Origin of the sequence: Actinokineospora auranticolor, assembly GCF_002934265.1 — a bacterium.
Classification (GTDB): Bacteria; Actinomycetota; Actinomycetes; order Mycobacteriales; family Pseudonocardiaceae; genus Actinokineospora; species Actinokineospora auranticolor.
Window position 1 is genome coordinate 1 of sequence record NZ_PTIX01000003.1, and the last position, 55894, is coordinate 55894.

The window sequence follows — 55894 nt, forward strand, 5'->3', positions numbered from 1 at the left end:
ACTCACAACATCGGATGTCATCACTCACAGTGCCCATCCCGCCGGACCTTCGGCCCGGCGTGTCGGGCCGGAAACACCGATTTTGAAACAGTCCCTCAAGAACCCCTATATTTAATTCTACGCGCTGGGGCGGGCGGTAGGAATGGGTCGGGGTTGGCCTGTGGATAAGTGCGGTGCATGTGGACAAACGGGTTCGGCGTGGATTTGATCTTGCTGGGCTGGGCTGGGCTGGGCGAGGTTGGACGGGCTGGCTGGCTGGGTTGGGTTGGGACGAGTCGGGTTGGGGCGGACGAGGTGGGTTGGGTCGTGTTGGGCCGGGGTGAGTGAGGACGGTTCGGGGTGGAGCGACGTCAGTGGGGTGTGGATGGACATGGGTGTCGATGGGCGCGACTTGGGGAGGGTGGGCGGGACTGTGCGTGACCGAATGGGTGCGAGAAGTGTTCGGGTTTGGGTTATCGGGGGTGGGCGATTACCCAGGGCAGCGTAAAGATGGGACGACCGGATGGCTGATGGTTCGGCATGACAAGGGCCGTAAAGTTCCGGACGTGAACCCGTTGCGTTCGTTGATTCTGGCTGCCGCTCGGAACGGCAGCATCCGTCGTGTGGTGGCGACGGCTCCCGTAAGCCGGGACGTCGTTCGCCGCTTCGTGGCGGGGGAGACCACTTCCGACGCAGTCGCCGTGACCCGGCGGCTGGTCGAGGATGGGCTCACCGTCACGCTGGACTACCTCGGTGAGGACACCACCGACTCGGCCCAAGCCGAGCACACCGTCCAGTCCTACCTCGAACTCCTCGACCGGCTGCACGCCGAGGGCCTGGCCGACCGGGCCGAGGTGAGCGTCAAGCTCTCCGCGGTCGGGCAGATGCTCGACGAGGACCTGGCCCTCGAGAACGCGCGGCGGATTTGTCGGGCGGCGGAGGCGGCGGGGACGACGGTGACCCTCGACATGGAGGACCACACCACCACCGACTCGACGTTGCGGATCCTCGGGGAGTTGCGCAAGACGTGGCCTTGGGTGGGGGCGGTGATCCAGTCGTACCTGCACCGCACCCTGGACGACGCCGAGCGGCTCGCGGCCGAGGGGTCGCGGGTGCGGCTGTGCAAGGGGGCCTACAAGGAACCCGAGTCGGTGGCCTACCCGGAGATGACCGAGGTGGACAAGAGCTACGTGCGTTGTGCCAACGCACTACTTGCCGGTGACGGGTATCCCATGTTCGCGACCCACGACCCTCGGTTGGTGCGGATCATCGCGGAGCGCGCGGAGGCGCACGGGCGCAAGCCCGGGAGTTTCGAGCACCAAATGCTTTACGGGATCCGACCCGAGGAACAACTCCGGTTGGCCCAGCAAGGGCACACCGTACGGGTGTACGTCCCCTACGGCGAGGAGTGGTACGGCTACCTGATGCGCAGGATGGCCGAGCGCCCGGCGAACACCACCTTCTTCCTCCGGGCACTGTTGACTCGCAGTTGACCTGGCCCCGATCTGTGGCACAGCGCAAAATCGCTCACCCGGGCGTGGCAGGCTAACGCCCATGAGTAGTGCTGCTGGGCACGGCGACGTCCGGGCGGGCGGGCAGGCGCCCACGGGCGGCGCGTTCGCCGCCGCCGTGCGGGTTCGGCCGCTGGGCGACGGGACGTTCACCGCCGACCTCCCGGCCTCCTGGACGGTCGGCGGTCGCCCGCACGGGGGATTCCTGATGGCGTTGCTGGCCAAGGCGGCGGTGGCCACGCACAGCGGGGCGGGCGCGCCGCTGGTCGACCCGCTGTCGGTGAGCGCGCAGTTCCTGCGGCCACCGGGGGTGGGGCCGGTGCTGCTGCGCACCGACGTGCGCAAATCGGGTCGTCGGACGACGGTGGTGGCCGTGCACCTCGAGCAGAGCGGGCACAGCTGCGTCGAGGGCGTGGTCACCACCGGCCGCCTGCCGCGGGAGCGGGCGGCCTGGGCGGACCTGCCCAACCAACCCGCCGAGCCGCCCGGCAACGCCATCGACCTGGCGGCCGTGCCGTCGGCGTCGGTGTTCAAGCTGAGCGAGGTCTGCGACGTCCGCCTCGACCCCAACGGCGCGGGGTTCCTGCACGGCCACATCGGCGACCCGCTGCGGTTGCGGCTGTGGGCGCGGCCGCGCGGCGAGCACGCCGACCCGCTGTTCGCGTTGGTGGCCGGGGACATCTCGATGCCCGTGACGTTCAACCTCGGCAGGCTCGGGTGGTCCCCGACGGTCCAGCTGACCGCGCACCTGCGGTCCCGCCCGTCCCCGGGCTGGCTGCGCATCCAGGTGGAGTCCAAAGCGGTGCACGGCGTCTGGTTCGACTCCGACGCCACGGTCGTCGACGCCACCGGCAGGCTGGTCTGCCAGGCCCGCCAGTTGGCCCTCTCGGCCATCGGATGACCGAGCCCACCGACCCGGCCGACCGGGGCGAGTCCGAGGTCGACCCGAGCGGCTTGGCGGACAAGGGGAACGGCTCGGCGAGCCGGGGCGGGCCCGCCGACCGCGGCGACGAGCCGGGCCCGGCGGGTGAATCCGATGACGACTGGCTCACGCGCGGGTCCGGTGGGCCGGTCGACCGGACCCGGGCCAGGAAGCGGCTGCTGGTGATCGCGGCGGCGTTGGCGGTGGCGGTCGGTGGGGTGTGGGCGGTCGCGCTTTCCTTCGACGATCCCGAGATCGAGGTGTGCAGCACGGCGCCGGACAAGGTGGACCCCGCCTACGACACCCTGGTGCACCTCATTGCCGGGGCTGAGTGCCCAGCGCCCGCAGGCGGTCGACCGTAGCCCGCTGGTCGTCGCGCGCGGTCCGCTCGTGCAGGTCGTCCAAGGTGGTCAGGCCCCACGACGCGCGGACCTCGTCGATCTGCACGGCGGCCAGGCCCGGGTGCGCGGCGAGCGCCTGCTTGGCCGACGCCAGCGGGTCGAAGGCCGCGACCAACGCCTCCTCCGCTCGCGCGCGGGTGTCCTGTTCGGCGGTGAAGACCTCCATCAGCGTCGCGTAGTGGTACAGGCGCAGGGCCGTCTGCCAGCGGAGGCGGCCCAGGTCGTCGGTGTCCATGCTGGACGGTAGTTCGCCGCGCACGACCTCCAGCAGCTGCTCCGGTTCGGCGCGCAGGGCGCGGACCTTGCGCAGGAATTCCGTTGTCCCGGCGGTGGGTGCGAAGCGGCTCATGGTGGTCTGGACCGCGTGGGCCTGGCGGTCGAGGTCCTCCGCCACCAGCTCCCGGCACACCTGGTCCAGCGTCGGCGGGTCCGTCCGGCCCGCGGCCAGTTCCACCATCGCGCGGGTCACCCGGCGGACCTCGCGGGGCAGGCCGCCGCCGAGGCAGTGGGCCAGGCGCGCGAACGGCTCGGGGAGGCCGACCACCCAGCTGTCGAGCAGCCGCACGGTGTCGGCCGGGGACAGCGGGTCCACGCGGACGATCTCCTGGAAGGCGCTGTCGAACGCGTCGCGGACGCCGAGGCCGCGGCGCTCGAAGGCGGCCAGCGCGTCGTCGGACACCGACACCACGAACTGGGTGTTCGGCGCGGAGAACAGGCCCTTGATCTCGTTGAGGAACCGCTCCGCCGCCTCCGCCGAGGCGATCTTGTCCAGTTCGTCGATGGTGATCAGCACCCGGTTGCCCGGCTCGGACCAGCCGTACTGGGCGGTGAACCGGTGGAAGGCGTCGGTGATCTCCGGGTAGGTCAGCGGCTTCTCGGCGAGCTGGCGGCTGCGGGTGATCGACGCGTCCGACCCGCCGATCGCCAGCTTCCCCGACCACCCGGTCGTGTGGGTCTGCAGGTACCGGATCTGCACCAGCTGCGCCCGCGCCAGCGCGGTGAACCCGGCGCGGGCCCGCGGGTAGCCGAGCAGCCAGCGCACCGCCGCGGCGAGGCCCCGCAGTGCCGCGGTCGTGGACTCGACCACGAGCGCCAGCAGCGCGATCGCGGTCACCGTCGCCAGCGCGGCCGCGGGCACCACGGCCCAGTCGAACGAGCGCACGCGCGTGTACAGGCCCGCTGTCAGCACACCCGGCCACCCGGCCAGGGGCACGGTCGCGAGGTACGTGAGCCCGGCCAGCACCAGCGTGAGCACCCCGTCCCGGGCCAGCGCGTGCCGCTTCCCGGGCCAGTACGCGCGCCGGAGCCGGTCGGCCGGGGGCTCGCGGTTGATCGCCTCCTGGCACACCCTGGCGAACAGGTGCAGCACGAACTCGCGCGCGTCGTACTGCACCGGCGCCGACACGGACACCTTCAGCGGCGGGTGGCTCGGGCTGCCCTGCCCGGCGAAGTTCTCGATCAGCGTCGTCTTGCCCACCCCGCGCGGTCCGGCCAGCCCGATCGCGCCGTCCCGGAGCCGCCGCGCGGCCTCCTGGAAGCGCACGACAGCCCCCGTGACGGTCAGGCTGGACGCCCGGTCGTCGCGCAGGCCGGGCGCGGCGTCCGAGGGCAGGGCGAGGAGGGTGCGGCGCGCGGGCTGGAGGCGGTCGTTGAGCCGCCGCCGCAGCAGTTGGGTGACCCGGGTGTCCAGGTCGGTGGCGACCTCCGTGTCGATCAGCGGCTCCGGGGCGGTCAGCACGCGGTCCAGCCAGCGGGTCGACGGGCGGCGGCGCAGGCTCGCGATGCCCTGGACGAACTGCGCGCAGCGCAGCTGCGCGGCCTGGGTGATGGCCAGCCGCTCCTGCTCGGCGGCGGCGCGCAGCACCTGCTCGGGCAGGTCCGCCTCCACCAGGCCCGCGGCGATGTCCGGCGAGCGCAGGGTCCGCTCGACCGCGGCGTCGAAGGCCGCGTTCAGCAGGTCCGCCGTCCGGCCGCGGTCACCCGCTCGGAGGGCGGCGATGAGACTCGTGTCCGCGGTCATGCACGCTCCGTGTCCTCGCTGGTACCCACGCCAACCTACGACCACCGAGATCGTTTCCCGCCCACCCGGCGTTAAGCGACCCGTTCGGCGGGAAAACTGGGAACGCCGGCTAGCCTGATCGCCATGACTCAGGCGAACGCGCGGCCGGTGATCGCGGTCCTCGGCGCGGGCAAGATCGGCGAGGCGCTGCTGTCGGGGCTGCTGCACGGCGGCAGGCAGGCCGACGAGCTGCTGTTCACCGAGCGCTCGGCGAGCCGGTCGGCCCAGCTCACCGAGACCTACGGGATCGCTTCCGCCGGCGTGCCTGCCGCGGCCAAGAAAGCCGACGTGCTGGTGGTGGCGGTCAAGCCGCAGGACATCGAGCCGCTGCTCGACGAGCTGGCCCCGGCGGTGCGCGGGGATACCCTGATCGTGTCGTTGTGCGCGGGTCTGCCGACTGCGCTGTTCGAGCGCAGGCTGCCCGCCGGCACGCCGGTCGTGCGGGTCATGCCGAACACGCCGATGCTGGTCGGCGAGGCCATGAGCGCGATCTCCCCGGGCAAGCACGCCTCCGGCGCGCACCTGGCCACCGTCGAGGAGCTGCTGGCGGTCGTCGGCAAGGTCGTGCGGGTGCCCGAGTCGCAGCAGGACGCGGTCACCGCGCTGTCGGGCTCCGGCCCCGCGTACTTCTTCTTCCTGGTCGAGGCCATGATCGACGCGGGCATCCTGCTCGGCCTGCCGCGCGCCGTGGCCGAGAAGCTGATCATCCAGTCGGCCGTGGGCGCGGCCACCATGCTGGCCGAGACCGGTGAGCACCCGGTGATCCTGCGCGAGGCCGTGACCTCGCCCGCGGGCACCACCATCATGGCCATCCGGGAGCTGGAGAACCACGGGGTGCGGGCCGCGCTGCTGGCCGCGATCGAGGCCGCGCGGGACCGCTCGCGCGAGCTCGGCCGGGTGCACGAGGCAGATTGATCCGAAAGTGACGTCGCACTAGTCACACGTGTCCCGCTACTCTCGATCGGTACACGTGCGTGTCAATCCGCCGGTGGGGAAGCCGACGGCGCGACGCGTGGTTAAGGACGCGGTGGATCATGCCAGCGAGCAGGCGCGAATCCGATCCGCCCGGCCTCCCGCAGGTGCAATTCCTGACGGTGGCCGAGGTGGCGGCCCTCATGCGGGTCTCGAAGATGACGGTTTACCGGCTGGTGCACAACGGCGAGTTGCCCGCCGTGCGGGTGGGCAAGTCGTTCCGCGTGCCCGAGAAGGCCGTGCACGACTATCTGCAGAACGCCTACTTCGACGCGGGCTGAGCGCCCGCCGTCAGGCGCTGGATGAGGGCCAGGTACTCTGGACAGCCGTTGTGCCTGGTGTCTTGGCGTACGCCCATAACCGGTCTGTCGTGACTGCGACGCGACCGGGGGTTCCCCGCCGCACCGGAGCGCCGGGACACCGGAACGACTGAAGACGAAGGACACCTATGGGCTCGGTCATCAAGAAGCGTCGCAAGCGCATGTCGAAGAAGAAGCACCGCAAGCTGCTGCGCAAGACTCGCGTCCAGCGCCGCAAGCTCAAGAAGTAGCGGTTCGCGTCTTGCGGCGTCCACATCCCGAACACCGGGTGTGGGCGCCGTGGCGTTTCGCGGGCGTGACAACCCGTGCGACCTGGGTCAACTCCGTGTTGCCCAGGTCCGCGCCGGGGTGGACCACGGGTACCGTCGGTGGCCCCAGCGCCTACCCCCAGGGGTCCCCATGACGCCACGAGTGTCCCCATGACGCCGCGAGTAGTGCTGGTCACCGGAGTCGGCGGCTACCTCGGCGGGCACTTGGCCGCCCGGTTGGCGGCCAACCCGGCCGTGCACCGCGTGCTCGGCGTGGACACCGTGCCGCCGCACCCCGGGGTCCGGGAGGCGGTGCGCGAGTTGGCGCGGGTCGAGTTCGTCCGCGCCGACATCCGCAACCCGCTGATCGCCAAGGTCATCACCGAGGCCGAGGTCGACACGGTGGTGCACGCCGCGCTGACCGCGAACCCGCCGGGGCCGACCCGGCGCTCGGCGGTCAAGGAGCTCAACGTGCTGGGCGCCATGCAGCTGCTGGCGGCCTGCCAGCGGGCGCCGTCGGTGCGCGCGCTGGTGGTGAAGTCGACGGCCGCCGTCTACGGCGCCGGGGCACGCCACCCCGCCGTGCTGACCGAGGACACCCCGCCGCACGGGATCGCCGCGAACGGCTACGCCAAGGACGCCGTCGAGGTCGAGGACTACGTCCGCGGCTTCGCCCGCAGGCGCCCGGACGTGGCCGTGACCGTGCTCCGGCTGGCCAACCTGATCGGCCCGGACGTCGACACGGTCCTCACCCGCTACTTCGCCCTGCCCGTGGTGCCCACGGTCCTGGGCTACGACGCCCGCATCCAGCTGCTGCACTCCGCCGACGCCCTGGCGGTCCTGGAGCGCGCCGCCACGCGCACCGCGCCGGGGGTGTTCAACGCGGGCGCGGACGGCGTGCTGATGCTGTCCCAGGCCATTCGCCGGGCGGGCAGGCTGGCGTTCCCCGTGCCGCGCGCGGCCATCCCGACCGCGGGCCGCTTCCTGCGCGGTGCCCGCCTGGTCGACTTCTCCGAGGACCACCTGCGCTACCTCAACCACGGCCGCGTGCTGGACACGACGAGGTTGCGCGCGGAGTTCGGGTTCACCCCGAGGTGGACGACCCGTCAGGCCTTCGACGACTACGTGCACGGCAGCGGCTTACGCCCGGTGATCAGCCCGGGCCTGATCGGGGGGCTCGAACGCGGGCTCGTGGGTACTCGGTGAAGGTGGTGGACGGAATGCGGGAAGCCCGCGTGATCCCCTTGGACCGGTCTCGCCGGAGTCCGGCCGCGGAGGCGCCGGACGGCCCTCCCGTGGCGCCGACGCCACTGCGCAAGGACCCGGCGCCCACCCCGCCCACCGGGTTGCGCCAAGCGTTCGAGTTCGCCCGCCGCAGGCTCACCGGCGAGTACCAGGTCGACCGGTTCGGCTTCGACCCCGAGCTGACCGAGGCGCTGCTGCTGCCCCCGCTCCGCGCCCTCTACCGCCGGTGGTTCCGGGTGCGGGTGACCGGCGCGGAGAACATCCCGGCCGAGGGCGGCGCGTTGGTCGTGTCCAACCACTCGGGCACCCTGCCCCTCGACGCGCTGATGACCGCCGTGGCCGTGCGCGACAACCGCGACCGCTACCTGCGGATGCTCGGCGCGGACCTGGTGTTCCAGGTCCCGCTGCTGGGCGCGCTGGCGCGCAAGTCCGGGCAGACGCTGGCCTGCAACCCCGACGCCGAGCACCTGCTGCGGTCGGGGGAGTTGGTCGGGGTGTGGCCGGAGGGCTTCAAGGGCATCGGCAAGCCGTTCTCCGCGCGCTACAAGCTCCAGCGCTTCGGCCGGGGTGGGTTCGTCTCCGCCGCGCTGCGCACCGGCGCGCCGATCGTCCCGTGCTCGATCGTCGGCGCGGAGGAGATCTACCCGAAGATCGCCGACCTCAAGCCGCTGGCCCGGCTGCTCGGGCTGCCGTACTTCCCGGTGACCCCCTTCTTCCCGCTGCTGGGCCCGCTCGGCGCGATCCCGCTGCCGTCCAAGTGGCACATCCACTTCGGCGAGCCGATCCCCACCGACACCTACGAGCCGCGGGCCGAGGACGACCCGATGCTGGTCTTCACGCTGACCGACCAGGTGCGGGAAACCATCCAACAGACCCTCTACAAGCTGCTCGACCAGCGCACCAACCCGTTCTTCGACTGAGGGTCAAGCGGACAGCGGCAGCGTGCTCAGCCCCCGGATCACCGAGGTGGGGCGCCAGCGGGGTGTGCTCGTCGTGCGCAGCCGGGGGAGCGCCTCGGCCAGCGCGGTCAGCGCGACCTCGCCCTCCAGCCGGGCCAGCGGCGCGCCGAGGCAGTAGTGGATCCCGCTGGAGAACGCGAGGTGGTCACCCGCGACCCGGCCGATGTCGAACTCGTCCGGCCGCTCGAAGACCGCCGGGTCCCGCCCCGCCGCGCCGACCAGCACGACCGTCAGCGTGTCCTGCGGGATCCGCACCCCGGCGAGCTCGACGTCCTCGTGCGGGAACCGGGCGGTCATCTGGACCGGTGACTCGTAGCGCAGCACTTCCTCGATGGCCTGCCCGGCCAGGGCGTGGTCGCCGCGCAGCCGGTCCCACTGGTCGGGGTGGCGGGCGAAGGACCACACCGCGTTGCCGATCAGGTTGGTGGTCGTCTCGAACCCGGCCACCAGCAGCAGCTCGCACGTGGTCGCCAGGTCCAGCTCGGTCACCGACCCCGCGGCGACCAGGGCGCTGATGACGTCGTCGCCGGGTTCGGACCGGCGCAGCGCGATCAGCCGGGTGAACAGCGCGCGCAGTTCCCGGTTGGCCGTGCGCAGCGCGCGGGCGTGGTCGACCGACTTGATCCCGTCCAGCGACGCGCCGAGCACCCGGCCGTACCGGGCGAAGGTGTCGGCGTCGACGTCGGGGATCCCCAGCAGCTCGCTGATCACCGTGATCGGCAGCGGCGCGGCGAAGTCGGCCATGAGGTCGAAGTCGCCCTTGGCCAAGGCCCGCGCCAGCAGCCGCTCGGTCGCCCGGACGACGCCCGCGCGGTAGCCGCTGATCTTGGACGGGCTGAACGCCGGGCGGGCCAGGGCGCGCAGCCGGGTGTGCTCCGGCGGGTCGAGTTCGAGGAAGGACGGCGCCGTCTCGATCTCCCCCGGGAGCGGCGACGCGGCGAACGGCGGCGGTTGGCTGCCGTCGGCGGTGCGGACGCCGAATGTCCTGTCGCGCAAGACTTTCGAACACAACTCGTGTGTCGCGATGGCGGTCATGCCGACGCGGCTGCGGTGCACACCGCCACTCGCGCGGATCGCGGCGTAGACCCCGTACCGCTCGTCGCGCCACGGCGCGGACACCACGCGGGCCAGCAGGTCCCCGCGCCACGCCAGAACCCGGAGGCCCGCGCGCTCGACCGCCAGTCGCGTGCCCAACTTCAGTTCGGCTCTCATCCCCGTGCCCCGATCCCGCCGAGCAGGGTGTCGTGGGCCAGTGCGGGAGCGTCCAGCGGTGCCAGCCTGCCCTCCGCCACGCCCTCCCAGGCCGTGTAGGCGACGGCGTAGAGCGAGGACACCGCCCACCACGGCGCGACCCCGGCGCGCAGCAGCCCGGCCGCTGCGGCGCGGGTCATGAGGTCGGTCAGCGGCTCGTCGACGCGCGCCCAGCGGGCCATCAGCTCCGGTTCGGCGTCCAACGACGGCTGGCGCAGCAGGAACTCCAGCCGCGGCCCCAGCGGCACCAGCGCGTCCACCAGCGCCCGCAGCGCCGCCGCCGGGTCGCGGCCATCCGGGACGGCGTCGGCGATGGCGCCCTCGATGATGTCCAGCGAGTCCTCGGCGACGGCGACCAGCAGGTGCTGGCGGGTCGGGTAGCGCTTGTGCAGCGTGGTCCGGCCGATGCCCGCCGCCGCGGCGACCTGTGCCAGGGCGGCCGCAGCGTCCCGGACCAGGACCTCGGCCGCGATGTCCAGCAGCGGTCGCGTGGCGAGCGCGACCGTACGGTTGCGAACACTCATGTTCACGACCGTACAGGAAAGTTCGGCTAGTGGATCAGATCACGCGCTTGCGGTAGGCCAGTCCCGCAGCCACCGCGCCCGCGACCGCCCCGGCACCGAGGACCGACGGGACGCCGATCTTGGCGGCCTTGCGGCCGGTGCGGAAGTCGCGGATCTCCCAGCCGCGCTTGCGGGCGACCTCCCGCAGGCCGCTGTCCGGGTTGACCGCGACCGCGGTGCCCGCCACCGACAGCATCGGCACGTCGTTGGACGAGTCGGAGTACGCGGTGCAGCGGCGCAGGTCCAACCCCTCGCGGGCGGCCAGCGAGCGCACCGCGTGCGCCTTGGCCGGGCCGTGCAGCATCTCGCCGACGAGCCTGCCGGTGAACACCCCGTCGGTGCTCTCCGCGACCGTCCCGAGCGCGCCGGTGAGCCCGAGGCGGCGGGCGATGATCGTGGCGAGCTCCACCGGGGTGGCGGTGACCAGCCACACCCGCTGGCCCGCGTCCAGGTGCATCTGCGCCAGCGCGCGGGTGCCGGGCCAGATCTTGTCGGCCATCAGCTCGTCGTAGATCTCCTCGCCCAGCGCGGTCAGCTCGGCCACCGTGTGACCGGCCACAAAGGACAGCGCCTGTTCCCGGCTGCTGCGGATGCCCTCGGCGGTCTCCTTGCCACCGACCCGGAACATCACCTGCTGCAGCGCGAACTTCACCAGGTCGGAGTTGGAGAAGAACTTGCGCGCGGCCAAGCCCCTGGCGAAGTGGAAGATCGACGCGCCCATCATGATGGTGTTGTCCACGTCGAAGAACGCCGCCGCGGTCAGGTCGACCGGTACCGGCGCGCTGGACCGTTCCATCGCGACGGAAGCCGCCTCGGCACTCGCCTCGCCCGCGAGCGCCGCGAGGCGTTCGAGTTCGGGGTTCTTGCCCCCTCGCCGCACGGACACCTCACGCCTCCCCGCTGGTCTTCCCCGTCAGGCCACCAGCGTAGCGATCCCCCGGCCGGTCGCGCCGGGACCTCAACCGATCTCGATCGAGCCGACCAGACCGGGCACCAGCGGCGGCACCGAGATGGTGGGCAGCGGAAGCGGCAACGGCACCGTCAGCCCAGGGGCCTTGGTGCCGGTGCCGGGAGCCGTCGTGGTGGGCCCGCCGAGGATCGGGGGGAGTTGGATCAGGGGTGGTGGCGAGGTCGAGGTCACCGGCGGGGTCGCGGGCCGGGTGCTGCGCACGTCGGGTGGCGGCGTGCCGGTGGTCGGCGGTGCCTCGGTGGGCGCCGTGGTCGTCGGCTGACCCGGTGCCGGTCGCCCGCCCGCGTCCGAGCCGGTGGTCGGGGGCGCGATGCGGGGCGCGTCGGGGCGCACGTCGCAGGTCGCGGTGGCGGGCATCGCGCCGATCTCGTCGAGGTCGCCGGAGACGACCTGGTAGCAGGGCAGCCGGGTGATCAGCTTGCCCGCCCGGTCCTCGATCCGGTCGAGCAGCGCCAGCGAGGCGGTCAGCCGGTTGTCGGCGGCCCCGGGCAGCCGGGGGCGCAGCGCGGCCAGCCGGGCGCCCTGCTGGTCGGCCCAGGCGCGCAGCGGCTCGAGCTGGGCGCCGTCGCCCGCCGTCGCGATGCCGGTGAGGGCGCGCGCACCGGCGGTGGCGTCGCTGTCGAAGTCGCCCAGCGCGGCCAGGTAGCCCTCGGACGGCGCGGACCGCGGGTCGGTGCTGCGCAGCGCCAGGGTCTCGATCTCGCTGACCCGCGCGGCGGCGAACTCCAGGTGCTTGAACGCCTTGTCCTCGGCGCCGAAGGTCAACCCGAGCGAGGCGGCCTCGCCGGTGCGCTTGATGCCGTAGAGGGCGTCACCGGGCAGCGCGTCGCGGGCCAGCAGCAGGCTCGTGCCCGCCAGCGCGAACACCAGCGCCAGCGCGGCCGTGGCCGCCACCGCGAACCGGCTGCGCACACCCGAACCCGCGCGCGCGGCCCCAGGCCGCGTGGATTCGGCCGAACCGCCGCGCCTGCCGCGCGGCGCGCGGCCCGCGTTCCGGGGCGGGCGGGTCGGTTGCGCGGTGGGCTGCGAGTCGGCTTGTGCGCGGGCGGGCCGCGGGCGGGGTGCGGGCGCGGGGCGGGTCAGCGGGGATTCGAGTCCCGGCGCGGTTTCCGCCGCCGCGGTGTCCAGCGCGGGTTCCGCGGCCAGTCCGGCCAGCACCTTGGCGCGCATGCGGTCGCGGGAGCCGTCGTCGGGGGCGGTGCAGGAGCCCAGGCCCGCGAGGAGTTCGAGGATCGCGCGGTCGTCTTCGGTGAAATCGGGCCCCAGGTCGTCGAGCGCGTCCATGTCCCCGGCCTCGTCGAGCAGTCCGGGGTGCGACCGGCCCGCGCGGGGTCTCTCCGCGCGTTCGCCGTGGGGTCCGGACGACCCCGATCCGCTGTCCACCATCCCGCTCCGACTCCTGTGGGTCTCGCTGTGGATGAAACGACTCCACCTGTCCCCGGGTTACGGCCCGACCGCGTGGCACATATCGATGCACCCCATCGGGTCAACGCAGCTCGGTGGGCAGAAGTTGCGCCAGCCTGCGCACGGCCCGGTGTTGCAGTGCCTTCACCGCGCCCTCGTTCCGGTTCATGATCGCCGCCGTTTCCGCGACGGACAACCCCTGCAGGAACCGCAGCACGATGCATTCCCGCTGGTCGTCTCCGAGTTGGTCGACGCAGCCGAGCAGCGCTTCCCGGGTCGCCTTGGTCATGACCTGCTGTTCCGGACCGGCTTCGACCCGTTCCGAGTCGCGGATTTCCCCGGTGGTGACCTCGAGTCGGAATCTCGACGACTTCACGTGGTCGAGCACGAGGTTGCGCGCGATTGTGACGAACCACGCGCCAACGTCACGGCCTTGGTAAGTGACTGACGTAATGCGGCGTAAGGCACGTAAAAATGTTTCGCTGGTGACGTCCTCGGCCAGTTCCCGGTCGCCGACGCGGAAGAGCACGTACCGGAACACGATGTCGACGTAGCGGTCGTAGAGCTTGCCGAAGGCGACCGTGTCGCCTTCCTGGGCGGCGCGCACCAGTCCCCACGACTCGCTGTGGGCGGCGTCCGGTTCCTCGCCCCCCGGCGTGGCCCCGTCACCTGCGGAACGGGTGCCTGCAGCGCCCTGTCGCGCAGCGTCGGATCGCGTCTGGCGGGTCATCGGGCAGCCGCACACTCCCTCGTTGCCGGCGGTCGCCCCACCGCCGTGCAATTCCTCAGCAGCTTACGTGTGGTTACTTTTAGGTAGGTAACGGCCGGTGGTCCAGGATCGAAGCGAAGTGGTCAGTTAACCGTGTGATCGGTGATCCATGCCACACTGCTGGCCTGGACGCGCGCGGGTGTGTCGCGGTTGCGCGCCGTGGCGGGTTCGTTGCGGAAACCGGACAAGTGCGTGCTCCAGGGCTATCCGTGGCCGGGGTGCGTCGATTGGGGAGGTCATGGCGATGGCGGGTTCGGCCGGTGCCGGGGCAGTCGACCGGGGTGCCGCGCCCGCGGTGCCCGGCGGCAACCTCGCCGATCTGGTGGTCGGCGCGAGCGAGACCGCGCCTGCCCGTCCCGGCCTGGTCGACGCCGCCGGTTCGGGTTCGCTCACCTGGCGGCGCGTGGCCGCCGCGGTGGACCGCTACGCGGGCGTGCTGACCGGGCTGGGGGTGGCGCGGGGAGACCGGGTCGCGGTGGTGCTGTCCAACAGCCTCCAGTCTTGTGTCGCGTTGTTCGCCGTGCTGCGGGCGGGTGCGATCACCGTGCCGGTCGGGACCGACGCCGCGCCGCAGGAGGTCGAACGGGTACTTGACCACAGTGGTGTGTGTTTCGCTCTCGGGCTATCCAGAGTTACCGCGAATCCCCCTAAGAAGATCATCTCGTTGCCGGATCCGGACCTGGGGGTCGATTCCGACGATGACGGGGTGCCCCGGGTCCCCGCGGTCGGCGGCGGCGAGGACACGGCGCTGATCTGCTACACCTCGGGCACCTCGGGGTCCCCGCGCGGCGTGCTGCTGTCGCACCGGGCGCTGCTGGCCAACGCCGCGCAGTGCGCCGCGCTGCGACCTGCCCCGGTCACCGCTACCGACCGGGTGCTGCTCGCGGTCCCGCTCTCCCACGCCTACGGGCTCTCCGCGCTGTGGCAGGTCGCCGCCGCGGGCGCGACCGGCGTGCTGCTGCCGCGCTTCGGCGTCGACCGCGCGCTCGACGCCTGCCGCGACCACCGGCTCACCACCGTGATCGGCGTCCCCGCGATGTACCAGGCGCTGGTCACCGCGGGCCGCGACCGGCTCGGCGCGGCCCTGGCCACCGCCCGGCTGCTCACCTCCGGCGCCGCCCCGCTGGACCCGCGCACGCTGGCGGCGGTCCGCGCGGCGACCGGCCTGGCCATCCACGAGGGCTACGGCCTCACCGAGACCGGCCCGGTGCTCACCTCCACCCTGGTCGGCGGTGTGGCCAAGCCCGGCGCCGTCGGCCGGGCCATCCCCGGCGTCGAGCTGCGCCTGGTCGACGCCGACGGTCGTCCGGTGGCCACCGCGGACGACCCCGACGACCCCGACGGGTCGGACGAGTCGGTGGTCGGGGAGTTCACCGACGACTCCGAGACCGGCCTGGTCGCCGCGCGCGGGGCCAACCTGTTCAGCGGCTACTGGCCCGACGGCCGCGGCGGCCCCGACGCCGACGGCTGGTTCCGCACCGGCGACGTCGGCTACTTCGACGCCGACGGCGACCTCCGGCTGGTCGACCGCGCCCACGACCTGATCATCGTCAACGGCTTCAACGTCTACCCGCGCGAGGTCGAGCAGGTGGTCGCGGAACTGCCCGGGGTGGCCGAGGTCGCCGCGGTCGGCGTGCCGGACGAGCGCACCGGCGAGCGGGTCAAGGTCGTCGTCGTGGCGCGCGAGGGCGCCGAGCTGACCGAGCAGGCGCTGCTGGCGCACTGCGCGGCGCACCTGGCCCGGTTCAAGGTGCCGGGCGTGGTGGAGTTCGCCGCGGCCCTGCCGCACACGGTCACCGGCAAGCTCCGGCGCGCGGGGCTGCGCGGTAGCGTCACGACGTGACCAGGGTGACCGTTGTGACCAGGCAGGGCTGCCACGCCTGCGAGGTGGCCGAGGCCGACGTGGCGCGGATCTGCGGCGACCTCGGGCTGGCGTGGGGCACCGAGGACGTCGACGCCGACCCGGAGCTGCGCGCGGAGTACGGCGACCGGGTCCCGGTGATCCTGGTCGACGGCGCGGAGCACGGCTACTGGCGGGTCGAGGAAGACCGCCTGCGCGCCGCGCTGGGCTGACCCCGATCGGGGTCCCCCGCATTCCCGGGGCACTCCACGGCCGCTTCCGCTACGAACGGACGGTGTGGACACCCTCGCGGAACCCGACACCACCCCCGCGCCCACCAGGCTGGACCGCCGCGTCGCCGCGCTGATCGGGGTGCTGGCCGTCGCCGCCGCCCTGGCCGCCGGTCACCTGGTCGCCGGTGTGGTGGGCCCCAACGCCTCGCCGTTCCTCGCGGTCGGCAACAGCGCCATCGACCTGACACCGTCCTGGCTCAAGGACTTCGCCGTCCGCACCTTCGGCAGCCACGACAAGCAGGTGCTGCTCGGCGGTATGGCGCTCACCCTGCTGCTCGTCGCCATCGCGGCGGGGCTGCTCTCCCGCGCGTCGCCGCGCCCCGGCCAGGCCGTCGCGGCCGTGTTCGGCGTCCTCGGCATCGCCGCGGTCGCGAACCGACCCGACCTCGACACCGTCGCCGTGCTCGCCCCGCTGGCCTCGCTGGTGGCGGGTGTGCTGGTCTTCGCCTGGCTGCACCGCGCCGCCGCGCACCGGCTGTCCACTTCGGACGGATCGGACGCGGGCGCCGGGCGGCGGGAGTTCCTGCGCACCTCCTCCGGCGTGGTCGCGGGCGTCGCGATCACCGGCGGGCTCGGCCAGTTCCTCGCGGGGCGCGTGGACGTGGAGGGCTCCCGCGCCTCCGTCGGCCCGCTGCGCCCCGCCACGCCCGCGCCCGCGATCCCGGCGAGCGCCGACTTCTCCGCGCTCGGCACCCCGGGCTTCCTGACCGAGAACAGCCAGTTCTACCGGGTCGACACCGCGATCGTGGTGCCCCGGGTGCGCGCCGAGACCTGGACCCTGCGCCTGCACGGCATGGTCGGCCGCGAGCTGTCGTTCAGCTACGCGGACATCCGCAACCGCCCGCTGGTCGAGCGGACCATCACCATGACCTGCGTGTCCAACGAGGTCGGCGGCCCGTACATCTCCACCGCCAACTTCACCGGCGTGCCCCTGCGCGACCTGGTCATGGCCGCCAACCCCGACCCGAAGGCCGACCAGCTCTACTCGACCAGCGTCGACGGCTGGACCACCGGCACCCCGCTGGAGGCGATCCTGGACCCCGAGCGCGGGGCACTGCTGGCCATCGGCATGAACGGCGAACCGCTGCCGGTCGAGCACGGTTTCCCCGCGCGGCTGGTCGTCCCCGGTCTCTACGGTTACGTCTCCGCCACCAAATGGGTCACCGACCTGGAAGTGACCACATTCGGCAGCAAGGAGTTCTACTGGCAGGAACGCGGCTGGGCGGACAAGGCGCCGATCAAAACCCAGTCCCGGATCGATGTCCCCGGCGGATTCGCCAAGGTGCCCGCCGGTGAGGTGGTCATCGCCGGGATCGCGTGGGCGCAGCACGTCGGAATCGACCGCGTCGAGGTCCGGGTGGACGGCGGTCCGTGGCAGGACGCCGAATTGGCGACCGAGGTGAACAAGCAGACCTGGCGGCAGTGGAAGACCGCGTTCACGCTCCAGGCGGGAAGCCACCGCGCGGAAGTGCGCGCGACGGACCGTGACGGTCACACCCAAACGGATGTCCGGGTGCCACCCATTCCGGACGGCGCCACCGGCTGGCACTCCGCGCTGTTCACTGTGGAGTAAGCGCTTCCGCGGCCGGAACTATCACTCGAAAGGGCACATTTTCCTTGCTCAGGTGGCAAACCGTTCCCGCAGCCGGCATCGAATCATGTCGGAAGTCCACCCGAGAAACGGAGCTGATCCTGGTGAGCAAGAGCGCGCGCAAAACCGTCGCGATCGCGATGGCGGCCGCCACCGCCCTGACCATGACCGCCTGCAGTAGCAACGACACCAGCAGCCCGGCCGCGAGCACCACCACGACCACCACGACCGACAGCGGGATGTCCGCCGCCGGTGAGGCGAACACCGGCGTCACCACCGCGACCGACGTCTTCGGCCCCAACTGCAAGGACCTGCCGCAGGGTTCCGACGCGGGCAGCCTCATGTCGATGGGGCCGCAGCCGGTCGCCACCGCCGCGAGCACCAACCCGCTGCTGACCAAGCTGGTCGCGGCGGTCAAGGCGATCCCCGGCCTGGTCGACACGCTGAACACCACCGACAACCTGACCGTGTTCGCCCCGGCCGACTCGGCCTTCGACGCGCTCGGCGACGTCAAGTTCGGCGAGCTGGCCCAGGACCCGGCCAAGCTCGGCCCGATCCTGCAGTACCACGTGGTGCCCAAGCGCTACGACCGCGACGGCCTCATCGCCGCGGGCTCGGTGCAGCCGCTCAACGCCACCGGCGGCGAGCTCAAGATCGAGGGCACCGGCAACAACATCACCATCGGCGGCGCCAAGGTGCTCTGCGGGAACATCCCGACCAAGAACGCCACGGTCTTCGTCATCGACACCGTCCTCACGCCCCAGTCGTAGTCACGGGCGGGGTATGCGGAGCGGGCGGCCGGGCACCAGTGCCCGGCCGCCCGCCGCCGTTCCCGGGTGTCGCGTAACCGCTGACCGGAGGGCCGCCGGAGCGAGACCGGAGTCACCTCCGCGGGCCGGTTCAGGGCCCTGGCCACCGACTTTGTGCACACGTTCACAAGCGGTACCGTTAAGGAGACCCGGTGACGAATTCCCTCTGAGGAGCAGCGCGTGGCGGCACAGCGAGGCCAGCGGAACGGGGTCGGCGTCCCCCCGCCCGCCCCCACCGCCGCGGAGATCACCACCCCGATCCCCCGGGTCACCGAGGTCCCCGCCGCCCGCGAGCGGGCCCGCGCCATCCCCGAGGCCGCCGTCGCCCGCCTCGCCGTCTACCTGCGCGTGCTGTCCGGCCTGCAGGAGCAGGGCACGGGCTCGGTCTCCAGCGAGGAACTCGCCGTCGCGGCGGGCGTCAACTCCGCCAAGCTGCGCAAAGACCTCTCCTACATCGGGTCCTACGGCACCCGGGGGGTCGGCTACGAGGTGGCCGTCCTGATCGAGGAGATCGAGCGGATCCTCGGTCTTACCAGAAAGCACAGCGTAGCCGTCGTCGGGATCGGTAACCTGGGACACGCCCTGGCCAACTATGGGGGGTTCCCAGGACGAGGGTTTCCCGTGACTGCTCTTTTCGACGTTGATCCCGACCTCGTCGGGGTGCCGGTCGGTGGCCTGCCGGTCGAGCACATCGACGACATCCCGCGCGTGTGCGCCGAGCGCGAAGTCTCCATCGGCGTGATCGCCACACCGCCGCCCGCGGCCCAGGCCGTCTGCGACCGCCTGGTCTCCGCCGGTGTGCAGTGCATCCTCAACTTCGCCCCGGTCGTGCTCCAGGTGCCCGACCACGTCGAGGTCCGCAAGGTCGACCTCGCGGTGGAGCTGCAGGTCCTGTCCTTCCACGTGGCCCGCCGCGCGGACTCCGCCGCCGAGGCGGCAGCGGCCGCGGTCAACGGCGCCCGGCCCCGCGTGAACGGGGTGGTGGTCTCGTGAGCGTCATCGCCGTGGGCATGTCCCACCGCAGCGCCGACGTGCGCCTGCTGGAGCGCGTCACGGTCGCCGCGGCGGACGTGCCGAAGGTGCTCGGCGAGCTGCTGGCCTGCCCGAACGTGGCCGAGGCGGTGCTGGTCTCGACCTGCAACCGGGTCGAGGTCTACGCCGTCGTCGAGGCCTTCCACGCCGGGCTCGCCGACATCGCGGGCGTGCTCTCGCGGCACTCCGGCGCCGACACCGCGCTGCTCTACGACCACCTGTACGTGCACTACGCCGCTGCCGCGGTGCAGCACCTGTTCTCGGTGGCCGCCGGGCTGGACTCGATGGTCGTCGGCGAGTCGCAGATCCTCGGGCAGGTCCGGCTGGCCTATGGCGCCGCCCGCGCGGCGGGCACCGTGGGCAGCACCCTGCACGAGCTGGTCCAGCAGGCGCTGCGGATCGGCAAGCGGGTGCACACCGACACCGGCCTCGACCAGGTCGGCGGCTCGGTGGTGTCCGAGGCGCTGGCCGACGCCGAGGCCGAACTCGGCGGGCTCGCCGGGCGCCGCGCGCTGATCGTCGGCGCGGGCTCCATGGGCGGGCTCTCCGCCGCCGCGCTGCGCCGCGCGGGCATCGGCGAGGTCGTCATCGCCAACCGCACCCCGGCCAACGGCGAACGGCTCGCCGTGTCCCTGCGCGAGCAGGGCGTACCGGCCACCGCCACCGGCCTGGGCGAGCTGCGCGCGCGCATCGCCGACGCGGACGTCGTGGTCTCGTGCACCGGCGCGGTCGGCGCGGTCATCACCGCCGACGCCGTGCCCCCGCGCGCGGACCGGCCGCTGGTCATCTGCGACCTGGGCCTGCCCCGCGACGTGGCCGACGGTGTCGGCGACGTCGACGGCGTGCGGGTGGTCGACCTGGCCAGCCTCCAGCGCAGGCTCACCGACGCGCCGAGCGGGACCGACACCCGCCGCGCGGGCGAGATCGTGGCCGAGGAGGTGCGCGGCTACCTCGCCGCGCAGCGCTCGGCCGAGGTCACCCCGACGGTCACCGCGCTGCGCAGGCGCGCGGCCGAGGTGGTCGACGCCGAGTTGCTGCGGCTGGACGGTCGGCTGCCCGACCTCGACGCCCCCGTGCGCGCGGAACTGGCGCGCACGGTCCGCCGGGTGGTCGACAAGCTCCTGCACACCCCGACGGTCCGGGTGAAGGAACTCGCCTCCGGACCGCAGGGCACCGGGTACGCCGAGGCGCTGCGCGAGCTGTTCCAGCTCGACCCGCACAAGCCCGCGTCGGTGTCCACCCCCGCCGACCCGGTGGGGCACCCCCCAGTCAAGTCCGTTGTGGACGGTGGTAGCTGATGGACCGGATCATCCGGATCGGGACCCGGGGCTCGGCCCTGGCCCTGACGCAGAGCGGCACGATCGCCGACGCGCTGACCCGCGCGGGCGTCCGGGTGGAGGTGGTCACGGTGTCCACCCCCGGCGACCGCTCCTCGGCGCCCATCGCCGAGATCGGGGTCGGCGTGTTCACCTCGGCGCTGCGCGACGCGCTCGCCGACGGCACGGTCGACGTGGCCGTGCACTCCTACAAGGACCTGCCCACCGCGCCCGACCCGCGGTTGTCGCTGGCCGCCGTGCCGCCGCGCGAGGACCCGCGCGACGCGCTGATCGCCCGGGACGGGCTCACCCTCGGTGAGCTGCCGCCCGGCGCGCGCATCGGCACCGGCTCGCCGCGGCGGGCCGCGCAGTTGCGCGCACTCGGGTTCGGCCACGAGATCGTGGCCATCCGGGGCAATGTGGACACCCGCATCGCCATGGTCACCAACGGCGAGTTGGACGCCGTGGTGCTGGCCCGCGCGGGACTGTCCCGACTCGGCAGACTCGCCGAGATCACCGAGACCCTCGACCCGATCCAGATGCTGCCCGCGCCGGCGCAGGGTGCCCTGGCGGTCGAGTGCCGCGTCGACGACGTCGACGTAGAGCACCTTCTCCAGTCCACTGTGGACGACGAAGCCACCCGTGCCGCGGTGGCCGCCGAGCGGGCCATGCTGGCCGCGCTCGAAGCGGGCTGCAGCGCGCCGGTTGGCGCACTGGCCGATGTCGTGGAGGACCTCGACGCCGACGACCGGGTGGTCTACCGCCTGTCGCTGCGCGGGGTAGCCGCGGCGTACGAGGCAGGCGACCCCACCGGGGCCGTCGACCTCATGCGCGCATCGGCCACCGGTGACCTGACCGCTGGAGAGCAGCTCGGCCGCGCGCTGGCCGCCGAGCTGCTGGAACTCGGGGCCGGGGTGCTCTCCGGTCCCGAGGCGTAGTTGATGGGAAGTGGCCTGACATGACCACCCGTGCACGAAAGTCCCCCGGACGCGTCGCCTTCGTGGGCTCCGGCCCCGGTGACGCGGGACTGCTCACCGTCCGCGCCAAGGAACTGCTCGACCGCGCGGAGCTCGTGGTGACCGACCCCGACGTCCCCTCCGGAGTCCTGGCGCTGGCGCGCCCGGGCGCCGAGGTGCGCCCGGCCGTCGGCGAACCGGCCGACGTGGCCAAGGACCTCGTCGCCGAGGCCAAGGCCGGACGCGTCGTGGTCCGCCTGGTCGCGGGCGACCCGCTGACCCACTCCGCGGTGGTGGCCGAGGCCCAGGCCGTGGCCCGCACCAGCGCGGTCTTCGACGTGGTGCCCGGGGTCTCCGCGGCCACCGCGGTCCCGGCCTACGCCGGTATCGCGCTGGGCTCCACGCACACCGAGGTCGACGTCCGCGGCGACATCGACTGGGCGGGCCTGGCCGCGGTGCCCGGCCCGATCGTGCTGCACGCCGGTGCCAGCCACCTGGCCGAGGCGGCGTCCTCGCTGGTCGAACACGGCCTCGCGGCGCAGACCCCGGTCGCGGTGACCGCCGACGGCACCAACACCAGCCAGCGCACCATCGAGACCACCCTGGCCTCGCTCGCCGCCGACGCGGGCGAGATGTCGGGCAGCCTCGTGGTCACCGTGGGCCAGGCCGTGGCGGCGCGGTCCAAGCTGTCGTGGTGGGAGTCGCGCGCGCTCTACGGGTGGCGCGTGCTCGTCCCGCGCACCAAGGACCAGGCCGGGGAGATGAGCGAGCGCCTGCACCTGCACGGCGCCATCCCCAGCGAGGTGCCGACCATCTCGGTCGAACCGCCGCGCAGCCCGGCGCAGATGGAGCGCTCGGTCAAGGGCCTGGTCGACGGCCGCTACCAGTGGGTCATCTTCACCTCCACCAACGCCGTGCGCGCGGTGTGGGAGAAGTTCGCCGAGTTCGGCCTCGACGCCCGCGCGTTCTCCGGCGTGAAGATCGCCTGCGTCGGCGAGGCGACCGCGGAGAAGGTGCGCTCGTTCGGCATCAACCCCGAGCTGGTGCCCTCCGGCGAGCAGTCCAGCGAGGGTCTGCTGGCCGATTTCCCGCCCTACGACGACATACTGGACCCGGTCGAGCGGGTGCTGCTGCCGCGGGCGGACATCGCCACCGAGACCCTGGCCGCCGGTCTGCGCGACCGCGGCTGGGAGATCGACGACGTGACCGCGTACCGCACGGTCCGCGCGGCGCCGCCGCCCGCCGAGACCCGCGAGATGATCAAGACCGGGGGCTTCGACGCGGTGTGCTTCACCTCGTCCTCCACCGTGCGCAACCTGGTGGGCATCGCGGGCAAGCCGCACGCGCGGACCCTGGTGGCCTGCATCGGCCCCAAGACCGCCGAGACGGCCCGCGAGTTCGGCCTGCGGGTCGACGTCCAGCCCGAACACGCGACCGTGCCCGCGCTGGTCGACGCCCTGGCCGAGCACGCGGCCAGGCTCCGCGCGGAAGGGGCGCTACCCCCGCCGCGCAAGACCAAGCGCGCGCGGCGCTAGAGCTACTCGCGGGCGGTGTGCCTCGGCACGCCGCCCGCGCTCGTTCTCCGTCCTGGAAGGGACCGCATAGATGTTCCCCAACCACCGGCCGCGCAGGCTCCGCCGCACCCCGGCGGTGCGGCGCCTGGTCTCCGAGACCGAGGTGCGCCCGCGGCAGCTGCTGCTGCCGATGTTCGTCAAGGAGGGCGCCACCGAGCCCCTGCCGATCGCGAGCATGCCCGGTGTCGTCCAGCACACCCGCGACACGCTGCGCAAGGCCGCCGTCGAGGCGGTCGCGGCCGGGGTGGGCGGGATCATGCTCTTCGGCGTGCCGCAGGTGCGCGACGCGACCGGCTCCGGCGGCATCGACCCGGACGGCGTGCTCAACACGTCCCTGCGCGACCTGCGCGCGGAACTCGGCGACGACACCGTGCTGATGTCGGACCTGTGCCTGGACGAGTTCACCGACCACGGCCACTGCGGCGTGCTCGACGACCACGGCGTGGTCGACAACGACGCCACGCTGGCCATCTACGCCGACATGGCGCTGGCCCAGGCCGACGCGGGCGCCCAATACCTCGGCCCGAGCGGCATGATGGACGGCCAGGTCGGCGTGATCCGCGAGGCGCTGGACGCGGCCGGGCACATCGACACCGGCATCCTCGCCTACTCGGTCAAGTACGCCTCCGCGTTCTTCGGCCCCTTCCGCGACGCCGTGGAGTCGCAGCTCGACGGCGACCGGACCGGCTACCAGCAGGACCCGGCCAACGTGCGCGAGGCGCTGCGGGAGGCGCACCTCGACCTGAACGAGGGCGCGGACATGGTCATGGTCAAGCCCGCCCTGGCCTACCTGGACGTGATCCGCGCGGTGCGGGAGGTCTCGGACGTGCCGGTCGCGGCGTACCAGGTCTCCGGCGAGTACGCGATGGTCGAGGCGGCGGCGGCCAACGGCTGGATCGACCGCAAGCGCGCGGTGCTGGAGTCGCTCACCTCGATCCGCCGCGCGGGCGCGGACGTCATCCTCAGCTACTGGGCCGTGGAGGCCGCGGGCTGGCTGCGGGACTGACCGGTATCTTCGCCGGCATGACGGTCCCGGAAGAACCCCCGGTCATGCCCACCGCCGACGAGGTGGCGGCGCGCGCCGACGCGCCGCGCGTGGTCCGGATCTCGTTCTGGGTCCTGGTCGCCGCCGGGGTCTCCGGGATCGTCGGCGCGGTGCTGTTCCTCGCGCTGCGCGCGGACTGGGCCCGGTTGCGGGTCGAGCGGGCGCCGGAGCTGCGGTTGTCCGACGTGCAGGCGAACGCGACCACGCTGTCCTGGTGGCTGGTCATCGGCACGGTCACCTTCCTCGGGTTCTTCGTGCTGCTGTCGACGCAGGCGCGGCGCGGGGTGCGCAAGGCGCGCACGCTGCTGCTCGTGGTCGGCGTGTTCGCCACGCTGTTCGAGTACTCGATCGGCCGCGTCACCGTGTACGGGCTGTTCAGCGCGCTGCTCACGGTGGTCGGCGTGGGTCTGCTGTTCTTCAAGTCGGCGCGGCCGTTCTACCCCCACGACGGTGAGCGGTGACCCAACCGGTCCTCTACTTCGAGCCGGGGTCGACCTGGTGGCCGGTGCTGTGGGGGCCGGTCTTCGGGGCGGCGGGCGCGGGCGTGGAGAGCCTCACCGGACCGGTGCACTGGTTCGCGTGGTGGCTGGTCGGGTACGCGTTCGCGGGCATGGCCGCGGTCTGGGTGGCCGCGCGCAGGCGGGTCCGGCGGGTGGTGCTGACCCCGGTGACCCTCCAGCAGGGCCGCGAGGTGCTGGAGATCCGGCGGATCGCGCGGGTCGCCGACGTGGGTGTCCCGGTCGGCGCTCGTCCGCTCGGCGGCGGGTGGGCCGTGCCGCGCAAGACGACCGAGATCCCGCTGGAGTTGGACGACGGCACGGTGGTGCTGGCCTGGGCGAGCGCGCCGGAGGAGTTCGCCGAACGCCTCGGGGGATTCGTTCACGAGGTGTGAACTGCGACAACGGCGTGCCGGTACTGCGTCGGTTGGCAGAGCCGAATACTTTTTGACCATGGCTACCAACGATCCCGGTCCCCAGGACGCCCCCCGCTACGAGCCGATGCCGGGTGTGCCGGAGCAGGAACGGCAGACCGCCCCCCGGCCGCGCGCCGTCAACACCTCGTCGGTGCTGTGGTTCGTCAACGCGGCGCTGTACCTGCTCGGCACCGTGCTGACCCTCACGATGGACCACACCTCGCTGCGCGAAGCCGCCCGCAAGAGCCTGGAAGCGGCCAAGGAGCCGGTCACCCCGGAGAAGATCAACCAGTTGGTCGACTTCACCCTGGTCATCAGCGGGGTGATCGCCGCGCTGATCATCGGGTTGACCGTGCTGTTCGTGCTCAAGGTGCGCTCGGGCAAGCAGTGGGGCCGCACGGCGCTGACCGTGCTGGGCGGGCTGCTGATCCTCTACAGCCTGTACTCCGTGTCCGGCGGCGGGGCGAACGTGATCATCGGCATCCTGCCGGTGCTGCTGGTCGGCGGCGGCATCTACCTGCTCTACACGCCGGACGCGAAGGCCTTCCTGGAGGCGGGCCGCCGCCGGTGACCCGGTTCCCGTAAGGGCCCGTTGTACTTGTGCAGAGGGGAAAACCGGCCGACTATGACGCCCGGGTGGACGTGGCGCTCACCTCGTAACAACTGACCGCGCCCGGGCTACATACCTCCCGTGACCGAGCCGAGCCCCACCGCCGAGAACCCGGCCGGATCGACCAGGCCCTTCGCGGTGACCGGCGCGTTAGGTGCCGCGCTGCTCGGCGCCGTCCTGGCGGCCGTGCTGCTGCTCTTGGCCGACCGCCAGCCGAGCTGGTACTTCGGCTGCGGCACCGGGATCTCGGCCGTCGGCGCGCTGCTGCTGGCCTGGCCGCTGCACGCGGGTCGGGGGTGGGCGCGGTGGGGGCTCATCGCCACGGCGCTGGTCGGTGCCCTCTGCGCACCCGCGGCGGCCAACGGGCTCACCGCGTCTGCCGCCCCGTACCTCGGGGGGCTGCTCATCGCCGTCTGGGTGCTGGTGGTGACGCTGCTGTCGCGGCTCGACGCGCGCACCTACTTCGCCGCGCTGCCCGATGCCGGGGCATGAGAAGCTGACCGGCGTGACGCTTGCGGATACCTCCGAGCCCACCCCACCCGGCCTCGGCTGGCCCGCGCGCGAGAGCGCGCTCAACCAGCCCCGCCGCGCGGTGATCGCGGCGGTGGAGCTGGTGGTCGCCGCCGCGCTGGTGTGGCTGGCGCTGTGGCTCTACGGCCGCGGCACGCCCGAGCTGAGCAAGATCGCCGAACGCCCCGACCTGGACTTCCGGCACTACGCGGGCAACTGGATCGGCGGCGCGGTGCTCGCCGGGACGCTCGCGCTCCTGCTGCTGCTCGACGCCGGACGGCAGCTCGCGCTGGCCGTGCGCACCCGCCGCCGCCGGGCGTGAGCGCGGGCACTCTCCCGGGTTTGCGAGACTGGGTGGGTGACACCTGAGGTGCAGGCACACGTGCGCGGCTCGGCCGCCCTGTTCGACCGCGCGAAGTCCGTCATCCCGGGCGGGGTCAACTCGCCGGTCCGGGCCTTCAACGCGGTCGGCGGCACGCCGCGGTTCATGGTCAACGGGCTCGGCGCCTACCTGTGGGACGCCGACGACAACCGCTACGTCGACCTGGTGTCGTCGTGGGGGCCGATGGTCCTGGGCCACGCCCACCCGGCCGTGGTGGAGGCGGTGCGCGCGGCGGCGGTCAACGGGCTGTCGTTCGGCACCCCGACCGCGGGCGAGGTCGACCTGGCCGAGGAGATCATCCGCCGGGTCGCGCCGGTGCGCCGGGTGCGGCTGGTCAACTCCGGCACCGAGGCGACGATGAGCGCCATCCGGCTGGCCCGCGGGTTCACCGGGCGCAAGCGGGTGGTGAAGTTCGCGGGCTGCTACCACGGCCACGTCGACGCGCTGCTCGCCGAGGCGGGCTCCGGCGTCGCGACGCTGGGCCTGCCGACGACCCCGGGGGTGACCGGGGCGCAGGCCGAGGACACGCTGGTGCTGCCGTACAACGACCTCGACGCGGTGCGCGCGGCCTTCGCCGAGCACGGCGACACGATCGCCGCGGTGATCACCGAGGCGGCGGCGGGCAACATGGGCGCGGTCGCCCCCGTCGAGGGGTTCAACCAGGGGCTGCGGGAGATCACCGAGGCGCACGGCGCCCTGCTGATCATGGACGAGGTGATGACCGGCTTCCGCGTCTCCGCGGGTGGTTGGTACGGCCTGGAGGGCGTCGAGGGCGACCTGTACACCTTCGGCAAGGTCATGTCCGGCGGGTTGCCCGCGGCCGCGTTCGGCGGTCGCGAGGACGTCATGGGGCACCTGGCCCCGGCCGGGCCGGTCTACCAGGCGGGCACCCTCTCGGGTAACCCGGTCGCCGTCGCGGCGGGCCTGGCGACGCTGCGGGCCGCCGACGCGGACGTCTACCGGGCGCTGGACGACAACGCCACCCGGCTCGGCGCGCTGCTGACGTCCGCGCTGTCGAAGGCGGGGGTCGCGCACCGCGTGCAGTTCGCGGGGAACCTGGTCAGCGTGTTCTTCACCGAGGACCCGGTGGTCGACTACGCGGGCGCCAAAGCCGCCCAGACCTGGCGGTTCCCGCCGTTCTTCCACGCGCTGCTCGACCAGGGCGTCTACGCCCCGCCGAGCGCGTTCGAGGCGTGGTTCGTCAGCGCGGCCCTGGACGACTCGGCGTTCGAGCAGATCGAGGCGGCCCTGCCCGCGGCGGCCGCCGCCGCGGCGGCCGCCGCCGCGGCGGCCGCGGAGGAGAAGGCGTGAGCACGACGATCGTCCACCTGCTGCGCCACGGCGAGGTGCACAACCCGACGGGGATCCTCTACGGCAGGCTGCCCGGGTTCCACCTGTCGGAGACGGGCAAGCGCCAGGCGCTGACCGTGGCCGAGTACCTGAGCGACCGCGACATCGTGCACGTGGTGGCGTCGCCCCTGCAGCGGGCCCAGGAGACGGCCACCCCGATCGCCGGGTCGCACCGGCTGGAACTGGCCACCGACGACCGGCTGATCGAGTCGGCGAACGTGTTCGAGGGGCAGAAGGTGTCGGTGGGCGACGGGGCGCTGCGGTCGCCGCGCAACTGGCCGCACCTGCGCGACCCGTTCACGCCGTCGTGGGGTGAGCCGTACCTGGAGATCGCCCACCGGATGCTGGGCGCCGCCCACCGCGCCCGCGAGGTGGCGGTCGGCCACGAGGCGGTGTGCGTGTCGCACCAGCTGCCGGTGTGGACGCTGCGCCGCTACCTGGAGGGCAAGCGCCTGTGGCACAACCCCAAGAACCGCCAGTGCTCCCTCGCCTCCCTCACCAGCCTCATCTTCGAAGACGAGCGGCTCGTGGGGTTGCGCTACGCGGAACCCGCGGGCACCAGCGACCCGAAGAACACCGGCGCATGAAGCGGCTCCTCGTCGCCGTGGCCGTCGTGGCGGTCGCGGTGTCGGGCTGCTCCTCCAGCAAGGGGGCGGTGGCCAGCGGCACGGAGTTCGTCTTCGTGTCGCCCGGCGGGCAGACGGACATCACGTACGCGGTCGCCGACCGCAAGCCGCTGCCGGAACTGTCCGGCCCGGACCTGATGGACGAGAACCGGAAACTGTCCCTATCGGACTACCGGGGCAAGGTCGTGGTGCTGAACGTGTGGGGCCAGTGGTGCGGCCCCTGCAGGCTCGAGGCGCCGGAGCTGCAGAAGATCCAGGACGGGTACGGGTCCAGGGGTGTTCAGGTGCTGGGCATCAACTTCCGGGACAACCAGCGTGACGTACCGCAGGACTTCGTGCGGGACCGGAAACTGACGTACCCGTCGATCTTCGACCCACCGGGCCGCTCGCTGCTGGCCCTGAAGGGCTACCCGCGATCGGTGGTGCCCGCGACGTTCGTGATGGACAAGGAAGGCCGCGTCGCCGCTGTCTTCCTGCGCGACCTCTTGGCCGACGACCTCAAACCGGTACTGGACCGCCTCACCGCCGAGTGACGCCGCGCCGGGAACGTGCGTTCGGGGAAGTGTCCGGTGTGACTCAGGCGATGCTGGGGACCTACCCCGCAACGGGTCTCAGCGAGCGGTCCCTACCCTGATCGGGTGGACCCGACGCAGCTGGCTATTTCCGGGCCGCTGCTGGTGGCGGCCGGGGTGTCGTTGTTGGCCGGGCTCGTCTCGTTCGCCTCGCCCTGCGTCGTCCCTTTGGTGCCCGGGTACCTCGCCTACCTGGCCGCGCTGGTCGGGGCCGAGGCGCCCGCGGTCAGTGACGAAGAGGCGCGCAAGCGGGGGCGCTACCGGGTCCTCGGTGCGGTCGGGTTGTTCATCCTCGGCTTCACCGTCGTCTTCGCGGCGACCATCGGCAGCCTGGTGTGGCTGGCCGACGCCCTGCTGATCAACGAGGACCTCCTGCAGCGCATCGGGGGTGTGCTCACCATCGCCATGGCGCTGGTCTTCATCGGGTTGGTCCCCGGCATGCAGAAGGACCTCCGCATCCACAAGACCCCGCGCTTCGGGTTGGCGGGAGCTCCGGTGCTCGGGGGGGTTTTCGCCCTGGGGTGGACGCCGTGCATCGGGCCCACCCTCTCCGGGGTGCTCACCATCGCCGCCTCCACCGGGGGGACGGCGGCGCGCGGGTACCTGCTGGTGGTCGTCTACTGCCTCGGCCTGGGCATCCCGTTCCTCCTGCTCGCCATCGGCGCGGGTTGGGCGGTCCGCGCGACCACCTGGCTGCGGACGCACGGGCGGGCCGTTCAGCTCTTCGGTGGGGGCCTGTTGTTGGTCGTCGGCATCCTGCTGGTGACCGGAGTGTGGGGTGACCTCGTGTCCTGGCTGCGCAACGCCTTCGTCTCCGACTTCACCCCCGCGCTATGAGCGAGACGACCACGCGGCCGAGGCGCTTCCTCGCGTTCGCCCGCAACACCTGGCGCGGGCTCACCTCGATGCGGACAGCGCTGATCCTGCTGTTCCTGCTCGCCCTCGCCGCCATGCCCGGTGCCCTCCTGCCGCAGCGGTCGCTCAACCTGCCCCGCGCGCTGGACTACATCGACTCGCACGGCTGGTGGGGCCGGTTCCTCGACCGCCTCCAGTTCTTCGACGTCTACGCCAGCGTCTGGTTCTCGGCGATCTACCTGCTGCTGTTCATCTCCCTCGTCGGCTGCCTGCTGCCGCGCACCGTCGAGTACGCCAAGGCCATCAAGGCCCAGCCCGTGCTCACCCCGCGCAACCTCACCCGCCTCCCGCACAGCGGCGAGGCCGAGTCCGACGCGACCCCCGACGAGGTCGTGGCGGGCGCTCGGCGGCACCTCAAGGGGTGGCGGGTCCTCGAACGCGAGGAGGAGGACGGTGTCCGCACCGTCAGCGCCGAGCGCGGGTACCTGCGCGAGGCCGGGAACCTCGTCTTCCACTTCGCCATGCTCGGGCTGATCGTGGCACTCGCGGTCGGCAAGATGCTCAACTACGAGGGCCAGGTCATCGTCGTCGCGGACGGGTCCGAGTTCTGCAACTCCGGCACCCTCGGCTACGACTCGTTCAAGCCGGGGCTGCGGGTCGACGGCACCGACCTGGCGCCTTTCTGCGTGCGGGTCAACGGCTTCGACGCCAGCTACCTGCCCAACGGCCAAGCCGAGCAGTTCACCGCCCAGGTCGACTACCAGGCGGGCACCGACCTCGACGACGACCACTGGCAGCCCTACCGCCTCCAGGTCAACGACCCGCTGCGGATCGTCGGTGACCGGGTCTACCTGCTCGGCCACGGCTACGCGCCCACCTTCACCGTCACCTTCCCCGACGGGCAGCGGCGCACCCAGACCATCCAGTGGCGCACGGTCGACGCGCTGACCCTGCTCTCCGAGGGGGCCACCAAGTTCGACCCGCCCGGCGTCACCGACTCCGAGGAGCGGCGCAAGCGGCAGATCGCGGTCACCGGGCTGTTCGCGCCCACCGCGCTCATCGAGGACAAGGTCCTCACCTCCAGCCACCCGCAGCTGACCGACCCCGCGGTCGCCGTCGACGTGATGCGCGGCGACCTGGGCATCGACTCCGGCCGCGGCCAGTCCATCTTCGAGATCGACCAGTCCCTGGTGGACAGCGGCAGGCTCACCCGGGTGGCCAGGGAGAACCTGAAACCCGGCGGCGCCATCACCCTCGACGACGGCACGAAGGTCACCTTCGACGGCGTCCAGCAGTGGGTGTCGTTGCAGGTCTCGCACGACCCCACCCAGCTCTGGGTGCTGGTCAGCGCGGTGCTGATGGTCCTCGGCCTCGGCGTCTCGCTGACCATCAAGCGGCGTCGCGTGTGGGTGCGTGCGACACCGGCGGGGGATGGTCGTACGGTTGTCCGCGTCGGCGGTCTCGCTCGCACCGACCAGGCGGGTTACGGCGAGGAGTTCAACAGGCTCGCAGCACTGCTGCTGGATCCCCGGAGGGATAGCTGATGCCGGTCAACGAGACGCTGGCCAACTACGGCGACTGGCTCTACGGCGCCGCCGCGCTCGTCTACGTCTTCGCCATGGTCCTGTACACGACCGAGCAGGCGTTCACCCGCAAGGCCAAGAGGTCCGAGCAGGCCGAGGCCAAGGTGCTCGTCGGCGCGGGCGCGCCCGCCGAGGTGGCGGACACCCCGAAGATCGGACGCCTCGAGGAGCAGCCGGGCCGGGGCAGGGCCGACCGCGCGGGCCGGATGGCCGTCGCGCTGACCGTGCTCGGCGCGCTGCTGCACCTGACCTCGATCGTGCTGCGCGGTGTGGCCACCGGGCGCGCGCCCTGGGGCAACATGTACGAGTACGGCGCGGCCACCATGTTCGTCGCGGTCGTCACCTGGCTGGTGCTGGTGCGCAAGTTCGACGTGCGCAGGCTCGGCGCGTTCGTGCTCACCCCGGTCGTCATCCTGATGTTCCTCGGCGGCACCGCGCTCTACACCGCCGCCGCCCCCGTGCAGCCCGCACTCCAGTCGTACTGGCTGGTCATCCACGTGGCCGCAGCCATCCTGTCCAGCGGCCTGTTCCTGGTGCCCGGCGTGGTCAGCGTGCTGTACCTCGTCCGGGTGAAGCACGACGCGAACCCGGCCAAGTTCGCCCGCCTCGGCCCGCGCCTGCCGGTCGCCGACGCGCTCGACCGGCTCGCCTACCGCACCACGATCTTCGCCTTCCCGATCTACACCTTCGGCATCATCTGCGGCGCGATCTGGGCCGAGGCCGCCTGGGGCCGGTTCTGGGGCTGGGACCCGAAGGAGACCGTGGCCTTCGTGGCCTGGGTCGTCTACGCCGGTTACCTGCACTCCCGGGCCACCGCGGGCTGGCGCGGCACGCGCGCCGCCGTGATCAACTCGGTGGCCTTCGGCATGGTGGTCTTCAACCTGTTCTTCATCAACCTCGTCATCGCGGGCCTGCACTCGTACGCCAAGTAGGAGCCCGCTCCCCGTTGTTGCTCGCGCACACCGCGTCACCCCCTTCGGTGGGTGGCGCGGTGAGCGACTAACGTCGCAACTGCCCGGGTTGAGTTCGCAGGAGGGGTCACACGCGTGACTGGACGCCATGACGAGTCCGAGGTGGTCTGGCAGCCGCCTGCGGTGACGGAGACCGCGCACGGCGAATTCCAGGGCGAGCAACACGGCGACTTCGGGCCGGATCCCGAGCGCGCCGCGGCACACCTGGCCGACCCCGAACCGGGTCAGCACTCCGCCGACCGACTACCCGCCGTGGCCAACGGCGCGGACGTCATGCGGGTGCCCGAGCAGCAGGCGCCGAAGGACACCGGGTCCGGCGAGGAGCCGACGACCGAGTCGACCGCGCCGCCCGCCCCTTCCGCGCCCGCCGCGGACAGCGCAGACAGCGCGGACAACCCCGACAAGACCAGCGTGGTCAGCCGCGCGGACATCCACCAGCGACCGCCGTCCGGCCCGCAGCGGGTCAACCCGGCCCAGTCCGGTCCGCACGCCGCACCCGCGCACTCCGGTCCGCACCCGGTCGGACCCGGTCACCCGGGCCACTCGGGCCCGCACCCCGGCGCCCCCGGTCCGCACGCGGCGCGACCGGGCCAGGGCGGCCCGTTCCCGGGGCCCCAGCCGCCGCAGCAGCCGTTCCAGCCCGCGCCGTTCGGGGCGAACCAGGCGCCGCCGCTCAACCCGTACGGCCCGAACCCGGGCATCTCCGGCCCGCACCCGGTCGGCCAGCCGGGGTTCCCGGAACCGCAGCGGCCCTACGCCAGCCAGCCCCGGCAGGGCCAGCACGGCGAGGAGCTGTCCTCGGCGCGGCTGCTCAAGCAGACCAAGCGGACGCCGCAGTCGGGCTGGCGCAAGGCGGTCTACGTCGCCTCCGGCCACCTGATCAACGTCGGCGAGAGCCCGGCGGAGATCCGCAGGCGCGAGCTGATCGCCCGGGTCAACCAGCCGCTGCGCGGCTGCTACAAGATCGCGATGCTGAGCCTCAAGGGCGGTGTCGGCAAGACCACGACCACCACCACGCTCGGCTCGACCTTCTCGTCGCTGCGCGGCGACCGGGTGATCGCGGTGGACGCCAACCCCGACCGCGGCACGCTGAGCCAGAAGATCCCGCTGGAGACCACGGCCACCGTGCGGCACCTGCTGCGCGACGCGGGCCGCATCCGCCGCTACAGCGACATCCGCGCCTACACCTCGCAGGGCCCGTCCCGGCTGGAGGTGCTGGCCAGCGAGCAGGACCCGGCGGTGTCGGAGGCGTTCAGCGAGGACGACTACCGGCGCACGGTGGCGCTGCTGGAGCACTTCTACAACATCGTGCTGACCGACTGCGGCACCGGACTCATGCACTCGGCGATGAAGGGCGTGCTCGACCTCGCCGACTCGCTGGTGATCGTGTCCTCGGGCTCGGTCGACGGCGCCCGCAGCGCCTCGGCGACGCTGGACTGGCTCGACGCGCACGGCTACCGCAACCTGGTGGCCCGCTCGGTCGCGGTCATCAACTCGGTGCGGCCCAAGTCGGGTTCGGTCGACCTGGACAAGCTCACGCAGCACTTCGGTGCCCGCTGCCGCGCGGTCTGCCGGATCCCGTTCGACCCGCACCTGGAAGAGGGCGCGGAGATCGAGCTGGAGCGGCTCGGCCCGGAGACCCGACTGGCCCTGCTGGAGATGGCCGCCACAGTCGCGGACGACTTCCCCAGCGGACCGCGTCCGCGATAGCGGTTCTGGTGAAAGCGGGGGAAAGGTAAAGGATCCACCGCACCTCGGCGCTTGGTCCGCCCGGTCGCCGAGTGTGATCCTGCCGACTCCGGTGGACCGGTTCGCGGCGCTGGATCGGATCCAGCTGGATCGGATCCAGCTGGATCGTGCCCGGCCGACGGGCGCCGTGGCGGGATCGCGCCGCGCTGGTCAGCTCTTGGGGTCGTCGCCCGCGTCGCCGCGCTTGCGGTGCTCGTCGAGGCGGCGCAAGAACTCCGGGTCGTCATCGGGGGCGATGGTGCCGCCCTGGCGCGAGGACACGCTCGCGGCCTGCACGCCGAACGCCCGCCACAGCAGTACGCCGACCGTGATCGCGCCGACCGCGGCGAGCAGGTACAACATGCCGGACCACCTTTCCCGAACCCGGACTGGGGTTTCGAGGTTAGCCCGTTTGTCGGGTTCGTGGGGCCGCGCTACCCGCAACGATCACGCACCGAAACCCGGACCGGTGGCCACCGGCCGGGTGTCGGAGCTAACGCTGATCAGGCGTTCTGCTCGGTAGCCTCGGTGGTCAGCTCGGCCAGCAAGGTCTTGACCTCGGACTCGCGGAACCGGCGGTGGCCCCCCGGCGTCCTGATCGACCCGATCCGCCCCGCGGTGGCCCACCGGGTCACGGTCTTGGGGTCGACCCGGAACAGGGCCGCTACCTCACCCGGGGTCAGCAACCGCTCTCCCACGTGCGCAACGGTCATCGCCGCCTCCTCATCAACAGGTGAAACCAGGAGCATCGTGGCACTCCGCCCATCGGGTACTCGAACGGTTGGGTGATAGTAAAGAGGTAGTAAGGGACAAATCGGCCGGTTCGGACACGGCCCGCGCACGCCGTACGCTTGCGCCCCGTGGACACCGTCGATCGCCGCATCATCGCCGCGCTGCGCACCAACGGCCGGGTCACCTACGCCGACCTCGGCCGACAGGTCGGGCTCTCCGCCTCCGCCGTGCACGAGCGCGTCGGCAAGCTGGAGTCGTCCGGCGTCATCACCGGCTACCACGCCCAGGTGGACCCCCGGGCCGTCGGACTCGGGGTGACCGCCCTGGTCAGCATCCACCCCACGGACACCGCCGACGACGAGGAAGTCGCCGACGCGCTGGGGGACCTGCCGGAGGTCGAGTCCTGCTACCGGGTGGCCGGTGATGAGGCGTTCATCGTCAAGGTCCGGGTCGCCACGGTGGACGAACTGGAACGGGCACTAGGCAGGCTACGCCGGATCAAGGGGGTGGCGCGGACGCGTTCGACGGTCGTCCTGTCCACCCGCTTCGAGGGCAGGCCCAACACGGCGGAGGAACTCGAGGGGTAGCCTCGACCCGTGGACGAGGACACCCCGGTGGAGCAGGCGCGCGAGCGCGACTCCGCGCCCGGCACCCTGGGGCGGGACTTGGCCCTCTACACCGTTCTCCGGCTGGTCCTGGCGGCCGCGGTCACGACGGTGCTGGTGCTGTTCGACATCCCCCTGCTGGTGTCCGTCGCGATCGGTCTGGTCGTCGGGTTCCCCCTCGGGCTGCTGCTGTTCCGCGGCCTGAACACCCGGATCACGGCCGGGTTGGCCGTGAAGCACGCCGCCCGCAACGCCGAACGCGCCCGGCTCCGCGCGGAGCTGCGCGGCGAGGGCTAGCGGTCCGTCCAGGCGTGTTCCACCTGGCTCGGCCGTGCGCGCGACCGGCGGTTGGCTTGCCGCAAAACCGCAGGTAGACCAGAATGTTGGTACATGAGCGCCCTGGATCGCGGCTGTGCCAAGACTCGCGCCTGGGTCTGCGAGGCGGTGCGCATCATCGAGGCGGACGCGAACCGCAGCGCGGACACCCACCTGCTGCCGTTCCCGCTCCCCGCGCACTGGAACGTCCACCTGTACCTCAAGGACGAGTCCACGCACCCCACGGGATCGCTCAAGCACCGCCTGGCGCGGTCGCTGTTCCTCTACGCGCTGTGCAACGGGTGGATCGTCGAGGGCACGCCGGTGATCGAGGCCTCATCGGGGTCGACGGCCGTCTCCGAGGCCTATTTCGCCCGGCTGCTGGGCCTGCCGTTCATCGCGGTGATGCCGCGCACGACCAGCCCGGAGAAGATCCACCTCATCGAGCGCCAGGGCGGCCGGTGCCACTTCGTCGACGAACCCGGCGGCATCTACAGCGAGTCCCGCCGGTTGGCCGACGAACTCGGCGGGCACTTCCTCGACCAGTTCACCAACGCCGAGCGGGCCACCGACTGGCGCGGCAACAACAACATCGCCGAGTCGATCTTCGAGCAGATGGCCAGGGAACCGCACCCGGAGCCCGCGTGGGTCGTCGTCGGCGCGGGGACCGGCGGGACCAGCGCCACCATCGGCCGCTACATCCGCTACCGCAAGCTCGACACCCACCTGGCCGTAGTCGACCCGGAGAACTCGGTGTTCTTCGACGCCTGGCGCGACACCGAGCCCGGGCTGACCGGCTGCCGGGGCTCGCGGATCGAGGGCATCGGGCGGCCCCGGGTGGAGCCGTCGTTCCTCGGGCAGGTCATCGACCGGATGGTGAAGGTGCCGGACGCGGCGTCCATCGCGGTGATCCGGCGGGTCGAGCGGGTGCTGGGGCGGCGCGTCGGCGGGTCGACCGGCACGAACCTGTGGGGCGCCTTCCAACTCGTCGCCGAACTGCGCGCGGCCGGGGAGTCCGGCAGCGTTGTCACGCTGCTGTGCGACGGCGGCGAGCGCTACTCGCACACCTACTACGACGACGCGTGGATCGCGGCCCAGGGCATGGATCTGGCGCCCCACGACCGCGTGCTCGACGAGTTCCTCGAGACCGGCGCCTGGGTCAGCTGAAGCCCAGCGCCACGCCGGTCACCACACCCCAGGCCAGCATGGCGAGCCCGGTCTCCTTCAGCACCGGGATCAGGCCGAGACCGGTCTGACCGCCGCCGACCTTGCGCACCGCCGGGACCACCAGCGCCGCCGCGACCAAGCCGACCAGCGCCCACGGCGTGACGAACGCCGCCGCCGCGCTGACCGCGAACGGGACGGCGACCAGCACCTCGTAGAGCACCCGGGTGCGCGTCTCGCCCAACCGCACGGCCAGCGTGTGCTTGCCCGCCACGCGGTCGGTCGGGGCGTCGCGCAGGTTGTTGGCGACCAGGATCGCCGCGGAGAACGAACCCATGGCGACCGCGCCCGCCAGGCCCAGCCAGGTCACCCGGCCCGCCTGCACGAACTGCGTGCCCAGCACCGCGACCAAGCCGAAGAACAGGAACACCGCGATCTCGCCGAGGCCGGAGTAGCCGTACGGGTGCTTGCCGCCGGTGTAGAACCAGGCGCCGAGCACGCAGACCACCCCGATGGAGATCATCCACCAGGTGCCCGCCACGGCCACCAGCGCGAGCCCGGCCAGCGAGCCGAGGCCGAAGCAGGCGAACGCCGCCGCCTTCACCGCGCTCGCGGGCGCCGCGCCGGACCCGACCAGGCGCAGCGGCCCGACCCGGTCGGCGTCGGTGCCGCGGATGCCGTCGGAGTAGTCGTTGGCGTAGTTCACCCCGACCTGGAACGCCAGCGCCACCAGCAGGGCCAGCAGGGTGCGGCCCCAGGAGAACGCGCCGACCGCGCCCGCCGCGCCCGCGCCGACCAGGACCGGTGCCACCGAGTTCGGCAGGGTTCGCACCCGCGCGCCTTGGACCCACTCCGCGACTGTCGCCATCGCACCATCTTCATCGATCCCGGGTGCGACCGGTGGCGCCGCCCGGTGAGGGGCTTGTCACGTCCGGTGGCGGATCCACACGTTCGGCTCGACGTAGACCGCGTAGTCGTGCTCGACCGCGCAGTTCACCGGTACGAGCGCGCCCGGCACGGCGACCGGGCCGGTCTCGTCGAACGGCAGACCGGTCCAGTCCCGCCACTGCGCGAGCGTCCCGGCGATGGTCATCGAGGTGGGCGCCACGGACTCGAGCACGCCGCCCGCCCGGACGTGCACCCGCAGCCACGGGTCGAACGGCAGGCCGTCGTCCCGGGTCCGGTGCGCGTACTCGGTCATCGGCACGTCCTGGTGCGCGGCCTTGGCGCTGGGCCGGACCGGGGCGACCAGGGTGTCGAAGCCGAGCCTGCGGGTGTTGTCCCGCATGGCCCCCAGCAGCACCCCGGACAGGCCGCTGCCGCGCAGGTCCGGGCGGATGCTGATCTCGATCGCGGAGACCAGGTTCGCCGCCCGGCCCGCCAGCCGGTCCAGCGCGGCGCGCAGGATGACCCGGTCCCACCCGTCCGGGGGCAGGTCGTCCTCCCAGTGCACCGGGACGCTGTAGGCCTGCGCCACGGCCCGGTCCGGGTCGGCGCGGTCGTAGGCCAGCAGCACGTACTCGGCGTAGTACTCGCTCACGGCGTTGTAGTAGAACCCGCTGGTCGGGTCGTGCTTCATGAACTCCGGCCAGCCGCCGGGGAAGGCGGTCATCCACGGGGCCAGGTCCGGGCGTTCGGCGAGGGTGACGATGGCGAGGTCCACGATCAGCGGACGCTACCGAGCGGGCTTCGGCGCATCCAGCGAGATTCCGCGGGCGGGTGCTACCGAGCGGGCTCCGGCTCATCCAGCGAGATCCCGTTGGCCGCGGCCCGCATGGTCTCCGGCGACGGGGGCTGCCCGGGGGTGTCGGTGGCGAGCCGCATGCAACTGTCGATGAACGGGCGCATGCGCGTCTCGCAGGCGGCGAACGCGGTTTCGAGGCCCGCGGCGGACAGGTCCGTCTTGGCCAGTTCGGCGGCCAGCAGGTACGCGCCGACCAGCGCCAGGCTGGTGCCCTGCCCGCTGAGCGGGGATGGGCAGTAGCCCGCGTCGCCGACCAGGGTGACCCGGCCGCGCGACCAGGTGTCCATCTTGATCTGGCTGAACGAGTCGAAGTGGAAGTCCGGGGCGGTCCACATGGCGCGCAGCAGCGCCGGGGTCTCCCAGCCCGTGTTGTCGGCGAACCGCGCGGCCACCAGCTCGCGCTGGGCGTCGACGTCGCGGAAGTCGTAGTCGATGTCCGTGCCCTCGAAGCCGAGCATGCCGCGGGCCTCGGTGTTGTCCCGCGCGCTGTAGATGCCGACCATGGTGCCCTCCGCCTGGTGGAAGGTCTGCCAGTGGTCGAGGTCGAGGTGGTTGTCCAGGCTGAACATGGCCACGTAGGTGCCCAGGTCGCTGCGGAACCGGGACTCCTCGCCGAAGGTGAGCGCGCGGACCCGGGAGTGCAGGCCGTCGGCGCCCACGACCAGGTCGAACTCGCGGGACTCGGCGTGCTCGAAGGTGACCACGGCGCGGTCGCCGCTCTGGTCGATACCGGTGATGGTGTCGCCGAAGAGGTACTCGACCCGGTCGGCGGTGGCGCTGTGCAGCAGTTCGGCGAGGTCGTCGCGGAGGATCTCGATGTCGGGGCTGTCGATGACGCCGCCGGTCAGGGTCTCCTCGGTGGAGCTCATCAGGACGTTGCCCTCGGCGTCCACGAAGGACATCCCGCGCATCTTGGTGTGCAGGGCCGCGACTTCGGGGTGTAGGCCCATCCGCTCGACGACCTGGAGCGCGGTCCCCCGGATGTCCACCGCCTGGCCGCCGCGCCGCAGCGCGGGAGCCCGCTCGACGACGGTAACGGTCCAGCCGGTGCGCTGGAGCCAGTAGGCCACGGCCGGTCCGGCGATGCTGGCCCCGGAGATGAGTGCGGTAGGCATGTCGATTTCCCCCTGCGGGTTGTGCTCCTGCGGTCCGTCCCGCAAGCTGTGTTTACAACGTACATACAGATGTCTAGCCTAGTCAATGGTAAAGTTTTGCCCACGCTGTACTAGTACAGGAGATGTGTATGGAACCGCCGTACCGCCGGGTGGCCGCCGACCTGCGCGGGCGCATCGCCGCAGGGGAGCTGAACCCGGGTGACCGCGTGCCGTCGACCCGGCAGATCACCCGCGACTGGGGCGTCGCGCTCGCCACCGCGACGAAGGCGTTGCAGGTGCTCACGCAAGAGGGGCTGGTCCACGCCGTGCCCAGGGTCGGCACCGTGGTCACCGATCCCGCCGCGCGGCCGGTGGAACGCGCGGAACCGGAGGGGCTGACCAGGGCCCGGGTCGTCGCGGCGGCCATGGAGATCGCCGACACCCAGGGCCTGGCCGGTCTGTCCATGCGCGCGGTGGCGGCGAAGCTGGGCGTGGCGGCCATGGCGCCGTACCGCTACGTCGACAGCAAGGAAGACCTGATCCTGCTGATGATGGACGAGTCGATGGGCGAGGCGGTGTTCCCGGAAGGGGCGCCGCGGTCCTGGCGGGCGGGCCTGGAACTGGCCGCCCGCCAGCAGTGGCGGATGTTCCGCAGGCACCCGTGGCTGGCCCAGGTGTTCTCCCTGACGCGACCGCAGATCCTGCCGAAAGGGCTGCGCCAGGCCGAGTGGACGATGACCGCGCTCGCCGCCTTGAACCTGCCGAAGGACGAGAAGTTCCACGTCTACGTGACGATGTTCAACTACGTGCGCGGCACCGCGGTGAACCTGGAGTGGGAGCGTGAGGCCGAGGAGCAGACGGGCCTGACCGACGACGAGTGGATGTCCCAGAACGAGGGCGAGTTCGTACGACTGCTGTCTTCGGGCGACTACCCGGTTTTCGCCGCCATGGTCCAGGACTTCGACTACGACATGCGCCTGGACAACCTCTTCGAGTTCGGCCTGCTCCGCATGCTCGACGGGTTGACGGAGTACTTCCGGCAGGTCGGCGCGGTCAGTCCCGAGCCAGGAGCGTGACGACCGCCGCTCTGTCCACTTTGCCCGGTCCGCGTTGGGGAAGTGTTGGGAACACGCGGATCGGGCGGGGAACCGCAGGCGCGCCGAGTTCCGCGCGGACCGCGTCGGTCAGTGGTGCCAAGGGAATCGGCGCGGTGGTGACGACCGCGGCGGCGACGCGCTGACCCCACTCCGGGTCCGGGAGGCCGACGACGCACGCCTCGACGACACCCGGCTGCGCGGTCAGCACGCGTTCCACGGCGGCTGGGGAGACCTTCTCGCCGCCGGTGTTGATGACGTCGTCGGCGCGGCCGTGCACCGCCAGCACGCCGTCGGTCAGGGTGCCGAGGTCGGAGGTGCGGAACCAACCGCAGGCGAAGTCGGGGGACTCGGGGTCGAGGCGGTAGCCGTGGGCGAGGGTGGGGCCACCCAACTCGACGCGGTCGTCGGTGATGCGGACCTGGACGCCGTCGAGGGGCCTGCCGTCGTAGACGCAGCCGCCCGCGGTCTCGGACATGCCGTAGGTGGTCACGACCGCGACCCCCGCCTCCCGGGCGCGGGCCAGGGTCGTCGGCGCGGTGGCGGCCCCGCCGACCAGGACGGCGTCGAAGGCGCGCAAGGCGGCCAGCGCGTCGCCGCCCTCGGTGAGCAGCCTGGTCAGCTGGGTGGGGACGAGCGCGGTGTAGCGCGGGCCGGTCGCGGTCAGCACGTCGGCGGCGGCCTCCACGAACGGCCGCCCCCGGAAGCCGCCCGCGGGCAGGACCGCCAACGGGGTCCCGGCCAGCAGCGAGCGCACCACGACCTGCACGCCCGCGATGTGGTGGGCGGGCACGGCCAGCAGCCACGTGCCCGCGCCGCCCAACCGGCGGTGGGTCGCCTCGGCCGAAGCCCGCAGCGCCGTCGCCGACAGCAGCACGCCCTTCGGCGCGCCCGTGGACCCGGACGTGCGCACGATCAAGGCCGTACCGGGTTCGACCGGCAGGTCCGGCCGCAGGTCCGCGTCCGACTCGCCGGGACCGAGCGGCAGCACGGTGCCCGGTGCCGCGTCCAGCAGCGCCGCGCGCAGGGCGTCCGCCAGGGCGCGGACCGATCCGGGGCCGCCATCGAGGACAAGTGTGCGCACAGGGTCAATCCTGGCAGTCGGCCGGACGACCTACCCTCGGACCGGCGAGGCGTAGTGGGAAACCGGAGGTCAGCCATGTCCCAGTCGGACTTCGAGGAGTGGGTCGAGCCCGCGCCGCCGCGGCTGCGCGCGGACGTGCGGCGGGCCGAGGCCGACCCCGAGCGGCTGGCCCGGCCGTGGCGCAGGCCGCTCGACACCGCCCTGCGCGACGACTACCTCAAGCGGCTCGGCTGGGACGCCCCGCCGCCGCCCACCCTCGACACCCTGGTCGCCCTGCACCACGCGCACGTCGAGCGGGTCCCGTTCGAGGTCGTGTGGATCGCGATCGGCGAACCGCGCGGGGTGGAGCCGCTGGAGTCCGTGCGGCACGTGGTCGGCGGTCGCGGCGGCTACTGCTACCACCTCAACGGCGCGTTCGCCTGCCTGCTGGACTGGCTCGGCTTCGACGCGCACTGGCGGGTCGGCACCGTGCAGCTCAGCGCCGACTCCGAGCCGTTCCGGGCCTACGCCAACCACCTCGCCGTCGAGGTGCGCGGGTTGCCGTCCGCGCAGTCCCCGGGCGGTCGCTGGTACGTCGACATCGGACTGGGCGACGCCCTGCACGGCCCGCTGCCGCTGGTGCCCGGCCAGTACCGGCAGGGGCCGTCGGTGTTCGGCCTGCGCCCGTCCGGGATCGTGCCGGGCGGCTGGCGGTTCGACCACGACCCGCGCGGCTACTTCCACGGCATGGACTTCACGCCCTTCGAGGGGACGCTCGCGGACTTCGGCTTCCGGCAGAAGGCGTTGTCCACCGAGCCGGAGTCGGGTTTCGTACGCATCGTCAGCGTGTGCCGCCGGGACGCCGACACCGTCACGACGCTGCGCGGACTCGTCCTCACCCACCGCACCACCGAGGGGGAGGACAAGTCCGACATCGCCGACCAGGGCGACTACTTCGCCACCCTGGCCGACGTGTTCGAGCTACCGCTGTCCGATGTGGACACCGACCGGCGGGCCGCGCTGTGGGCCCGGCTGCTGGCCGACCACGAGGTGTTGCGCCGGGGCAAGTAGCCCTCAGTAGTAGTACGGGAAGCGGGACCAGTCCGGGTCGCGCTTCTCCAGGAACGAGTCGCGGCCCTCGACGGCCTCGTCGGTCATGTAGGCCAAGCGGGTGGTCTCGCCCGCGAACACCTGCTGGCCGATGAGGCCGTCGTCGATGGCGTTGAACGCGAACTTGAGCATCCGCTGCGCCGTCGGGGACTTGCCGTTGATCTCCCGCGCCCACTGGAGCGCGGTCTCCTCCAACTCGGCGTGCGGCACGGCCTGGTTCACCGCGCCCATCCGGACCATGTCCGCCGCGGTGTAGGTCCGGCCGAGGAAGAAGATCTCGCGGGCGAACTTCTGGCCCACCTGGCGGGCCAGGTACGCCGACCCGAACCCGCCGTCGAAGCTGCCCACGTCGGCGTCGGTCTGCTTGAACCGGGCGTGCTCGGCGCTGGCCAGGGTCAGGTCGCAGGTCACGTGCAGGCTGTGGCCGCCGCCCGCGGCCCAGCCGGGGACCACGGCGACGACGACCTTCGGCATGAACCGGATCAGCCGCTGGACCTCGAGGATGTGCAGCCTGCCCGCGCGCGCCGGGTCCACCGTCTCGGCGGTCTCGCCCGCCGCGTACTGGTAGCCCGTGCGGCCCCGGATGCGCTGGTCGCCGCCGGAGCAGAAGGCCCAGCCGCCGTCGCGGGGCGACGGGCCGTTGCCGGTCAGCAGCACGCAGCCGACGTCGGCGCTCATCCGCGCGTGGTCCAGCGCCCGGTACAACTCGTCGACGGTGTGCGGGCGGAAGGCGTTGCGCACCTCCGGCCGGTCGAACGCGATGCGCACGGCCCCCGTGTCCACCGCCCGGTGGTAGGTGATGTCGGTGAAGTCGAACCCCTCGACGGACCGCCAGCGAGCCGGATCGAACAGTTCGGAAACCTCGGGATCTGCCACGCCGCCCGAGCATGCCGGCGGACCTGTGGACAGTCGTTCGCGGGGTTGGCCGCCGGCGTGTCAAGCTGGGGTCGTGCACGACCTGGACTCGGCGCTGGCGGTCATCCGCGCGCGGGACGACACCGCGGCGAAGCACGCGCACGCGCTCTGGCACGTGATGCGCGCGACCGCGGCCCACCCGACCAAGGTCACCCGCTACGACGTGCAGCAAATGGTGTGGAGCACGCTCCCGCAGGCCCACCACAGCCCCGGCGGCCAAGGCGCCTTCGACGACCTGCACCAGACCTGCGAGTCCTTCGCCGAACTGCTCGACCTGCTCGGCCACGCCGACTACGCCGCGGTGTGCCGCGCCGAGACCACCCGGGCCATCCTCGACGCGGCGGGCGCGGACCCGCGCTACCGGGAACTCGTCGCCGCGGCCTGGCGCGCGTCCGGCGTCTGGCCGCCGGACACCCCGCTGATGACCTGGGCCGACCAGGGCGGCCCGATCGAGACGGCGCTGCACGCGGCCGCCGGGCGGCTGCTGGAGGAGGCGGTGGACGCGGGCACCCTGCCCGCCGACGGCGCCGACGCGCTGCGCGTCGGTCTGGTCATGCGGCTGCTCACCAGCCCGGAGAACGAGGGCGACGAGACCTGGTTCGTCCGGCTGCTCGACGAGCGCCTCGACGAGTGGACCCTGGGCCGCGGCAGCCAGACCCGCCGCGAGCTGATGGTCCGGCTGCGCCCGGAGGTCCGCCGCGCCCCGGAGAGCGACGGCGCGCACCTGCCCGCGCTGACCTACCTGCTCACCCAGTGCCAGGGCCAGGGCGCCCGGCTCACCGGCAGCGGCTACCTGCCGACCACCCTGGTCGGCGACCTGGTCGACCTGATGCCCACCTGCACCGAACTCGGCGGCGCGGGCCGCAGCGAGTCCCAGTGGCCGCCGGTGAAGCTGTTACGGGAACTGGCGGGCGACTTCGGCCTGACGGTCCGCGACGGCACCCGGCTGCGGCTCACCGACCAGGGCACCGCGCTGCTCGACGACGCCGACTCCCTCCTCATGACGGTGGGCGAGCGGTTGATCTCGCTGGACCGCACGGCCCTGGGCGTCACCCAGGAGGTGGTCTGCGCGGCGCTGCTGCTGGAGGACCGCATGGCGCCGACCCGGATCTTCGAGAAGATCGCCCACGTGCTCACCGAGGAGGGCTGGACCGACGGCGCGGGCGCCCCGTTCGGCCCCACCCACGCCGCCGAGATCGGCTCCTGGTTCCTCCGCCGCCTCCGCGTCCTCGACGCCCTCGACGCGGACTGGACCGCCCGCCGCGTCGGCCTCACCCAGGCGGGCCGCGCCATGGCGCGCTGGAGCCTGCGCGCCCGCGTCCTGTTCCGCCACCGCCCCCACGAACACCCCACCGCCGTCGCGGGCTCCTGACCGCTCCGGTCGCGGAAGCGTTCCCGGGGGCCGGTTCCCGGGGTTTCCCGGTGCGCGATGGGGCGGCGGGCGGTGTGATCCAGCTTCCGTTCGCGGGTGGCCCGGCCGGTTCGGTGGTGAGATTGGTTGTGGGGGAGCCGGTCCGAATGCGACTGACCGGCTGGTCCCGCGCCCGGACGGGAGCGCCGGTCACGCTCCCACGGGCGATCGACCCCGGCCGGTCTGCGTCACTTCGGCGGGTTGTGGTTGCCTGCCGCGTTGTCCGGCGGGAATGGTCGGGGGTCGGGTAGTTCCGAGTGGTTTCCGAGCGAGAAGGGGTGGAAGTGAATCCGTCCACCGCGATGGCCACCGTCGTGGTCGACGAGTTGGTCCGCAACGGGGTTCGGCAGGTCGTGCTGTGCCCGGGGTCGCGCGACGCGCCGTTGGCGTTCGCCTTGGCGGAGGCGGCGGAGCGGGGTCGGTTGACGCTGCACGTCCGCGTCGACGAGCGGTCCGCCGGGTTCTTCGCGCTCGGCCTCGGCCGCGCGACCGGCAGGCCCGCCGCCGTGGTGTGCACGTCCGGGACGGCCGTGGCGAACCTGCACCCCTCCGTGCTGGAGGCGCACCACTCGGGTGTCGGGGTCCTGCTGATCACCGCCGACCGGCCGCCGGAGCTGCACGGCACGGGCGCGAACCAGACCATCGACCAGCGCAACATCTTCGGTTCCGCCGCCGTCGCGGTGGACTTCCCGGTGGCCGAGCGGCGCGCCGGGCTCAACCCCGTGTGGCGCGGGCTGGTCTGCCGCGGTGTGGCCCGCGCCGAGACCGGCAGACCCGTGCAGCTGAACATCCCGTTCCGCGAGCCGCTGGTGCCGACCTTCGGCGACGAGTGGCCGGACGCCCTCGACGGCAGGCCCGGCGGCCTGCGCTGGACCACGTGGTCCGCCTCCCGCGCGCTGCCCGGCAACCGGGTCGACTTCCCGCTGCCCGCGCGCACCCTGATGGTCGTCGGCAGCGGCGACCCGGCCCGCGCGACCTCGGCGGCCGGGGTGGCGGCCAAGGCGGGCTGGCCCGTGGTCGCCGAGCCGGTCGGCGCGGCGGCGGCCATCGCGGGCGGCGCCCGGGTGCTGCGCGGCGGCCCCCTGCTGCTCGGCACGGGCGCGCTCCCGGCGCACTTGCGCCCGGACGCGGTGGTGGTCGTCGGCAGGCCGACGCTGTCGCGGGGCGTGCGCGGGCTGATGGACCGCGTGCCGGTCTACGGCATCGGTGACCATCCACAGTGGACAGATCCGCAGTTCGTGGCCACGCACGTGCGCAGCTGGCTCGACCAGGACGACCTCGCGCACGTCACCGGGCACGAGCCGGGCTGGCTGGCGGGCTGGCAGGACGCCGAGGACGCCGCCGGGGTCGCGGTGGCCGACCTGCTGGCGGATGAGCCGTGGCCGACCGGCCTGCACATCGCCCGCGACCTGGTGGACGCGCTGCCGCCGCGGTCCGTGCTGTTCCTCGGCTCGTCCAACCCGGTCCGCGACGTCGACCTCGTCGCCCACCACCGCCCGGACGTCGTGGTGCACGCGAACCGGGGCGTGGCGGGGATCGACGGGAACCTCTCGACCGCCGCGGGCATCGCGCTCGGCGGTGGCACCCCCGCGTACGCCCTGGTCGGCGACCTGACGTTCCTGCACGACGCCAACGGCCTGCTGATCGGCCCGGGCGAGCAGCGCCCCGACCTGACGGTCGTCGTGCTCAACGACAACGGCGGCGGCATCTTCTCGCTGCTGGAGCAGGGCGCCGCCGAACACCGCGGCAGCTTCGAGCGGGTCTTCGGCACCCCGCACGGGGTCGACCTGGCTCTGCTGTGCGCCGCGCACCGGGTCGCGCACACCCGGCCGAAGAGCGCCGCCGAGTTCCGCGCGGCGCTCGAGCCGCGACCGGGGTTGAACGTGGTCGAGGTGTGCGCGAGTCGGGATGGACTGCGAGATTTGCACGCGCGCCTCCGGTCTGCCGTCGGCGCGGCAATCACGGGTTGAGCTGGGTGGGGAGCGCCGGTTGGCGGGGTATGGGAGTTCGGCCGGGCTTCGCCCGGCCGACGGTGGGTGTGGCGATCTCGGGGTGATCCACAAGTCCGCTGATTAGGCTGGGCGCGTGCAGGAAGAGCAGCTCACCCGCCCCGAGCGCCGCCGGGCGATCACCGCGCTGGTCGCCATCGTGCTCGGCGGTCTCGTCGCCGCGCTCGGCGTGCTGCTCGTCGTCGCCGCGTTCACCGAGGACGCGGCCATCGAGGGGCGCACCGGCAACGCCAACGCCGAGGTCGTGAGCGTCTCCCCGGGGCGGACCCTGGTCCGCTTCCAGACCCCGGACGGCGCCGAGCACGTGCCCACGGTGGGCGTGCTCTACCCGGAGGCGCTGGCGGAGGGGCAGGTCGTGCGGGTCGAGTACGACCAGGCCAACCCCGACCTGGTCCGGGTCGCGGGGCGCGGCGCCGCGCTGACGATCCTGCCGGTCAGCACGGCCGTGCTGGGGGTCTGGGTGGTGGTGGGCGGCGTCCTCTACTGGCTGCGCCGCAAGGGCCCGCTGCACGTCCGCAAGCTCCGGCCCCGCCGGAAGCCCCGGGTCTGATCCCGGCGATGTGACAGTCCTCTGCGAATTTCGCTTTCCGGTGTAACATCAGGTGTTGTGGACCTGGAGCGCGAGTTCGACCGCGTCGTGGCGGCCGACCACCGAGTCGAGCCGCGGGACTGGATGCCCGACGGCTACCGCAGCACGCTGATCCGGCAGATCGCGCAGCACGCGCACTCGGAGATCATCGGCATGCAGCCGGAGGGCAACTGGATCAGCCGCGCGCCGTCGCTGCGCCGCAAGGCGATCCTGCTGGCCAAGGTGCAGGACGAGGCGGGCCACGGGCTCTACCTCTACGCCGCCGCCGAGACCCTCGGCGCGGACCGGGCCGAGCTGACCGAGAAGCTCATCTCGGGCAGGCAGAAGTACTCGTCGATCTTCAACTACCCCACCCTGACCTTCGCCGACGTCGGCGTCATCGGCTGGCTGGTCGACGGCGCCGCGATCTGCAACCAGGTGCCGCTGTGCCGCACCTCCTACGGCCCGTACGCGCGCGCGATGATCCGCGTCTGCAAGGAGGAGTCCTTCCACCAGCGACAGGGCTACGAGCTGCTGATGACCATGATGGGCGGCACCAAGCAGCAGCGGGACCTGGTCCAGGACGCGGTGAACCGCTGGTGGTGGCCGTCGCTGATGATGTTCGGCCCGCCGGACGCGGAGAGCTCGAACACCGAGCAGTCCATGCACTGGCGGATCAAGCGGCACACCAACGACGAGCTGCGCCAGCGCTTCGTCGACATGTCCGTCCCGCAGGCGGTCAAGCTCGGCGTCACCTTCCCGGACCCGAAGCTGGTCTGGAACGACGAGCGCGGCCACTACGACTTCGGCGAGATCGACTGGGCCGAGTTCTGGCGGGTCGTCAAGGGCGACGGGCCGTGCAACGCGCAGCGCGTCGCGCACCGCCGCCAAGCCCACGAGGATGGCGCCTGGGTCCGCGAGGCCGCTGCGGCGTACGCGGCCAAGAAGAACTCGGAGGCGGTGGCGTGAGCGGTTCCTGGCCCCTCTACGAGGTGTTCGTGCGCGGCAAGCGCGGCCTCAACCACGTGCACGTCGGCTCGCTGCACGCACCCGACGACGAGATGGCGCTGCGCAACGCCCGCGACCTCTACACCCGCCGCAACGAGGGCGTGAGCATCTGGGTCGTGCGCGCCGACGCGATCACCGCGTCCAGCCCGGACGAGAAGGACCCGTTCTTCGCCCCCAGCGGCGACAAGGTCTACCGGCACCCCACGTTCTACGCCATCCCCGACGACGTCCCCCACCTGTGAGGACCAATGGACAACGCCTACGACGGGCTGGTCGAGGACGGTAGCGAGGAGCGGCACTGGGCCTTCGGCACCGGCTTCACCGAAGCGCTGACCGGTGTCGACCGCGCCGTGCCGCCCCTGGTCGACCACGACGACCTGGCCGCCTACTGCCTGATGCTCGGCGACGACGCGCTGGTCCTGGCCCAGCGCCTGGCCGAGTGGTGCTCGCGCGCGCCCGAACTGGAAGAGGACGTCGCGCTGGCCAACATCGCCCTCGACCTGCTGGGTCAGGCCCGGATGCTGCTCACCCGGGCCGCCGAGGTGGAGGGGGTCGGCCGCGACGAGGACGAGCTGGCCTACCTGCGCGACGAGCGCGAGTTCCGCAACGTCCGGCTGGCCGAGATCGACTGCGGTCCCGGCCCCGGCGGCGACTTCGGCACCACCATCGCCCGGCTGCTGGTGTTCTCGTCGTGGCGGCTGGCGCTGTTCCAGCGGCTCACCGGCTCGCTGGACCCGGTGCTGTCCGCCGCGGCCGCGAAGGGCGTCAAGGAGCTGGCCTACCACCGCGACCACGCCGCCCAGTGGGTGCTGCGGCTCGCGGGCGGCACCGAGTACTCGCGGGAGCGGATCGTCGCCGGGCTGGCGCTGGTCTGGGCGTACACCGAGGAGCTGTACGTCACGCACCCGGTCGAGGCCGCGCTGGCCGACGCGGGCGTCGGCGTCGACCCGGCCGCGCTGCGCGCCGAGGTCGACGACGTGCTCGACACCGTGCTCCGCGCCGCCGGGCTGGACCGGCCCGAGGTGCGGCAGGTCGCCGCGCTCGCGGGCCAGGCCGGGCGCGACGGCGTGCACACCGAGGCCATGGGCTACCTGCTCGCCGAGCTGCAGCACGTGGCCCGGTCGATGCCGGGAGCGCACTGGTGAGCGCGCGGCGGGTCGCCGAGCAGGTACTCGACCCGGAGCTGCCGGTCCTCACCCTCGCCGACCTCGGGGTGCTGCGGGATGTGCAAGAGGTCGACGGCAAGGTCACCGTCACCATCACGCCCACCTACTCCGGGTGTCCCGCTCTCGACGAGATGCGCGCGGATCTCAAGGAGAGCCTTACCGAGGCCGGGTACACCGATGTCGACGTCCGCACTGTCCTGCACCCGGCGTGGACTACGGACTGGATCAGCGAAGACGGTCTGCGCAAGCTGTCCGACCACGGGATAGCCCCACCGCAGCGAATCGGACCGCGCACGGTCGGACCCATCCCGCTGAACCTGGAGCCCCCCACGCGACGGGTGGCGTGCCCGCGCTGCGGCTCGCACCGCACCACCGAGCTGTCGAGGTTCGGCTCCACCGCGTGCAAGGCCCTGCGCCGCTGCGAGGACTGCCGCGAACCGTTCGAGCAGATCAAGGAACTGTGACCGTGCGCGCCTTCCACCCCCTCCCGGTCGCCCGCGTCGACCGGCTCTGCGACGACGCCGTGGCCATCACCTTCGCCGTGCCGGATTCCCTGGCCGAGCAGTTCGCCTTCAAGGCGGGCCAGTACCTCACGTTGCGCCAAGACGTCGAGGGACACGAAGAACGCCGCTCTTACTCGATCTGCGCCCCTGTCGGCGCAGCGCCGCGGATCGGCGTGCGCAGGGTCGAAGGGGGTCTGTTCTCCACCCAGCTCGTGGACGACCTCAAACCCGGCGACAAGCTCGAGGTCCTCCCGCCGCAAGGCACTTTCACCCCGACCGTGGAGCCCGGTGGCTACCACGCGTTCCTCGCCGCCGGGTCCGGGATCACGCCCGTGCTGTCCATCGCCGCGACCGTCCTGGCCGCGCCGGACACCCGCGTCACGCTGGTCTACGGCAACCGCCGCTCGGACACCGTGATGTTCGCCGAAGACCTGGCCGACCTCAAGGACCGCTACCCGTCCCGCCTGCAACTGGTGCACGTGCTCTCCCGCGAACCGGGTGACGTGGAGCTGTTCTCCGGCCGCCTCGACGCCGACCGGATCACCGCCCTGCTCGACCGCGTGGTGCCCACCGCCGACATCGACCACTGGTGGCTCTGCGGCCCGTTCGGCCTGGTCCAGGACGCGTACGCGGTGCTCGGCGGGCGCGGGGTCGACGGCGGGCGGATCCACCGGGAGCTGTTCTACGTCGACGAGCCGCCGCCCGAGCCCAAGCGGGTCGACGAGCGGCGCGTGGACGGCCCGACGGCCGCGGTCACCGTCGTCCTCGACGGCCGCGAGACCACCCTGGCCCTGCCCTTCGACGAACCCATCCTCGACGCCGCCCAGCGGGTGCGCGCCGACTTGCCCTTCGCCTGCAAGGGCGGGGTCTGCGGGACCTGCCGCGCCCGGGTGGTCAGCGGCGCGGTCGAGATGCGCCGCAACTACGCGCTGGAGCAGCACGAACTCGACGCCGGGTTCGTGCTCACCTGCCAGGGGCTCCCGGTCACCGAAGCGGTCACGGTCGACTTCGACGCGTGAGCACGCACACCGGCCTCGGCGCCTGCCCCGGCACGGCCACCGGCCCGGTGGCCCGCCTCGGCCGTCCGCCGGTCCTGCCCGACTCCGCACCCGAGCCCGGACCGGACGAGCGGGAACGGGCCCTTGGCGCGCTGGAGGCCGTCGCGGTCGAGTTGGCGCGGCGCGCGGACCTGGCCGAGGACGGGGACGTGCTGGTCGCCGCCGCGTTGATGGCCCGCGACCCCGGGCTCGGCGCGAAGGTGGCGGAGTTGGTCGGGCAGGGGATGCCCGCCGCGTGGGCCGTCGACCGGGCCGTGGCCGGGTACCGGGACCTGCTGGCCGACTCGCACCTGGCTGCGCGGGCCGCCGACCTCGACGACGTCCGGGACCGCGCGGTGGCCCACCTGCTCGGGCTGCCGATGCCGGGCCTGCCCGAACCTGGTCACCCGTACGTGCTGGTCGCCGCCGACCTCGCCCCCGCCGACGCCGCGTCGCTCGACCCGGCGGTGGTGCTGGGCCTGGTCACCGAACGCGGCGGGCCGACCAGCCACACCGCGATCCTGGCCCGCTCGCTCGGCATCCCGGCCGTGGTCGCCTGCCCGGCCGCCGCGTCGCTTGTGGATGGTCAGCGGGTGCGGGTGGACGGGACCAGGGGCGTTGTTGTCGAAGACCCGGTGGATGAGGCAATCGCGAGCCCCGTGCTCGGTGGGCCCGGGCGCACCGCTGACGGTCACCGGATCGCCTTGCTGGCCAACATCGGCGGACCTACCGACATCGGCGACGTCGAAGGTGTTGGGCTCTTCCGCACCGAGTTCTTGTTCCTGGGCCGTAAGAATCCGCCGACAGTCGAAGAGCAGCGCACGGCGTATCGCGCCGTTTTCGAGCCTCTTAGCGGAAAACGAGTCGTAGTGCGCACAGTGGACGCCGGCTCGGACAAGCCTGTCCCGTTCGTGGCCGACGAACCGGAGCCCAACCCGGCTCTTGGAGTTCGCGGCCTGCGCACCGCGCGCCGCCACCTCGGCCATCTCCACGACCAACTCGACGCCATCGTCTTGGCCGCAGCCGACACGGGGGTCGAGCTGTGGGTCATGGCCCCGATGGTCGCCACCGCCGCTGAAGCCGCCGATTTCGCCGTAGTGGCACGGGAACGCGGTATCGCTCAGGTGGGGGTGATGATCGAAATCCCGGCTGCCGCGCTCCGAGCCGCGGACATCGCGTCCGAAGTGGACTTCGTCAGCATCGGCACGAACGACCTGGCGCAGTTCACCTTCGCCGCCGACCGCGAACTGGGCTCGCTCGCCGACCTGCTCGACCCGTGGCAGCCCGCCCTGCTCGACCTCGTCGCCCGCACCGCGCGCGCCGCCCGGGCGGCGGGCAAACCGGTCGGTGTCTGCGGCGAGGCGGCGGCCGACCCGCTGCTGGCACCGGTGCTGGTCGGCCTCGGCGTCGACTCGCTGTCCATGGCGCCGGTCGGCGCGCCGCACGTGCGCGCGGCACTGGCCGAGCACACGCTCGACCAGTGCCGTGAGATCGCCTCGGCCGTGCTGGCCGCCGGGTCCCCGCGCGGCGCGCGGGCGGCGGCCAGGTCGGTCAGGTCGGTCAGCTGAAGAACTTCGCCAGGACCGGCGCCAGCACGGCGACGTCCACGTTGTGCGTCTGCCCCTCCAGGGACACGCCCGTCGCGTTCGGCATCGCGTCGACGATCGCCGCCGCCGCGTCGCGCAGGAACGGCGAGCTCGCCGCGCCGTCGACCACGAGCGTGGCCGCCTCGACCCGGCCGACCGTCTCCAGCGTCGTGCGCGCCACGATCCGGGCGTCGTAGGGCAGCGTGTGCGCGAGCGCGGTCAGGTAGATCCACGACGGACCCTCGCGCATCTCCGCGATGCCCTGCGCCGGGAGACCGGTGGTGGCCAGGAACGCCTCCACCGCCTCGTCGCTGCGCCCACCGCGGATCCGCTCGGCCTGCTCGTCGGCGAACGCCTCCGCGTTCGGCGCGCCCAGCGGCGGCTCGTACACCGCGATCCGGTCCACCACGACCCCGAGCGACGCGGCCTTGAGCGCCAGCAGCGCACCGGAGGACATGCCGTACACCCAGGTGGAACCGACCTCGTGCAGCACCGTGGCGAGGTCCTCGACCTCGCGGTCCACCGCGTAGTTGTCCGTGTCGAGGCTGTCGCCGCGGCCCCGCCGGTCGTAGGACACCGCGGTCAGACCGGACTCCGCCAGCAGCTTGCCGAGCGGCTCGGTGGACGAGCGGTTGTTGAACGCCCCACCCACCAGGACCACCGGCTTGCCGGACCCGACCGCCTCGTAGACCAGCTTCGTGCCGTCCAACGACTTCACTGTCTTCATGGCCTTGGAGCCAACCCCGCCCGCAAGCGGGTGTCAACGTGTGAAAATGCCAGTAAGACTGGTGTTCGCGCGGGTAGGTCGCGCCTAGCTCGCGGTCTCCTGCCACCAGCCCAGCACCGTCTCGGCCACCCCCGGGGCCGCCACCAGCAGGCCGTCCACCGGAAGCGGGGCGTCCTCGCCGCGCCGGTCCAGCACGGCGGCCCCCGACTCCAAGGCCAGCGCGACCGCGCCCGCGACGTCCCATTCGTGGTAGCTGTGCAGCACCGCGGCCGCCGCGTGGCCCAGCGCGACCTGGGCGACGGCCAGCGCGGCCGAGCCGAGCACGCGCACCCCCGCGCCCGCCGTGGCGGCCCGCTCGATGAACCCGCCCATGCCCGGCCAGGGGCCGTTGCGGGCCAGCTCGGTGCACACGATCGCGCCCGCGGTGGTGTCGCGGTCGTTCAGCGCCACCCGCACCCCGTTGGCCCGCGCGCCGCGACCCCGCGCGGCGGCGTAGATCTGGCTCCGGTACGGGTCGGCGACCACGCCGACCACGGGACCCTCCGCGTCGACCAGCGCCAGGCTGTAGGCGCACCAGGGCATCCCGGCGACGTAGTTGGCGGTGCCGTCGACCGGGTCCACCACCCAGCGGTACTCGGAGTCGTCGGACCCCACGTCTGCGCCGAACTCCTCGCCGACCACGGGGATACCGGGGAACTCGGCGGTGAGCACCCGCCGCGTGTGGCGCTCCAGCGTCCGGTCGGTGTCGGTCACCCAGTCGAACGGCGAGTCGACGACATCGGGTCGGGCCCCGCGCCCGGCGGTCGCGGTGATCACGTCCGTGGCGTCGTTGGCCAGGCGGCCCGCGACCTCCAGGGCCCGGGACAACAGCCCGGGTTCCACTGGTTTGCGCGAGCGGGAAGACAGGAGCGTCATGCCAACCTAGAGTGACCACCGCGTGTGGCCGACGTGCGTCCGCCAGGTGACGGCTCGGGAATCGGCAGGCCAAGGTTGGTCACTGGCCAACAGCCCGGGCCCACCCCACCGGGAGTTCCGGTGTCGTTCGCCATGGTGTCACGCGCGCGACCACCGGGCGGCCGTCACGGGGTGCCACGGTCTGACAGGTGCGCGTCGCGATCGTGACCGAGAGCTTCCTGCCGCAGGTGAACGGCGTCACCAACTCCGTCCTGCGGGTGCTCGAACACCTCCACCAGCGCGGGCACCGGGCGTTGGTCATCGCCCCCGGTGCCGGGCCCGACCGCTACCTCGACGCGGACGTCGTCCGGGTCCGGGCGGTCGACCTGCCCGTGATCACGTCCCTGCCGATCGGGCTGCCGACCCCGAAGCTGCACACCGACCTGGCTGAATTCAGACCCGACGTGGTGCACCTGGCGTCACCCTTCGTGCTCGGCGCGGGCGGACTCTGGGCGGCCCGGCGGCTCGGGGTGCCGACGGTCGCGGTCTACCAGACCGATGTCGCGGGTTTCGCCGCCGCGTACGGGCTCAGCCGCGGCGCTCGGGCAGCGTGGCGCTGGATCCGCCGTCTGCACACCAACGCCGACCGGACCCTCGCGCCGTCGACGGCCGCGGTGCGCGACCTGACCGGCCACGGCATCCCGCGCGTGTACCGATGGGCGCGCGGTGTGGACATTCGACGGTTCGCGCCGGAACACGTAGACCGCGGTTTGAGGGCGCAACTGGCGCCAAACGGGGAACTGCTAGTCGGGTACGTCGGCAGGCTCGCACCGGAGAAACGGGTCGAACACCTCGCCGCCATCGACAACCTGCCCGGCGTGCGCGTCGTCGTAGTGGGCGATGGACCGGAATCCGCCGCCTTGCGCCAGCGCCTGCCCAACGCGGCCTTCCTCGGTTTCCGCGAGGGCGCCGACCTGGCCACCGCCTACGCCAGCCTCGACGTGTTCGTGCACACCGGAC

At 72.6% G+C, this 55894-nt stretch carries 59 protein-coding genes (1 of these 59 cut by a window edge); 44 read left to right on the forward strand and 15 right to left on the reverse strand.

The features are described 5' to 3' along the window. The first annotated feature begins 545 nt into the window (after nt 1-545). The 3 genes from CLV40_RS06050 (at nt 546) to CLV40_RS06060 (ending at nt 2774) form a co-directional block, all read left to right on the forward strand. Nucleotides 546-1472: a proline dehydrogenase family protein gene (locus CLV40_RS06050; RefSeq protein ID WP_104477861.1), complete on the forward strand. Its 927-nt coding sequence runs from the start codon at nt 546-548 to the stop codon at nt 1470-1472. A gap of 61 nt (nt 1473-1533) precedes the next feature. After that, nucleotides 1534-2391, forward strand: a complete 858-nt coding sequence (locus CLV40_RS06055) for a thioesterase family protein (RefSeq protein WP_104477862.1) — start codon at nt 1534-1536, stop codon at nt 2389-2391. Next, nucleotides 2388-2774, forward strand: coding sequence for a hypothetical protein (locus tag CLV40_RS06060; protein WP_104477863.1), 387 nt, complete (start codon nt 2388-2390; stop codon nt 2772-2774). The genes CLV40_RS06055 and CLV40_RS06060 overlap by 4 nt, the downstream gene beginning before the upstream one ends. Here CLV40_RS06060 and CLV40_RS06065 read toward each other — a convergent pair. Further along, complete coding sequence (locus CLV40_RS06065) at nt 2728-4833, reverse strand: P-loop NTPase fold protein (RefSeq protein WP_104477864.1); 2106 nt, start codon at nt 4831-4833, stop codon at nt 2728-2730. The two genes, CLV40_RS06060 and CLV40_RS06065, sit on opposite strands and share 47 nt — an antisense overlap. A gap of 123 nt (nt 4834-4956) precedes the next feature. On the opposite strand from CLV40_RS06065, the gene proC reads away from it, so the two are divergent. The 5 genes from proC (at nt 4957) to CLV40_RS06090 (ending at nt 8577) form a co-directional block, all read left to right on the forward strand. Then, a complete protein-coding gene (proC, locus tag CLV40_RS06070; RefSeq protein WP_104477865.1) occupies nt 4957-5787 on the forward strand; it encodes a pyrroline-5-carboxylate reductase in 831 nt (276 codons plus the stop codon). 119 nt (nt 5788-5906) lie between these two features. Then, nucleotides 5907-6125, forward strand: coding sequence for a helix-turn-helix domain-containing protein (locus CLV40_RS06075; protein ID WP_104477866.1), 219 nt, complete (start codon nt 5907-5909; stop codon nt 6123-6125). Between the two features lie 167 nt (nt 6126-6292). Beyond that, the gene (locus CLV40_RS06080) at nt 6293-6394 is read left to right on the forward strand and encodes a 30S ribosomal protein bS22 (protein ID WP_018684825.1); all 102 of its coding nucleotides are present in this window, start codon (nt 6293-6295) and stop codon (nt 6392-6394) included. A gap of 189 nt (nt 6395-6583) precedes the next feature. After that, complete coding sequence (locus tag CLV40_RS06085; protein ID WP_104477867.1) at nt 6584-7618, forward strand: NAD-dependent epimerase/dehydratase family protein; 1035 nt, start codon at nt 6584-6586, stop codon at nt 7616-7618. A gap of 14 nt (nt 7619-7632) precedes the next feature. Further along, on the forward strand, nt 7633-8577 hold the full coding sequence (locus CLV40_RS06090; RefSeq protein ID WP_104478284.1) for a lysophospholipid acyltransferase family protein: 945 nt from the start codon (nt 7633-7635) through the stop codon (nt 8575-8577). 3 nt (nt 8578-8580) lie between these two features. Here the strand turns inward: CLV40_RS06090 and CLV40_RS06095 are convergent, their stop codons facing one another. The 5 genes from CLV40_RS06095 to CLV40_RS06115 all read right to left on the reverse strand — a co-directional run bounded on the left by CLV40_RS06095 (nt 8581) and on the right by CLV40_RS06115 (nt 13534). Further along, nucleotides 8581-9828: a cytochrome P450 gene (locus tag CLV40_RS06095; RefSeq protein WP_104477868.1), complete on the reverse strand. Its 1248-nt coding sequence runs from the start codon at nt 9826-9828 to the stop codon at nt 8581-8583. Next, nucleotides 9825-10391, reverse strand: coding sequence for a TetR/AcrR family transcriptional regulator (locus tag CLV40_RS06100; RefSeq protein WP_104477869.1), 567 nt, complete (start codon nt 10389-10391; stop codon nt 9825-9827). The genes CLV40_RS06095 and CLV40_RS06100 overlap by 4 nt, the downstream gene beginning before the upstream one ends. Before the next feature lie 34 nt (nt 10392-10425). After that, nucleotides 10426-11226, reverse strand: coding sequence for an HAD family hydrolase (locus tag CLV40_RS06105; protein WP_374066613.1), 801 nt, complete (start codon nt 11224-11226; stop codon nt 10426-10428). Between the two features lie 162 nt (nt 11227-11388). After that, nucleotides 11389-12786 (reverse strand): DUF5667 domain-containing protein, encoded by a 1398-nt coding sequence (locus CLV40_RS06110; RefSeq protein ID WP_104477870.1) that lies wholly within the window; start codon nt 12784-12786, stop codon nt 11389-11391. Nucleotides 12787-12886: 100 nt separating this feature from the next. Continuing rightward, nucleotides 12887-13534 carry a sigma-70 family RNA polymerase sigma factor gene (locus CLV40_RS06115; RefSeq protein ID WP_104477871.1) on the reverse strand — a complete coding sequence of 216 codons (648 nt, stop codon included), beginning with the start codon at nt 13532-13534 and terminating at the stop codon, nt 12887-12889. 277 nt (nt 13535-13811) lie between these two features. Here CLV40_RS06115 and CLV40_RS06120 point away from each other — a divergent pair, with 277 nt between their 5' ends. From CLV40_RS06120 to CLV40_RS06220, 21 genes are all read left to right on the forward strand, one after another. Next, nucleotides 13812-15416: an AMP-binding protein gene (locus tag CLV40_RS06120; RefSeq protein ID WP_374065124.1), complete on the forward strand. Its 1605-nt coding sequence runs from the start codon at nt 13812-13814 to the stop codon at nt 15414-15416. Further along, nucleotides 15413-15646, forward strand: coding sequence for a glutaredoxin family protein (locus tag CLV40_RS06125; protein WP_104477872.1), 234 nt, complete (start codon nt 15413-15415; stop codon nt 15644-15646). Before CLV40_RS06120 ends, CLV40_RS06125 begins: the two co-directional genes overlap by 4 nt. 64 nt (nt 15647-15710) lie before the next feature. Beyond that, nucleotides 15711-17279, forward strand: coding sequence for a molybdopterin-dependent oxidoreductase (locus CLV40_RS06130; RefSeq protein WP_245931137.1), 1569 nt, complete (start codon nt 15711-15713; stop codon nt 17277-17279). Between the two features lie 113 nt (nt 17280-17392). After that, nucleotides 17393-18067, forward strand: a complete 675-nt coding sequence (locus tag CLV40_RS06135; RefSeq protein ID WP_374066611.1) for a fasciclin domain-containing protein — start codon at nt 17393-17395, stop codon at nt 18065-18067. A 219-nt stretch (nt 18068-18286) separates the two neighbouring features. Further along, nucleotides 18287-19099 (forward strand): redox-sensing transcriptional repressor Rex, encoded by an 813-nt coding sequence (locus CLV40_RS06140; RefSeq protein WP_104477873.1) that lies wholly within the window; start codon nt 18287-18289, stop codon nt 19097-19099. Then, the gene (locus CLV40_RS06145; protein WP_104477874.1) at nt 19096-20436 is read left to right on the forward strand and encodes a glutamyl-tRNA reductase; all 1341 of its coding nucleotides are present in this window, start codon (nt 19096-19098) and stop codon (nt 20434-20436) included. The genes CLV40_RS06140 and CLV40_RS06145 overlap by 4 nt, the downstream gene beginning before the upstream one ends. Next, a complete protein-coding gene (gene hemC / locus CLV40_RS06150) occupies nt 20436-21392 on the forward strand; it encodes a hydroxymethylbilane synthase (protein WP_104477875.1) in 957 nt (318 codons plus the stop codon). Before CLV40_RS06145 ends, hemC begins: the two co-directional genes overlap by 1 nt. Nucleotides 21393-21412: 20 nt before the next feature. Further along, nucleotides 21413-22945: a bifunctional uroporphyrinogen-III C-methyltransferase/uroporphyrinogen-III synthase gene (locus CLV40_RS06155; RefSeq protein WP_104477876.1), complete on the forward strand. Its 1533-nt coding sequence runs from the start codon at nt 21413-21415 to the stop codon at nt 22943-22945. Between the two features lie 70 nt (nt 22946-23015). Continuing rightward, a complete protein-coding gene (hemB, locus tag CLV40_RS06160) occupies nt 23016-23990 on the forward strand; it encodes a porphobilinogen synthase (RefSeq protein WP_104477877.1) in 975 nt (324 codons plus the stop codon). Nucleotides 23991-24007: 17 nt separating this feature from the next. Next, nucleotides 24008-24490 carry a hypothetical protein gene (locus CLV40_RS06165; protein ID WP_104477878.1) on the forward strand — a complete coding sequence of 161 codons (483 nt, stop codon included), beginning with the start codon at nt 24008-24010 and terminating at the stop codon, nt 24488-24490. Continuing rightward, nucleotides 24487-24921: a hypothetical protein gene (locus CLV40_RS06170; RefSeq protein WP_104477879.1), complete on the forward strand. Its 435-nt coding sequence runs from the start codon at nt 24487-24489 to the stop codon at nt 24919-24921. The genes CLV40_RS06165 and CLV40_RS06170 overlap by 4 nt, the downstream gene beginning before the upstream one ends. A gap of 58 nt (nt 24922-24979) precedes the next feature. Beyond that, nucleotides 24980-25513 carry a hypothetical protein gene (locus CLV40_RS06175; protein WP_146107947.1) on the forward strand — a complete coding sequence of 178 codons (534 nt, stop codon included), beginning with the start codon at nt 24980-24982 and terminating at the stop codon, nt 25511-25513. A gap of 120 nt (nt 25514-25633) precedes the next feature. Then, on the forward strand, nt 25634-26044 hold the full coding sequence (locus CLV40_RS06180) for a hypothetical protein (protein WP_104477881.1): 411 nt from the start codon (nt 25634-25636) through the stop codon (nt 26042-26044). 13 nt (nt 26045-26057) lie between these two features. After that, nucleotides 26058-26384, forward strand: coding sequence for a hypothetical protein (locus CLV40_RS06185; protein ID WP_146107948.1), 327 nt, complete (start codon nt 26058-26060; stop codon nt 26382-26384). A 36-nt stretch (nt 26385-26420) separates the two neighbouring features. Beyond that, nucleotides 26421-27755 (forward strand): glutamate-1-semialdehyde 2,1-aminomutase, encoded by a 1335-nt coding sequence (hemL, locus tag CLV40_RS06190; RefSeq protein ID WP_245931138.1) that lies wholly within the window; start codon nt 26421-26423, stop codon nt 27753-27755. Further along, the gene (locus CLV40_RS06195) at nt 27752-28381 is read left to right on the forward strand and encodes a histidine phosphatase family protein (RefSeq protein ID WP_104477884.1); all 630 of its coding nucleotides are present in this window, start codon (nt 27752-27754) and stop codon (nt 28379-28381) included. Before hemL ends, CLV40_RS06195 begins: the two co-directional genes overlap by 4 nt. Continuing rightward, a complete protein-coding gene (locus CLV40_RS06200; RefSeq protein WP_104477885.1) occupies nt 28378-28953 on the forward strand; it encodes a TlpA family protein disulfide reductase in 576 nt (191 codons plus the stop codon). The genes CLV40_RS06195 and CLV40_RS06200 overlap by 4 nt, the downstream gene beginning before the upstream one ends. Nucleotides 28954-29058: 105 nt before the next feature. Then, the gene (locus CLV40_RS06205) at nt 29059-29829 is read left to right on the forward strand and encodes a cytochrome c biogenesis CcdA family protein (protein ID WP_104477886.1); all 771 of its coding nucleotides are present in this window, start codon (nt 29059-29061) and stop codon (nt 29827-29829) included. After that, nucleotides 29826-31391 (forward strand): cytochrome c biogenesis protein ResB, encoded by a 1566-nt coding sequence (resB, locus tag CLV40_RS06210; protein WP_104477887.1) that lies wholly within the window; start codon nt 29826-29828, stop codon nt 31389-31391. The genes CLV40_RS06205 and resB overlap by 4 nt, the downstream gene beginning before the upstream one ends. After that, nucleotides 31391-32362, forward strand: a complete 972-nt coding sequence (gene ccsB / locus CLV40_RS06215) for a c-type cytochrome biogenesis protein CcsB (RefSeq protein WP_104477888.1) — start codon at nt 31391-31393, stop codon at nt 32360-32362. The genes resB and ccsB overlap by 1 nt, the downstream gene beginning before the upstream one ends. Nucleotides 32363-32476: 114 nt before the next feature. Next, on the forward strand, nt 32477-34111 hold the full coding sequence (locus CLV40_RS06220) for a nucleotide-binding protein (RefSeq protein WP_104477889.1): 1635 nt from the start codon (nt 32477-32479) through the stop codon (nt 34109-34111). A 189-nt stretch (nt 34112-34300) separates the two neighbouring features. Here the strand turns inward: CLV40_RS06220 and CLV40_RS06225 are convergent, their stop codons facing one another. Then, nucleotides 34301-34492: a hypothetical protein gene (locus CLV40_RS06225; RefSeq protein ID WP_104477890.1), complete on the reverse strand. Its 192-nt coding sequence runs from the start codon at nt 34490-34492 to the stop codon at nt 34301-34303. 140 nt (nt 34493-34632) lie between these two features. Beyond that, the gene (locus tag CLV40_RS06230; protein ID WP_104477891.1) at nt 34633-34842 is read right to left on the reverse strand and encodes a BldC family transcriptional regulator; all 210 of its coding nucleotides are present in this window, start codon (nt 34840-34842) and stop codon (nt 34633-34635) included. Nucleotides 34843-34989: 147 nt separating this feature from the next. On the opposite strand from CLV40_RS06230, the gene CLV40_RS06235 reads away from it, so the two are divergent. The 3 genes from CLV40_RS06235 (at nt 34990) to cds1 (ending at nt 36948) form a co-directional block, all read left to right on the forward strand. Further along, the gene (locus tag CLV40_RS06235) at nt 34990-35448 is read left to right on the forward strand and encodes an Lrp/AsnC family transcriptional regulator (protein ID WP_104477892.1); all 459 of its coding nucleotides are present in this window, start codon (nt 34990-34992) and stop codon (nt 35446-35448) included. Nucleotides 35449-35457: 9 nt separating this feature from the next. Continuing rightward, on the forward strand, nt 35458-35763 hold the full coding sequence (locus CLV40_RS06240) for a DUF4229 domain-containing protein (protein ID WP_245931139.1): 306 nt from the start codon (nt 35458-35460) through the stop codon (nt 35761-35763). A gap of 93 nt (nt 35764-35856) precedes the next feature. Then, nucleotides 35857-36948, forward strand: coding sequence for an L-cysteine desulfhydrase Cds1 (gene cds1, locus CLV40_RS06245; protein WP_104477893.1), 1092 nt, complete (start codon nt 35857-35859; stop codon nt 36946-36948). On the opposite strand, the gene CLV40_RS06250 is transcribed toward cds1, so the two are convergent. Genes CLV40_RS06250 through CLV40_RS06260 form a run of 3 tightly spaced genes read right to left on the reverse strand, consistent with a single transcriptional unit; the run spans nt 36941 to nt 39804 of the window. After that, complete coding sequence (locus CLV40_RS06250) at nt 36941-37813, reverse strand: 1,4-dihydroxy-2-naphthoate polyprenyltransferase (RefSeq protein ID WP_104477894.1); 873 nt, start codon at nt 37811-37813, stop codon at nt 36941-36943. The genes cds1 and CLV40_RS06250 overlap by 8 nt on opposite strands. Before the next feature lie 57 nt (nt 37814-37870). Further along, complete coding sequence (locus CLV40_RS06255; RefSeq protein WP_104477895.1) at nt 37871-38608, reverse strand: N-acetyltransferase; 738 nt, start codon at nt 38606-38608, stop codon at nt 37871-37873. Nucleotides 38609-38667: 59 nt separating this feature from the next. After that, a complete protein-coding gene (locus tag CLV40_RS06260) occupies nt 38668-39804 on the reverse strand; it encodes an FAD-dependent monooxygenase (RefSeq protein ID WP_104477896.1) in 1137 nt (378 codons plus the stop codon). 128 nt (nt 39805-39932) lie between these two features. Between CLV40_RS06260 and CLV40_RS06265 the strand changes: the two genes are divergently transcribed. Then, nucleotides 39933-40859 carry a TetR/AcrR family transcriptional regulator C-terminal domain-containing protein gene (locus tag CLV40_RS06265; RefSeq protein ID WP_104477897.1) on the forward strand — a complete coding sequence of 309 codons (927 nt, stop codon included), beginning with the start codon at nt 39933-39935 and terminating at the stop codon, nt 40857-40859. Here CLV40_RS06265 and menE read toward each other — a convergent pair. Then, nucleotides 40837-41961 (reverse strand): o-succinylbenzoate--CoA ligase, encoded by a 1125-nt coding sequence (gene menE, locus CLV40_RS06270; protein ID WP_104477898.1) that lies wholly within the window; start codon nt 41959-41961, stop codon nt 40837-40839. The genes CLV40_RS06265 and menE overlap by 23 nt on opposite strands. A gap of 75 nt (nt 41962-42036) precedes the next feature. Here menE and CLV40_RS06275 point away from each other — a divergent pair, with 75 nt between their 5' ends. After that, entirely contained in the window at nt 42037-43011 is a 975-nt protein-coding gene (locus CLV40_RS06275; RefSeq protein WP_104477899.1) for an arylamine N-acetyltransferase family protein, read from the forward strand. A 3-nt stretch (nt 43012-43014) separates the two neighbouring features. Here the strand turns inward: CLV40_RS06275 and CLV40_RS06280 are convergent, their stop codons facing one another. After that, on the reverse strand, nt 43015-43926 hold the full coding sequence (locus tag CLV40_RS06280; protein WP_104477900.1) for a 1,4-dihydroxy-2-naphthoyl-CoA synthase: 912 nt from the start codon (nt 43924-43926) through the stop codon (nt 43015-43017). Between the two features lie 73 nt (nt 43927-43999). On the opposite strand from CLV40_RS06280, the gene CLV40_RS06285 reads away from it, so the two are divergent. From CLV40_RS06285 to CLV40_RS06325, 9 genes are all read left to right on the forward strand, one after another. Continuing rightward, a complete protein-coding gene (locus CLV40_RS06285; RefSeq protein WP_104477901.1) occupies nt 44000-45337 on the forward strand; it encodes a hypothetical protein in 1338 nt (445 codons plus the stop codon). A 323-nt stretch (nt 45338-45660) separates the two neighbouring features. Continuing rightward, nucleotides 45661-47346 (forward strand): 2-succinyl-5-enolpyruvyl-6-hydroxy-3-cyclohexene-1-carboxylic-acid synthase, encoded by a 1686-nt coding sequence (gene menD / locus CLV40_RS06290; RefSeq protein WP_104477902.1) that lies wholly within the window; start codon nt 45661-45663, stop codon nt 47344-47346. Nucleotides 47347-47461: 115 nt separating this feature from the next. Further along, nucleotides 47462-47935 (forward strand): DUF3592 domain-containing protein, encoded by a 474-nt coding sequence (locus CLV40_RS06295; protein WP_104477903.1) that lies wholly within the window; start codon nt 47462-47464, stop codon nt 47933-47935. A gap of 57 nt (nt 47936-47992) precedes the next feature. Further along, entirely contained in the window at nt 47993-48922 is a 930-nt protein-coding gene (paaA, locus tag CLV40_RS06300) for a 1,2-phenylacetyl-CoA epoxidase subunit PaaA (protein WP_104477904.1), read from the forward strand. Beyond that, nucleotides 48919-49203, forward strand: coding sequence for a 1,2-phenylacetyl-CoA epoxidase subunit PaaB (gene paaB / locus CLV40_RS06305; protein ID WP_104477905.1), 285 nt, complete (start codon nt 48919-48921; stop codon nt 49201-49203). Before paaA ends, paaB begins: the two co-directional genes overlap by 4 nt. A gap of 6 nt (nt 49204-49209) precedes the next feature. Then, a complete protein-coding gene (gene paaC, locus CLV40_RS06310; protein ID WP_104477906.1) occupies nt 49210-50106 on the forward strand; it encodes a 1,2-phenylacetyl-CoA epoxidase subunit PaaC in 897 nt (298 codons plus the stop codon). Continuing rightward, entirely contained in the window at nt 50100-50591 is a 492-nt protein-coding gene (gene paaD / locus CLV40_RS06315; protein ID WP_104478290.1) for a 1,2-phenylacetyl-CoA epoxidase subunit PaaD, read from the forward strand. Before paaC ends, paaD begins: the two co-directional genes overlap by 7 nt. 2 nt (nt 50592-50593) lie before the next feature. Beyond that, nucleotides 50594-51649, forward strand: a complete 1056-nt coding sequence (gene paaE, locus CLV40_RS06320; RefSeq protein WP_104478291.1) for a 1,2-phenylacetyl-CoA epoxidase subunit PaaE — start codon at nt 50594-50596, stop codon at nt 51647-51649. Beyond that, complete coding sequence (locus CLV40_RS06325) at nt 51646-53235, forward strand: putative PEP-binding protein (RefSeq protein ID WP_104477907.1); 1590 nt, start codon at nt 51646-51648, stop codon at nt 53233-53235. The genes paaE and CLV40_RS06325 overlap by 4 nt, the downstream gene beginning before the upstream one ends. Here the strand turns inward: CLV40_RS06325 and CLV40_RS06330 are convergent. Both CLV40_RS06330 and CLV40_RS06335 read right to left on the reverse strand, forming a co-directional pair. Beyond that, nucleotides 53228-53980, reverse strand: a complete 753-nt coding sequence (locus tag CLV40_RS06330) for an alpha/beta fold hydrolase (protein WP_104477908.1) — start codon at nt 53978-53980, stop codon at nt 53228-53230. The two genes, CLV40_RS06325 and CLV40_RS06330, sit on opposite strands and share 8 nt — an antisense overlap. An 84-nt stretch (nt 53981-54064) precedes the next feature. Continuing rightward, entirely contained in the window at nt 54065-54895 is an 831-nt protein-coding gene (locus CLV40_RS06335; RefSeq protein ID WP_104477909.1) for an inositol monophosphatase family protein, read from the reverse strand. 188 nt (nt 54896-55083) lie between these two features. On the opposite strand from CLV40_RS06335, the gene CLV40_RS06340 reads away from it, so the two are divergent. Continuing rightward, nucleotides 55084-55894 carry the 5' portion of a glycosyltransferase family 4 protein gene (locus tag CLV40_RS06340; RefSeq protein ID WP_181043352.1) on the forward strand. Its footprint extends 305 nt past the window's final position, so 811 of the gene's 1116 nt are visible here — the first part of the coding sequence; the start codon lies at nt 55084-55086; its stop codon lies off the right edge, out of view.

Coding starts and splice junctions, on each gene's coding strand:
- CLV40_RS06055 (WP_104477862.1), top strand. CDS start 1,534: ATGAGTAGTGCTGCTGGGCACGGCGACGTCCGGGCGGGCGGGCAGGCG.
- CLV40_RS06060 (WP_104477863.1), top strand. CDS start 2,388: ATGACCGAGCCCACCGACCCGGCCGACCGGGGCGAGTCCGAGGTCGAC.
- CLV40_RS06065 (WP_104477864.1), bottom strand. CDS start 4,833: ATGACCGCGGACACGAGTCTCATCGCCGCCCTCCGAGCGGGTGACCGC.
- proC (WP_104477865.1), top strand. CDS start 4,957: ATGACTCAGGCGAACGCGCGGCCGGTGATCGCGGTCCTCGGCGCGGGC.
- CLV40_RS06075 (WP_104477866.1), top strand. CDS start 5,907: ATGCCAGCGAGCAGGCGCGAATCCGATCCGCCCGGCCTCCCGCAGGTG.
- CLV40_RS06080 (WP_018684825.1), top strand. CDS start 6,293: ATGGGCTCGGTCATCAAGAAGCGTCGCAAGCGCATGTCGAAGAAGAAG.
- CLV40_RS06085 (WP_104477867.1), top strand. CDS start 6,584: ATGACGCCGCGAGTAGTGCTGGTCACCGGAGTCGGCGGCTACCTCGGC.
- CLV40_RS06090 (WP_104478284.1), top strand. CDS start 7,633: ATGCGGGAAGCCCGCGTGATCCCCTTGGACCGGTCTCGCCGGAGTCCG.
- CLV40_RS06095 (WP_104477868.1), bottom strand. CDS start 9,828: ATGAGAGCCGAACTGAAGTTGGGCACGCGACTGGCGGTCGAGCGCGCG.
- CLV40_RS06100 (WP_104477869.1), bottom strand. CDS start 10,391: ATGAGTGTTCGCAACCGTACGGTCGCGCTCGCCACGCGACCGCTGCTG.
- CLV40_RS06105 (WP_374066613.1), bottom strand. CDS start 11,226: ATGGAACGGTCCAGCGCGCCGGTACCGGTCGACCTGACCGCGGCGGCG.
- CLV40_RS06110 (WP_104477870.1), bottom strand. CDS start 12,786: ATGGTGGACAGCGGATCGGGGTCGTCCGGACCCCACGGCGAACGCGCG.
- CLV40_RS06115 (WP_104477871.1), bottom strand. CDS start 13,534: ATGACCCGCCAGACGCGATCCGACGCTGCGCGACAGGGCGCTGCAGGC.
- CLV40_RS06120 (WP_374065124.1), top strand. CDS start 13,812: ATGGCGATGGCGGGTTCGGCCGGTGCCGGGGCAGTCGACCGGGGTGCC.
- hemC (WP_104477875.1), top strand. CDS start 20,436: ATGGACCGGATCATCCGGATCGGGACCCGGGGCTCGGCCCTGGCCCTG.
- CLV40_RS06155 (WP_104477876.1), top strand. CDS start 21,413: ATGACCACCCGTGCACGAAAGTCCCCCGGACGCGTCGCCTTCGTGGGC.
- hemB (WP_104477877.1), top strand. CDS start 23,016: ATGTTCCCCAACCACCGGCCGCGCAGGCTCCGCCGCACCCCGGCGGTG.
- CLV40_RS06165 (WP_104477878.1), top strand. CDS start 24,008: ATGACGGTCCCGGAAGAACCCCCGGTCATGCCCACCGCCGACGAGGTG.
- CLV40_RS06175 (WP_146107947.1), top strand. CDS start 24,980: ATGGCTACCAACGATCCCGGTCCCCAGGACGCCCCCCGCTACGAGCCG.
- CLV40_RS06200 (WP_104477885.1), top strand. CDS start 28,378: ATGAAGCGGCTCCTCGTCGCCGTGGCCGTCGTGGCGGTCGCGGTGTCG.
- resB (WP_104477887.1), top strand. CDS start 29,826: ATGAGCGAGACGACCACGCGGCCGAGGCGCTTCCTCGCGTTCGCCCGC.
- ccsB (WP_104477888.1), top strand. CDS start 31,391: ATGCCGGTCAACGAGACGCTGGCCAACTACGGCGACTGGCTCTACGGC.
- CLV40_RS06225 (WP_104477890.1), bottom strand. CDS start 34,492: ATGTTGTACCTGCTCGCCGCGGTCGGCGCGATCACGGTCGGCGTACTG.
- CLV40_RS06230 (WP_104477891.1), bottom strand. CDS start 34,842: ATGACCGTTGCGCACGTGGGAGAGCGGTTGCTGACCCCGGGTGAGGTA.
- cds1 (WP_104477893.1), top strand. CDS start 35,857: ATGAGCGCCCTGGATCGCGGCTGTGCCAAGACTCGCGCCTGGGTCTGC.
- CLV40_RS06250 (WP_104477894.1), bottom strand. CDS start 37,813: ATGGCGACAGTCGCGGAGTGGGTCCAAGGCGCGCGGGTGCGAACCCTG.
- CLV40_RS06260 (WP_104477896.1), bottom strand. CDS start 39,804: ATGCCTACCGCACTCATCTCCGGGGCCAGCATCGCCGGACCGGCCGTG.
- CLV40_RS06265 (WP_104477897.1), top strand. CDS start 39,933: ATGGAACCGCCGTACCGCCGGGTGGCCGCCGACCTGCGCGGGCGCATC.
- CLV40_RS06275 (WP_104477899.1), top strand. CDS start 42,037: ATGTCCCAGTCGGACTTCGAGGAGTGGGTCGAGCCCGCGCCGCCGCGG.
- paaC (WP_104477906.1), top strand. CDS start 49,210: ATGGACAACGCCTACGACGGGCTGGTCGAGGACGGTAGCGAGGAGCGG.
- CLV40_RS06330 (WP_104477908.1), bottom strand. CDS start 53,980: ATGAAGACAGTGAAGTCGTTGGACGGCACGAAGCTGGTCTACGAGGCG.
- CLV40_RS06335 (WP_104477909.1), bottom strand. CDS start 54,895: ATGACGCTCCTGTCTTCCCGCTCGCGCAAACCAGTGGAACCCGGGCTG.